Source organism: Paraburkholderia tropica, assembly GCF_914484835.1.
GTDB classification, from domain to species: Bacteria; Pseudomonadota; Gammaproteobacteria; order Burkholderiales; family Burkholderiaceae; genus Paraburkholderia; species Paraburkholderia tropica_A.
In genome coordinates, this window is the sequence record NZ_CAJZAR010000089.1 from 1 (window position 1) to 54,652 (window position 54,652).

The 54,652-nt window shown below is 60.0% G+C and carries 63 protein-coding genes (1 of these 63 cut by a window edge); 15 read left to right on the forward strand and 48 right to left on the reverse strand.

All coding sequences use genetic code 11. The annotated features are described in order from the left end of the window. Positions 1 to 441: 441 nt before the first annotated feature. The 15 genes from LDO54_RS32590 to LDO54_RS32660 form a co-directional block, all read right to left on the reverse strand. Positions 442 to 735, reverse strand: coding sequence for a hypothetical protein (locus LDO54_RS32590; RefSeq protein ID WP_224015906.1), 294 nt, complete (start codon positions 733 to 735; stop codon positions 442 to 444). A 16-nt stretch (positions 736 to 751) separates the two neighbouring features. Next, on the reverse strand, positions 752 to 1,363 hold the full coding sequence (locus LDO54_RS32595; protein WP_224015908.1) for a hypothetical protein: 612 nt from the start codon (positions 1,361 to 1,363) through the stop codon (positions 752 to 754). Positions 1,364 to 1,385: 22 nt separating this feature from the next. Further along, a complete protein-coding gene (locus LDO54_RS32600) occupies positions 1,386 to 1,706 on the reverse strand; it encodes a hypothetical protein (protein ID WP_224015910.1) in 321 nt (106 codons plus the stop codon). A 35-nt stretch (positions 1,707 to 1,741) separates the two neighbouring features. Continuing rightward, a complete protein-coding gene (locus tag LDO54_RS32605) occupies positions 1,742 to 1,909 on the reverse strand; it encodes a hypothetical protein (RefSeq protein ID WP_224015913.1) in 168 nt (55 codons plus the stop codon). 19 nt (positions 1,910 to 1,928) lie between these two features. Beyond that, the gene (locus LDO54_RS32610; RefSeq protein WP_224015916.1) at positions 1,929 to 2,141 is read right to left on the reverse strand and encodes a hypothetical protein; all 213 of its coding nucleotides are present in this window, start codon (positions 2,139 to 2,141) and stop codon (positions 1,929 to 1,931) included. 34 nt (positions 2,142 to 2,175) lie between these two features. Continuing rightward, positions 2,176 to 2,463 carry a hypothetical protein gene (locus LDO54_RS32615; protein ID WP_224015919.1) on the reverse strand — a complete coding sequence of 96 codons (288 nt, stop codon included), beginning with the start codon at positions 2,461 to 2,463 and terminating at the stop codon, positions 2,176 to 2,178. A gap of 78 nt (positions 2,464 to 2,541) precedes the next feature. Then, complete coding sequence (locus tag LDO54_RS32620; RefSeq protein ID WP_224015922.1) at positions 2,542 to 2,946, reverse strand: hypothetical protein; 405 nt, start codon at positions 2,944 to 2,946, stop codon at positions 2,542 to 2,544. 547 nt (positions 2,947 to 3,493) lie between these two features. Then, positions 3,494 to 3,925 (reverse strand): hypothetical protein, encoded by a 432-nt coding sequence (locus tag LDO54_RS32625; RefSeq protein ID WP_224015923.1) that lies wholly within the window; start codon positions 3,923 to 3,925, stop codon positions 3,494 to 3,496. 21 nt (positions 3,926 to 3,946) lie between these two features. After that, positions 3,947 to 4,207, reverse strand: coding sequence for a hypothetical protein (locus tag LDO54_RS32630; RefSeq protein WP_224015925.1), 261 nt, complete (start codon positions 4,205 to 4,207; stop codon positions 3,947 to 3,949). Positions 4,208 to 4,222: 15 nt separating this feature from the next. After that, the gene (locus LDO54_RS32635; protein ID WP_224015927.1) at positions 4,223 to 4,489 is read right to left on the reverse strand and encodes a hypothetical protein; all 267 of its coding nucleotides are present in this window, start codon (positions 4,487 to 4,489) and stop codon (positions 4,223 to 4,225) included. A gap of 16 nt (positions 4,490 to 4,505) precedes the next feature. Then, positions 4,506 to 4,754: a hypothetical protein gene (locus LDO54_RS32640; protein WP_224015930.1), complete on the reverse strand. Its 249-nt coding sequence runs from the start codon at positions 4,752 to 4,754 to the stop codon at positions 4,506 to 4,508. A gap of 16 nt (positions 4,755 to 4,770) precedes the next feature. Next, a complete protein-coding gene (locus tag LDO54_RS32645; RefSeq protein ID WP_224015932.1) occupies positions 4,771 to 5,187 on the reverse strand; it encodes a hypothetical protein in 417 nt (138 codons plus the stop codon). 17 nt (positions 5,188 to 5,204) lie between these two features. Beyond that, positions 5,205 to 6,035, reverse strand: coding sequence for a prohibitin family protein (locus LDO54_RS32650; protein ID WP_224015943.1), 831 nt, complete (start codon positions 6,033 to 6,035; stop codon positions 5,205 to 5,207). A 140-nt stretch (positions 6,036 to 6,175) separates the two neighbouring features. Then, complete coding sequence (locus LDO54_RS32655; protein WP_224015945.1) at positions 6,176 to 6,865, reverse strand: tyrosine-type recombinase/integrase; 690 nt, start codon at positions 6,863 to 6,865, stop codon at positions 6,176 to 6,178. Positions 6,866 to 7,070: 205 nt separating this feature from the next. Then, positions 7,071 to 7,652: a hypothetical protein gene (locus tag LDO54_RS32660; protein ID WP_224015948.1), complete on the reverse strand. Its 582-nt coding sequence runs from the start codon at positions 7,650 to 7,652 to the stop codon at positions 7,071 to 7,073. A gap of 306 nt (positions 7,653 to 7,958) precedes the next feature. On the opposite strand from LDO54_RS32660, the gene LDO54_RS32665 reads away from it, so the two are divergent. After that, on the forward strand, positions 7,959 to 8,294 hold the full coding sequence (locus tag LDO54_RS32665; RefSeq protein WP_224015950.1) for a helix-turn-helix domain-containing protein: 336 nt from the start codon (positions 7,959 to 7,961) through the stop codon (positions 8,292 to 8,294). Between the two features lie 409 nt (positions 8,295 to 8,703). Next, complete coding sequence (locus LDO54_RS32670; RefSeq protein ID WP_224015952.1) at positions 8,704 to 9,873, forward strand: porin; 1,170 nt, start codon at positions 8,704 to 8,706, stop codon at positions 9,871 to 9,873. Positions 9,874 to 9,979: 106 nt separating this feature from the next. On the opposite strand, the gene LDO54_RS32675 is transcribed toward LDO54_RS32670, so the two are convergent. From LDO54_RS32675 to LDO54_RS32780, 22 genes are all read right to left on the reverse strand, one after another. Continuing rightward, complete coding sequence (locus LDO54_RS32675; RefSeq protein ID WP_224015954.1) at positions 9,980 to 10,270, reverse strand: helix-turn-helix domain-containing protein; 291 nt, start codon at positions 10,268 to 10,270, stop codon at positions 9,980 to 9,982. Between the two features lie 170 nt (positions 10,271 to 10,440). Then, entirely contained in the window at positions 10,441 to 10,668 is a 228-nt protein-coding gene (locus LDO54_RS32680; RefSeq protein ID WP_224015956.1) for a hypothetical protein, read from the reverse strand. An 82-nt stretch (positions 10,669 to 10,750) separates the two neighbouring features. After that, a complete protein-coding gene (locus tag LDO54_RS32685; protein ID WP_224015958.1) occupies positions 10,751 to 10,978 on the reverse strand; it encodes a hypothetical protein in 228 nt (75 codons plus the stop codon). Positions 10,979 to 11,055: 77 nt separating this feature from the next. Further along, entirely contained in the window at positions 11,056 to 11,301 is a 246-nt protein-coding gene (locus LDO54_RS32690; protein ID WP_224015961.1) for a hypothetical protein, read from the reverse strand. 292 nt (positions 11,302 to 11,593) lie between these two features. Further along, on the reverse strand, positions 11,594 to 16,045 hold the full coding sequence (locus LDO54_RS32695) for an Ig-like domain-containing protein (protein WP_224015963.1): 4,452 nt from the start codon (positions 16,043 to 16,045) through the stop codon (positions 11,594 to 11,596). Positions 16,046 to 16,128: 83 nt separating this feature from the next. Then, a complete protein-coding gene (locus LDO54_RS32700) occupies positions 16,129 to 16,554 on the reverse strand; it encodes a hypothetical protein (RefSeq protein ID WP_224015966.1) in 426 nt (141 codons plus the stop codon). Then, positions 16,551 to 17,249, reverse strand: a complete 699-nt coding sequence (gene stbB, locus LDO54_RS32705; protein ID WP_290371171.1) for a StbB family protein — start codon at positions 17,247 to 17,249, stop codon at positions 16,551 to 16,553. Before stbB ends, LDO54_RS32700 begins: the two co-directional genes overlap by 4 nt. Before the next feature lie 65 nt (positions 17,250 to 17,314). Then, entirely contained in the window at positions 17,315 to 19,582 is a 2,268-nt protein-coding gene (locus LDO54_RS32710) for an LPD7 domain-containing protein (protein WP_224015969.1), read from the reverse strand. Between the two features lie 103 nt (positions 19,583 to 19,685). Next, the gene (locus tag LDO54_RS32715) at positions 19,686 to 21,326 is read right to left on the reverse strand and encodes a type IV secretory system conjugative DNA transfer family protein (RefSeq protein ID WP_224015971.1); all 1,641 of its coding nucleotides are present in this window, start codon (positions 21,324 to 21,326) and stop codon (positions 19,686 to 19,688) included. 2 nt (positions 21,327 to 21,328) lie between these two features. Continuing rightward, positions 21,329 to 21,676, reverse strand: coding sequence for a hypothetical protein (locus LDO54_RS32720; RefSeq protein ID WP_224015974.1), 348 nt, complete (start codon positions 21,674 to 21,676; stop codon positions 21,329 to 21,331). A gap of 58 nt (positions 21,677 to 21,734) precedes the next feature. After that, complete coding sequence (locus LDO54_RS32725; RefSeq protein ID WP_224015975.1) at positions 21,735 to 22,862, reverse strand: ATPase, T2SS/T4P/T4SS family; 1,128 nt, start codon at positions 22,860 to 22,862, stop codon at positions 21,735 to 21,737. Beyond that, the gene (locus LDO54_RS32730; RefSeq protein ID WP_224015978.1) at positions 22,859 to 23,161 is read right to left on the reverse strand and encodes a TrbM/KikA/MpfK family conjugal transfer protein; all 303 of its coding nucleotides are present in this window, start codon (positions 23,159 to 23,161) and stop codon (positions 22,859 to 22,861) included. The genes LDO54_RS32725 and LDO54_RS32730 overlap by 4 nt, the downstream gene beginning before the upstream one ends. After that, positions 23,158 to 24,435: a TrbI/VirB10 family protein gene (locus tag LDO54_RS32735; RefSeq protein ID WP_224015980.1), complete on the reverse strand. Its 1,278-nt coding sequence runs from the start codon at positions 24,433 to 24,435 to the stop codon at positions 23,158 to 23,160. The genes LDO54_RS32730 and LDO54_RS32735 overlap by 4 nt, the downstream gene beginning before the upstream one ends. Beyond that, positions 24,432 to 25,238 carry a TrbG/VirB9 family P-type conjugative transfer protein gene (locus LDO54_RS32740; RefSeq protein ID WP_224015982.1) on the reverse strand — a complete coding sequence of 269 codons (807 nt, stop codon included), beginning with the start codon at positions 25,236 to 25,238 and terminating at the stop codon, positions 24,432 to 24,434. Before LDO54_RS32740 ends, LDO54_RS32735 begins: the two co-directional genes overlap by 4 nt. Next, positions 25,235 to 26,092, reverse strand: coding sequence for a virB8 family protein (locus LDO54_RS32745; RefSeq protein ID WP_224015984.1), 858 nt, complete (start codon positions 26,090 to 26,092; stop codon positions 25,235 to 25,237). The genes LDO54_RS32740 and LDO54_RS32745 overlap by 4 nt, the downstream gene beginning before the upstream one ends. A gap of 144 nt (positions 26,093 to 26,236) precedes the next feature. Then, a complete protein-coding gene (locus LDO54_RS32750) occupies positions 26,237 to 27,145 on the reverse strand; it encodes a type IV secretion system protein (protein WP_224015986.1) in 909 nt (302 codons plus the stop codon). 18 nt (positions 27,146 to 27,163) lie between these two features. Then, positions 27,164 to 27,547: a hypothetical protein gene (locus LDO54_RS32755; protein ID WP_224015988.1), complete on the reverse strand. Its 384-nt coding sequence runs from the start codon at positions 27,545 to 27,547 to the stop codon at positions 27,164 to 27,166. 70 nt (positions 27,548 to 27,617) lie between these two features. After that, the gene (locus LDO54_RS32760; protein WP_224015990.1) at positions 27,618 to 28,283 is read right to left on the reverse strand and encodes a type IV secretion system protein; all 666 of its coding nucleotides are present in this window, start codon (positions 28,281 to 28,283) and stop codon (positions 27,618 to 27,620) included. 39 nt (positions 28,284 to 28,322) lie between these two features. Continuing rightward, the gene (locus tag LDO54_RS32765) at positions 28,323 to 30,836 is read right to left on the reverse strand and encodes a transporter (RefSeq protein WP_224015992.1); all 2,514 of its coding nucleotides are present in this window, start codon (positions 30,834 to 30,836) and stop codon (positions 28,323 to 28,325) included. A 5-nt stretch (positions 30,837 to 30,841) separates the two neighbouring features. After that, a complete protein-coding gene (locus LDO54_RS32770) occupies positions 30,842 to 31,222 on the reverse strand; it encodes a VirB3 family type IV secretion system protein (protein ID WP_224015995.1) in 381 nt (126 codons plus the stop codon). A 3-nt stretch (positions 31,223 to 31,225) separates the two neighbouring features. Further along, positions 31,226 to 31,546: a TrbC/VirB2 family protein gene (locus tag LDO54_RS32775; RefSeq protein WP_224015998.1), complete on the reverse strand. Its 321-nt coding sequence runs from the start codon at positions 31,544 to 31,546 to the stop codon at positions 31,226 to 31,228. Between the two features lie 47 nt (positions 31,547 to 31,593). Then, complete coding sequence (locus LDO54_RS32780; protein WP_224016226.1) at positions 31,594 to 32,268, reverse strand: lytic transglycosylase domain-containing protein; 675 nt, start codon at positions 32,266 to 32,268, stop codon at positions 31,594 to 31,596. 351 nt (positions 32,269 to 32,619) lie between these two features. On the opposite strand from LDO54_RS32780, the gene LDO54_RS32785 reads away from it, so the two are divergent. Next, positions 32,620 to 33,561, forward strand: coding sequence for a helix-turn-helix domain-containing protein (locus LDO54_RS32785; RefSeq protein WP_224016001.1), 942 nt, complete (start codon positions 32,620 to 32,622; stop codon positions 33,559 to 33,561). On the opposite strand, the gene LDO54_RS32790 is transcribed toward LDO54_RS32785, so the two are convergent. The 6 genes from LDO54_RS32790 to LDO54_RS32815 all read right to left on the reverse strand — a co-directional run bounded on the left by LDO54_RS32790 (position 33,558) and on the right by LDO54_RS32815 (position 41,358). Next, positions 33,558 to 35,411: a hybrid sensor histidine kinase/response regulator gene (locus LDO54_RS32790; RefSeq protein WP_224016003.1), complete on the reverse strand. Its 1,854-nt coding sequence runs from the start codon at positions 35,409 to 35,411 to the stop codon at positions 33,558 to 33,560. The two genes, LDO54_RS32785 and LDO54_RS32790, sit on opposite strands and share 4 nt — an antisense overlap. 144 nt (positions 35,412 to 35,555) lie before the next feature. Further along, the gene (locus tag LDO54_RS32795; RefSeq protein ID WP_224016006.1) at positions 35,556 to 36,767 is read right to left on the reverse strand and encodes a helix-turn-helix domain-containing protein; all 1,212 of its coding nucleotides are present in this window, start codon (positions 36,765 to 36,767) and stop codon (positions 35,556 to 35,558) included. A gap of 319 nt (positions 36,768 to 37,086) precedes the next feature. Next, positions 37,087 to 38,103 (reverse strand): ParB/RepB/Spo0J family partition protein, encoded by a 1,017-nt coding sequence (locus tag LDO54_RS32800; RefSeq protein WP_224016008.1) that lies wholly within the window; start codon positions 38,101 to 38,103, stop codon positions 37,087 to 37,089. Then, positions 38,100 to 39,302 carry a ParA family protein gene (locus tag LDO54_RS32805; RefSeq protein WP_224016011.1) on the reverse strand — a complete coding sequence of 401 codons (1,203 nt, stop codon included), beginning with the start codon at positions 39,300 to 39,302 and terminating at the stop codon, positions 38,100 to 38,102. Before LDO54_RS32805 ends, LDO54_RS32800 begins: the two co-directional genes overlap by 4 nt. A 166-nt stretch (positions 39,303 to 39,468) precedes the next feature. Beyond that, on the reverse strand, positions 39,469 to 40,662 hold the full coding sequence (locus LDO54_RS32810; RefSeq protein WP_224016013.1) for a tyrosine-type recombinase/integrase: 1,194 nt from the start codon (positions 40,660 to 40,662) through the stop codon (positions 39,469 to 39,471). 6 nt (positions 40,663 to 40,668) lie between these two features. Then, positions 40,669 to 41,358, reverse strand: coding sequence for a hypothetical protein (locus tag LDO54_RS32815; protein ID WP_224016015.1), 690 nt, complete (start codon positions 41,356 to 41,358; stop codon positions 40,669 to 40,671). Between the two features lie 188 nt (positions 41,359 to 41,546). Between LDO54_RS32815 and LDO54_RS32820 the strand changes: the two genes are divergently transcribed. The 4 genes from LDO54_RS32820 (at position 41,547) to LDO54_RS32835 (ending at position 44,309) form a co-directional block, all read left to right on the forward strand. Next, a complete protein-coding gene (locus tag LDO54_RS32820) occupies positions 41,547 to 42,704 on the forward strand; it encodes a PIN domain-containing protein (RefSeq protein WP_224016018.1) in 1,158 nt (385 codons plus the stop codon). Positions 42,705 to 42,711: 7 nt separating this feature from the next. Next, complete coding sequence (locus tag LDO54_RS32825) at positions 42,712 to 43,095, forward strand: hypothetical protein (protein WP_224016020.1); 384 nt, start codon at positions 42,712 to 42,714, stop codon at positions 43,093 to 43,095. Positions 43,096 to 43,162: 67 nt separating this feature from the next. Next, positions 43,163 to 43,978 (forward strand): hypothetical protein, encoded by an 816-nt coding sequence (locus tag LDO54_RS32830; protein ID WP_224016022.1) that lies wholly within the window; start codon positions 43,163 to 43,165, stop codon positions 43,976 to 43,978. Between the two features lie 142 nt (positions 43,979 to 44,120). Then, positions 44,121 to 44,309: a hypothetical protein gene (locus tag LDO54_RS32835; protein ID WP_224016024.1), complete on the forward strand. Its 189-nt coding sequence runs from the start codon at positions 44,121 to 44,123 to the stop codon at positions 44,307 to 44,309. Positions 44,310 to 44,384: 75 nt separating this feature from the next. On the opposite strand, the gene LDO54_RS32840 is transcribed toward LDO54_RS32835, so the two are convergent. Continuing rightward, on the reverse strand, positions 44,385 to 44,678 hold the full coding sequence (locus LDO54_RS32840; protein ID WP_224016026.1) for a hypothetical protein: 294 nt from the start codon (positions 44,676 to 44,678) through the stop codon (positions 44,385 to 44,387). A gap of 143 nt (positions 44,679 to 44,821) precedes the next feature. On the opposite strand from LDO54_RS32840, the gene LDO54_RS32845 reads away from it, so the two are divergent. Further along, on the forward strand, positions 44,822 to 45,490 hold the full coding sequence (locus LDO54_RS32845; protein ID WP_224016029.1) for an SOS response-associated peptidase: 669 nt from the start codon (positions 44,822 to 44,824) through the stop codon (positions 45,488 to 45,490). Between the two features lie 98 nt (positions 45,491 to 45,588). On the opposite strand, the gene LDO54_RS32850 is transcribed toward LDO54_RS32845, so the two are convergent. Together LDO54_RS32850 and LDO54_RS32855 are read right to left on the reverse strand one after the other, a co-directional pair. Next, a complete protein-coding gene (locus LDO54_RS32850; protein ID WP_224016032.1) occupies positions 45,589 to 45,912 on the reverse strand; it encodes a helix-turn-helix domain-containing protein in 324 nt (107 codons plus the stop codon). Then, positions 45,902 to 46,279 carry a type II toxin-antitoxin system RelE/ParE family toxin gene (locus tag LDO54_RS32855; RefSeq protein WP_224016035.1) on the reverse strand — a complete coding sequence of 126 codons (378 nt, stop codon included), beginning with the start codon at positions 46,277 to 46,279 and terminating at the stop codon, positions 45,902 to 45,904. Before LDO54_RS32855 ends, LDO54_RS32850 begins: the two co-directional genes overlap by 11 nt. 561 nt (positions 46,280 to 46,840) lie before the next feature. On the opposite strand from LDO54_RS32855, the gene LDO54_RS32860 reads away from it, so the two are divergent. The 4 genes from LDO54_RS32860 (at position 46,841) to LDO54_RS32875 (ending at position 51,356) form a co-directional block, all read left to right on the forward strand. Then, on the forward strand, positions 46,841 to 47,608 hold the full coding sequence (locus LDO54_RS32860) for a ParA family protein (RefSeq protein WP_224016038.1): 768 nt from the start codon (positions 46,841 to 46,843) through the stop codon (positions 47,606 to 47,608). Then, a complete protein-coding gene (locus tag LDO54_RS32865; RefSeq protein ID WP_224016041.1) occupies positions 47,605 to 48,699 on the forward strand; it encodes a ParB/RepB/Spo0J family partition protein in 1,095 nt (364 codons plus the stop codon). Before LDO54_RS32860 ends, LDO54_RS32865 begins: the two co-directional genes overlap by 4 nt. A 43-nt stretch (positions 48,700 to 48,742) precedes the next feature. Then, positions 48,743 to 49,441, forward strand: coding sequence for a TrfB-related DNA-binding protein (locus LDO54_RS32870; RefSeq protein ID WP_224016045.1), 699 nt, complete (start codon positions 48,743 to 48,745; stop codon positions 49,439 to 49,441). Between the two features lie 634 nt (positions 49,442 to 50,075). Then, complete coding sequence (locus LDO54_RS32875) at positions 50,076 to 51,356, forward strand: replication initiation protein (protein WP_224016049.1); 1,281 nt, start codon at positions 50,076 to 50,078, stop codon at positions 51,354 to 51,356. Positions 51,357 to 51,451: 95 nt separating this feature from the next. Here LDO54_RS32875 and LDO54_RS32880 read toward each other — a convergent pair whose 3' ends face one another. Further along, positions 51,452 to 52,249, reverse strand: coding sequence for a DUF4942 domain-containing protein (locus LDO54_RS32880; protein WP_224016052.1), 798 nt, complete (start codon positions 52,247 to 52,249; stop codon positions 51,452 to 51,454). Positions 52,250 to 52,425: 176 nt separating this feature from the next. Between LDO54_RS32880 and LDO54_RS32885 the strand changes: the two genes are divergently transcribed. The 3 genes from LDO54_RS32885 to LDO54_RS32895 all read left to right on the forward strand — a co-directional run bounded on the left by LDO54_RS32885 (position 52,426) and on the right by LDO54_RS32895 (position 54,366). Next, a complete protein-coding gene (locus LDO54_RS32885) occupies positions 52,426 to 52,932 on the forward strand; it encodes a hypothetical protein (protein WP_224016055.1) in 507 nt (168 codons plus the stop codon). Beyond that, positions 52,929 to 54,026: a DUF7221 family queuine tRNA-ribosyltransferase-like protein gene (locus LDO54_RS32890; protein WP_224016056.1), complete on the forward strand. Its 1,098-nt coding sequence runs from the start codon at positions 52,929 to 52,931 to the stop codon at positions 54,024 to 54,026. The genes LDO54_RS32885 and LDO54_RS32890 overlap by 4 nt, the downstream gene beginning before the upstream one ends. Positions 54,027 to 54,150: 124 nt before the next feature. Continuing rightward, positions 54,151 to 54,366 carry a hypothetical protein gene (locus tag LDO54_RS32895; RefSeq protein ID WP_224016059.1) on the forward strand — a complete coding sequence of 72 codons (216 nt, stop codon included), beginning with the start codon at positions 54,151 to 54,153 and terminating at the stop codon, positions 54,364 to 54,366. Positions 54,367 to 54,625: 259 nt separating this feature from the next. Here the strand turns inward: LDO54_RS32895 and LDO54_RS32900 are convergent, their stop codons facing one another. Next, on the reverse strand, positions 54,626 to 54,652 hold the final stretch of the coding sequence (locus LDO54_RS32900) for a hypothetical protein (RefSeq protein WP_224016060.1). Its footprint extends 462 nt past the window's final position; the window shows 27 of its 489 coding nt (coding positions 463–489); its start codon lies off the right edge, out of view; it ends in the stop codon at positions 54,626 to 54,628.

Here is a 54,652-nt window from a genome sequence, read left to right on the forward strand (position 1 = left end):
ATTTCGATCGACGTTTTCCTAGTCCTGCGCTCGCGATGAGTTGCGGGCGCTGGTGATCGCTCTGTCAGCCAGCTCGCGGTGCGAGTGGTCGTCAAGATCAGGGTTCGTGTCGATGGCTCGCGCGACCCACAACTCATAACGCGCTGTCGCGTCGCTTTCCGTCCACCCGTGCCTCACATGCTGGCGAATGAAGTCGACTTTCGCCCGCTCGTCGGCCCGGGGTAGCGAGCCGCCCAAAGGAGAATAAACCGTAGGAATAAAGCGCATCACCATTTCCGTTTTCCGATGCCGGTTAGCGGCGCCCAAACAGGCCGTGTCGGACAGCCGCCACGAGAATCACGACCAGCAACGCCCCGGCACTCACCCGGAGGGAGAAGTCGGCTGGATACGTTGATGCCCATTGGGCTAATGCGTGTATATACGTCATTGCGGTTTTTCGACTTATCGCCAACCAGTTTTGACACGCGCGAGGATATGCGGCAGATGAAGTGCCGAATCAGTCATCATCGCCTTGAAATTCTCCTCAACGTTCTCAGGCGTCCATTTTTCGTACTCGCTGAATTCAGCGTCGTCCCCGAATCCGAGCGTGGTGACAAGACTGCGGCCAGCATGTGCATGGCAGAAAGCGCCGACAATCGCGGCATAGTCCGGGCCTCGATACCAGGATGAGGAGACTTCAGCCACATGCACTGCTTGCTTCGTCTCATGACACACAAGATGAATTCCGTTGCTCATGGTTTTCCGAGTCGTGTCAGGTGTTCGCCGTAGCGTACTTCTCGGCGTGCATCGAAAGTACGGAATGGACGCCGTGCTTCTTGCGAAGGCAGTCGATCGCCTGCCCGATGATCCAGCGTGCTACATGCGATTTCGAGGGGGTCGGGTTCTTGTCGCCAACGAATTCGCTGCGCACGTACCCAGCCGCTTCTAGCTGGTCTGCGACGGCCTGCGTATCGAAATCTGCGCGATCCAGCAGGGCCAAGCGGCCAACCCACGCAACGAGTCCCGATTCGGTTCCGATCTGCGTAGGCAGCTCAGCCAGCAACTCACGAAGTGCGCCAACATTCGCAGCCTCACGTCGCTCTCTCTCGGCCTGAACCGCGCGACCCTCCGGGCTTTCTCTCCACGCCGCAGCGCGCCTCTCGACTTCATCGCGGTACGACTTATAAATCGATTCCGCAGCGCTCGAATCGTCCGCGTGCAGTTTGATGCCGTTCATATCGCATTGCACTGCGACGCCTTCGGCTTTCGCTAGTTCGACCATCGCAGCAGCTATGTCACGTATGTCCGACCCAACATAGGGGGACACCACGATTCCGTTCCCTGCGCTGCGCGAGACGATTTCAATGTGTTTGTTGGTCTGCATGATCTTCGCTAGTTTCCGATGATTAGATGCCGTAGTGGGTCGCGAATGCGTTTATGTCGATGTGCCGCTCGATCAACCCGGATATTGACAACCCGTCGACCCCGACAACCTGAACCTCGATCTTCCCGCTTTTGAGCAGCTTTATATCCAAAGACAGCGCTTGTGTCTTCTCGCTTTCCCACTGCTGAAGGAGGCGAATCCTATCGCGTTCCCACTGGCTCAAGTCAATGGACTGGTCCGACTCCAAGGGAAGGTTGACCTCTAACGTCCCACCTACCCTGCTTGGATATGCCATAGCAGCATTCATGGCAACGGCCTGTTCCTGATTCAGCAGACTTTCCACGTGCGTTCCCATCGCGTTTTCCGAGTTATGGCGATTCAGTCGCCCTTGACGTGCAGGACGGTCGCAAGCACTGCGCCGGCGGCCAGCACTGCGAGCCATGCTACCTTCGCGACATGCGGAAGACCGTGCGTGTCCACGAAGAGGCTCGGACTGCCGATTGCAAAATCAAGAAGCAAGATCGTGGTGCACGCTTTCAGTTCCATCTCTATCCCCGTTTTCCGTTCAGCCTTTTGGGTTCACGGATTTGAACATTCGGAAACTGACCCGGCCCATGATGATCGCGCCGATGCCAGCAACCGTGTCTAAAACCGCGTGCGACGCTCCCGGAAAGAGCACGCGAAATAGCCAGTGCGCCACTCCAAAATAGATAGCGGCCAACACAACGGCGGCAATCGAATCAAAAATTCGGAACAGCGTTGCTTCAGACAAATTCATCTAGTTTTTTCCGTGGTCAAACAACGAAAATTGCCTACTTGTTGACAAGCGGGATCAGATTAACAAGCGCCATGCTCTGATTGTTAGACCCGACCTCCTTGCTCACTCGCGCAATCAAATCCCGCACCCCTACTTCGGTGTTCACGTCGCCGGAACACACAACCTTGTTCACGAAATTCGAGGTTATGTAGACGTAGGTCAGGACGGCCAATTCCTTCGTTTGGCCGTCAGGGCATACATGCGTGTCCTGATTCGCCGTAGCGGCGGCGTTGGCGTGGGTGCCGATTCCGGCCAGCAAAATCGTAAGCAAAATTTTCTTCATGGCGATGTTTCCGTTTTCCTGTTCGGCCCGCGCATCGAGCGAGGGCGCTTTCCTTTGTCTAAGACGTTTTCCGTTGGGTTAATCCGCCGCGCTCGGCTGCTCCGCGCCCGTGAAACTCAAGAAGGCACTCGTAAGACATATGCCAAAGAATGCCCACGGCACAATCGAAAACAGCCGCAACAGCAGCGCATCGTCTGTACGCCCGGAATAGTTAAACAACATGAATACAAAACCCATTCCAGCGATGTAGAGCACGCAGAGCACAATAGGAAAATAGGATCTAACCCACCAACAACGCACAGCCGTTATCGCCATCAGAATGAAGGCGCAAACGACCGCAAGTACGGGCAAGCCATCGAGCACTTGCCGCAATCCGAAATTCAAGGCCGCAGCGCTCCACGCAAGAGCGCTGGCTACGAATAGCCCGCCGATTCCGCCAAAGAAGATCTGCGCTGGCATAGACATGCGTTTTGGTTCTGTCATTTGATTTCCATTCCGTTATTAAAGGCTTTTGACCACGCCAACGATCGTCACTGATGATGGCAACGCTTCGTCCTTGCCCCTCAAAAATCCACGATTGTCGATTAGCATTCCAGTCGCTGTTTCGCGGGTAAACTCGCCGTGCCAAGCTCCAAAACCAGTTGGCTTACCATCTGGCCCAATTGCTGGCCCACAGGCAGAACAAAGCGCTTTTCCTCGCACATCGTCAGGCCAGTGCGCAGCATCCTTTCCGTAGAAGAACCCCGTAGCGGTGTTCTCGATACAGCCGCACGTCTCGCATCGGAAGAGAGGCATACTGTTTTCCTTGGTTACTCCGTGACAGCTTCGGCGCGAAACTGGATGCTTAACGAAACCATCGAATCCTTTTCGCAAGACGGGCACGTTAGCTGATCGACAAAGCCAGACAGATCGCCTTCCGCACACGCGCCTGCTGCCGCGCTTTCGAAGCGGTGATGCTCCTTGCACCAAGGGCATTTCCAGTCATCAATGGATAGGGTCGGTCGAGGCATGTCGTTTTCCGAGTCGTCTGTTATTCGGTTGTCGATCCAGCAACCGCAGCGGTAATGCCTTTGCTGCGAACGTCGGCGATAAATACGTGCCAGCCGACGACCAGCGCGCGGCTCGCCGCAGTGCATGCAAGCATGATTCCAGCCGCAGCCGCCACACAAACGGCGAACCCATCGAAGTAATACAGGCCGGCGCGCCACAGACCATCGGAGGCCGAAGCGGGGACAGGGCCGAACGCGGCATCGCTTATGTGTCCCGTGGCAAGCCACGTCACGCGGGCGATGCCGCTGGCCATAGCTCGGATGACCGAGAGGCCCACATAGCCGTCTTCACCCCGCACAAACGGCCAAATCAGAAAGAGCGTGTAGAGCCCCATGACCGGCGCGAGGCACGACAGCGCTTGCGCTGTCGTCTCGCGGGTCAGCGTCGCTACGGAATTTATTTTCTTGTTCATATGCAGTTACCGGTTTTCCGATTACATCGAGAAGTAGTGGGCGACGCCCGCCGCAGCCGTGCCGATAGCCAGGCCGAACCCGCACACGGCGAGCAGTTCCCACAACTTCCGTTGAGCAATGGCGCGGCAGATCGAATCCTTATCCGCGACGCCAGGCGCGATGCAATAAACAGTAGTCCCTTGCTTGGTCTCGGTGGTACGCACTACGCCACTCTCAAGCGCCGTCGCCAGTGCCGTTGGCATTGGCAGATAGGTCGCGAGTATCCAGCGAATCGTCTTCATCGTTTTCCGGTGCCGTTACGCGGGCAGCTTCGACGGGACAGGCGACATGCCGTGCTCCGTCTTGCCGAGGATGAAGTGATGCCCGTTGCGCGCGAGAACGACGCTCTCAGCTGCTTCCGTAGCGGCGATGGATGCGGCGAGACCATCGCGCAGCTTCATCGCGTCAGCGAGCGTCAACTCAGTTGCAACGCCATCGAGCGTTATCACGACTGGATGCTGGACAATGCCCCCGGCAACCGTCCGCGCCTGAACTCCACCATCAAACGTCTGTTCGTCGTACATGATGATTTTCCGTATCTTAGACTTCCGAACTGCCGATCCACCTGCCGCCGAGGAACGCGTCGGCACCGAAATGCTCAGTGGCGAAAGCCATCACGTCCACTCGCCCGGCAGCCGCGTCCAATTCTTCATGCGTCCATGTGGGCGCTGGGTCAATGCGAAGTGTTGCTTGACCGCCCAAGGCTCGGAGGAATAACGGCTCCCGCTCGTTCCCCGCCAGAAGATCGGGCTCACCTGGACGAAGCGGCCGTGCAATCAGTTTCAGCATCGTCTGTCGCGTTTTCCTATTTCGCGGCGCTTTTCACTTGGTAGGCAATCACCGTCGATCCGGCAGCGTATCCGGGGTCCGTAGCGAGATTGCGCAGTGGAACGACGAGTGCAACAGGAGACGACAGCCCATCCGGGCAATTCTTTCTTGTGATCGAAATCGACCACACGTTGCGAGACGGTTTGAGTTCTCCAATGTAGGAGCACTTTTGCCCGTCGCGCTCGCGGAGCATAACCATTTGAGGCGTGGCGTCTTGCAAGTCGCTGAGTAGCATCAAGGGGATTTTCGGCACCGCCGCGATCTTGTCCGCGGTCGCTTGAACTTGCGAGGCGAAATCAGCCATCTTCTCTGGCTTGGCGATCGGGACTTGCGCATTTGCCAACCCGATTTCAACGATAGTCAGTGTACAAACGATGGCGGCATATAGTTTCATGTGTTTTCCGTCCCGTTTTACTTTTGACCGGAGAAGTTGACGAACGGAATCGCCGAACCGGACCACTGGGTAGGCAGATGCCCGTCCCACTTCTTGACCGCTTCGAGCGAAACGTATTCAGCACCGCCCTGCTGCTGAATAGCTTGCGCCTGGATAGCAATCGCTTTCGCCTGCCCCTCAGCCTCGACGATTCGCTGTTCGGTAGCAACTTTCGCTGTCTCGAGATTCTGTTCCGCAGTGAGGCGCTGTTGCCCAGCGACGACTTTCTGACGGACGGCATCCGCAAATTTCTCGTCGAAGTGGAAGTTCTGCACGTTGATGTCTGAAACGATGATTCGATACTTCGTCAGCTTCGATTGAAGCTTCTGAACAATATCGGACGACACGCGGGCGCGTTGGGTTACCAGCTGTTCCGCCGTGTACTGTGACGTGACAGCTTTGAATGACTCGTACAACGCCGGGACAATGAATTTCGCCTCAATGTCGGAGTCGTCACCGAAGTTGTTGTAAACGTAGGGCGCGTGGGCCGGATCGTATTCGTAATTTAGCGTCAAATCTTCGAATACCTCTTGCAGATCCGAGGTTCCACCTTCTGCTTTTTCAGCCGTCGCGCTTTGAAATCGGACGTTAAAGTCCACGACCCGAGCCAACGGATTCAGGATATGAAGACCTTCGGGAAGGGGTTGCTCTTGAACGTCGCCAAAAAGCTTCACAACACCGCGGTGACCGGCCGGAACTACATGGATAGCCGAGTAAAGAACTGACAAACCGATGAAGCAGCCAACACCAACAGCGATCAACGCCGCGTTCAGAGAACGCTGCGGCTGCTTTGTAAATTTGTCATCCATAAGATCCCCGATAAAGGTTTAATCGTTTAGAGCCCGCGTTTCGCGCAGGCGTTCGCGCGGAGACAGCCGCCCAAATTGAGGCGTCAATTGTGACGCACGGGGAATTTTATACCCTATCAGGTGACCTGTCACGTCATCTTTTATGTGCCTAGGTCGATTGCCGTCACTGCATCCAAATGTTCTCGCATTGGGACTTCGAGGTACGGCGAAACGTGGTCGAGGTGGGAGTGACCAAGGAGAATCTGCACGGTCTCGAGCGAGTGCCCGTTAGCGACGATGCGGCTTGCAAAGGTCCGACGCCCGGAGTGCGAAGAATATCCGGTGCCTAGCCCCGCCTGCCTGTAGAGTTCGGTAACGTAGTCTTGAAGGCTGTCTGCCGCAAGGTACTCGATCGTCTGACCTTCGGCATTAACCCTGCGCTTTGTACTCAACGCAAATGCGCCACCCTGTTGCGTTACGACAAGCCTCGTCTGCGGCATCAAGCCTCGATATTCCCGTCGATCGAGGAAGGTGCCGTGGCCACGCTCGTAGCGCCACTCAACATACCGGTCGAATGCGTCGATTGCTTTGGGGTGTGAAAGAAACACACAGCGAGGCCGACAGCCTTTCGTGATGCGACCGGGCAGCGATATCTCCTCAAGAAGCCGCCCCTGACGCGATAGCACTTGCTGCACCTCAAGGCGCGCTATCTCAGTGATGCGCATACCGCATGTGAACCCAAGCATCAGGATCAGCGTGTCACGCTCAGGATAACGACTGACGGCCTGAGTTACGCGAATAAGGTGGCGGAATTTGGCGGGGGTAAGGACTTTGGCGCGTTTGGTATTCATTCGTTTCTATCTCGGAATAGCCTCAGTTTCGAGGTGTGTTACGAGAGAAAAAACGCGAAGCGCTCCTTTCCAGTATATCCCGCGCCATCTCGAAAAACCTCGGAAAAAGCGGCGTAACCGACATTAAAGATCCCGGAGCACGCGCGATCGCATCGCGCGACGCGCCGGTGTCCCGTCGCGCTGCGGTCTGCACGCAACCGCTCCTTCAACTCTTTCTGACAGTTGCGCGGGCACCCAGTCGATCGGCGCGCTCAGAGGAGTGGGATGCAGCCGGCGTGTGCGCAGCTGCCCCGGTTGCGTCCCGACGTGTCGGGCAAGCCCAGGCGTCGAGGACGAACGGTGCGGCGCTTATCTCGTGGGCGCCCTCCCGTTGCACGGGCGTTGCACTTGCCCTAGCCTTTGCAAACGTACTGAAGCACAGTCGCATTGCAAACACGAGGATCGATGACAGCACGACGCCGAACAGGTAAATTGCGCGCATCCGGCCGGCCAGCGTCTGGATCAACGCTGCCACGGGGACGGGGGACATCGCCGGGGCTTCGCAGGGCTGGATGGTGGCGGCCATGCCGGTATGCCCCGGGCAAGTCATGACCTCAATCGAGCCCGCGGGCGCGGGATGCGTCGAGGCGATCGCTGCTCCTTCGTAGTATTCCGCTGCGAGATTATCGAATGACAAACCACTATCCAGCGCGAGCGCAGCAAACAGCATGATCGCAGGACCCACAATCAACACCAGCGCGCTATAAGCCGCCCACCGCCATCCCAGACGTAACCACCAACTACCCATGACGGGCAACCCTGGCCGCGTTCGCGCCGTCTGACCCCGACCGCTTCGTGCCACGGCGGCAACGCACGGTTTGTACTCTGCTCATCTGCTTCTCTGCCTTAATCGTTCTTCTTGCCATCCCATTGGATGCATGCCGGAAGGATACCAGGCAAACGGATCGCGCATCTGCCCTGCAAACAGCCCCTATTCCTCGCGCACTGCATTGCTGCCCATCGCCAGAGTCACGCGCCGCGTGAGGTGGATAGTCGATTTTGGTCTATTCGAAAACGGCGTGCAACCTGTGCGCTCCGTTCATTGAGTTACCCGATGGAAAAGTCCATCCATACGCCCGAATACGCGGTGTTTCTTCGCTTTATTCGACAGACGCGCATCGACGCAGGACTCACGCAGCAAGACGTGGCTCAGCGCCTCGGCGCAACCCAGACCTTTGTGAGCAAGTGCGAAAGGGGCGAACGTCGACTCGACCTTATTGAACTGCATGCCTGGTGCGGCGCGCTGGGCATTGGCACGACAGACTTTGTAGAGGAATTCGTCAAGAAACTACAACGCGATGCGGAAGCAGTCCGACGCGAACTTAGGAATCCGAGGCAAACGTCGGGAAAGGCGCGCGCACGCAAACCGGCTCGCGCAACGCGCAGCTGACGGCAGGTTTATCGGGCGGGTCCGCCGCCGGATCGCATCGACCATCCAACGCATTCTCTGCACGGCGACACCATGTTGCCGCCGCTCTCCAGCGAGACCGCAAACCTTTCATATCCGTCAGCCAGCGGGGCACGCAAAATTAACAAGGCGGCCTCGCCAGATCCCATCGCGGCGACAGACTACCGCCAAATGACAACGTCATGAACGGTAATACTATCCCCCCTTGCATTCCATTCGCCGGAGTTGCCGTCACATTCCCGCGCAATCACTGCCCGTTCAGGCGCGAACGGCGATTTTCGAATTTGCCATGATCGCGTAATGTTGTAAGTGCACAACGTAAAACATTTTTTAATGTCGTGCCACGTCAGGTAAGCTGCGTTCAGTTTTTCCGCAACATACAAGGACGACAATGAAAAAGACTCACCTGACCGCACTCTCGATCGCGCTGCTCGCCACGGGCACCGTCGCACACGCGCAAAGCAGCGTCACGCTGTATGGCACCATCGATACGTCAATTACCTACGTCAACAACGCATCGGGCAGCAAGAACCTCTGGGCGCTCGGCAACAGCAGCGCCGGCAACCTGTCGGGCTCGCGTTGGGGCGTGAAGGGCGCCGAAGACCTCGGTGGCGGCCTGAAGGCAATATTCCAGCTCGAAAACGGCTTTAACCCGAGCACCGGCGCAGCGGGCCAGGGCGGCCTGATGTTCGGTCGCCAGGCGTTCGTCGGCCTGACCAGCGACCAGTTCGGCAGCGTCACGCTCGGCCGCCAGTACGATCCGCTGGTCGACATGGTGCAGGGCATCACCGCCGACAATTACTTCGGTTCCGTCTTTGCAACCGCAGGCGACGTCGACAACTACGACAACAGCTTCCGCGCGAACAACGCGATCAAGTACGTTTCGCCGGTGTTCTACGGCCTCCAGGCTGAAGCGCTGTACTCGTTCGGCGGCGTGGCCGGTTCGACGGGTTCGGAGCAGACGTACTCGGCAGCGCTGTCGTACACGGCAGGCCAGCTCTCGATCGCCGGCGGCTACTTCTACGCGGCCAACACCGCAGCGTCGGCAGGCGCACGTGATGCAGATGACGGCTGGAGCGGCACGTCGGGCAACACGTTCAACGGCGCAATCAACGAAGGCTACCAGACGGCCCACTCGTTGCAGATTGCCCGTATCGCTGCACAGTACGTCGCGGGCTCGTTCACGTTCGGCGCTGGCTACAGCAACGCGCAGTATGCTTCGGACGGCGCATCGAACTACACCGGCACCGAGAAGTACAACACCGCTCAAGGCTTCGTGAACTACCAGATCAACCCGGCCCTGCTGGTTGGTTTTGGCTACAGCTACACGCACGCGAGCGGCAACACGTCGGCGAACTACCACCAGTTCTCGCTCGGCAGCGACTACAACCTCTCGAAGCGCACGGACGTCTACCTGACGGCGGCATATCAGCACGCAAGCGGCACGACGCGCAACGAAGACGGCACGACCGAGGCCGCCCAGGCTTCGATCGGCTCGTACGGCTACAGCGGCACGGCGTCGCAAACGATGGTCAACGTCGGCATCCGCCACAAGTTCTAAGCGGATCCTGTTTGCCAAAGAAAAAGCCCGCAGAAATGCGGGCTTTTTTTGTTCGGCGACGCCGTGGTAAATCGGCGCCAATCAGGCCAACACTGTAGCGGGCACACTACTCCTCGATTGCCCGGCCTTCGAGCTCGCCAGAGAGCGCCAGCACCGCGCCTGCTTTCCTGATCACCGGCCCCCAATCCACAATCTGATATGTACTGCCGCTTTTCCGGATCCGAACGCCTGCCTGCTGTGCGGCGGAATGAATCAGATCGGTAACCGTCTGACGGGAAAGACCCGTGACGGTCGACACCTGCGCTACAGTCGCGCCCGCCGCCGAATCGATTGCCGACAGCACACTCAGCATTCGACGCAGATCCCCCTTGGGATATGGCATCGCAGCTTTCGTCATATCACCACTCCAACGAGGCTTCCAGGCTGGACCATTCCAGCCACGTCGGATTATAAGGTGCGTCTCGTCCACCCTTCGATTCCCTGTTTGCAAAAGCAAACGGGCGTCGTGCAACCAAGCACAACGCCCGCCGGGCCGGTAACGGTGCGCGTTGCACCAGGTATTCGTGCTCAATGGTGCGCCATGATGTTCTGGCGTGCCAGATATGCCTGCGAGTGCTTCCACGTACCCCACATCGGCCGCGCAACGCCCGCGATCTCGTAACCATCCGGAGTCTGGCCGATCGTGCCGCTGGTCGCCGTCGGTACGGCTTCGTCTGCCTTCGGCGCAGCCGAAGCCGTGCCCAGATGCATCGTGAGCGCAAATGCGATGAGTGCTGCGAACTTTGCCTGTTTCATGATGGTCCGTCCGTTGCGTGGTTGGCGTTATCCGGCCAGCCTCAAGCGAGGCGCGGCCGTCCTCTCACTGTTGCGCTGCCGATCAGTGACCCTTGTACACGTTCTGGCGCGCGATGTACGCCATGCTGTGCGTGCTGGTGCCCCACATCGGACGCTTCACGCCGGCGATTTCGTAGTCATCGGGCGTTTGGCCGATCGTACCGTTCGATGCGGTCGGCACGGCGGCCTCTGCCTTCTGAGCAGCCGAAGCGGTACCAAGGTGCATGGTGAGCGCGAGTGCGATGAGTGCTGCGTACTTAACCTGTTTCATGTCTTTCGGTTCCTGGCTGTGTGGTGTTTGCGGCCAGCCTCACGCGAGGCATGGCTACGTTAAGAGTGCTGCGAGGATCAGTGGCCCTTGTACACGTTCTGGCGTGCGATATACGCCATGCTGTGCTTGTAGGTGCCCCACATCGGACGATTCACACCCGCGATTTCGTAGCCGTCGGGCGTTTGACCGATGGTGCCGTTCGATGCGCCCGGCACGGCATCGTTTGCCTGAACGTTCGAGGCCTGCAGCGACGTTGCGGCGATAGCGTTGCCGCCCGAAACGGCAGCAAGTGCGAGAAGCGATGCGAGGATTGCGTTTTTCATCAATGACTCCGTTTAGCGTGTGTGGTACTGCTTCTGGCTTTCTGCGTCGCTCCTGTATCGCGAGCAGTTGTGTTTATTCTATGTCCGTTAAACGTACAGCACAAGTATTTCTCGCACCTTTCTTTATTACGGATTATTGCGAGCACAACGACCACACTCGCCAGTATGGAACAGATCCAAGAGAAAGGCCCGCCGGTCTTGCAACAGGCGGGCCAATGACGTCATACAGGCTTCAGCAGCGTTTCAGTTTGATAACCCGATCAGCCCTTCGTCTGGATCACAGAGGAACCGGCTAGTGTCCCGACGTGGTCCGCTCCACTACAACAGTGGTCGATGCAGTTTGCCCCTCTGCCGTGAGGGTAACAGTCACGGTTTCCGACGTATCAACCGCCTGACCAGCGATGGTAATCGAGACTTCACCACTCGAATCGGTCGTCTTCGTTCCGGTCACCGTGCTGCCTCCACTGTGGGCCGCGGAGTAGCTAACCGTTGCCCCGCTCACTGCAACGCCATTGTCCGTCAGTGTTCCCACAACAATCGCATCCGTATCCAGACCACCGTTCTCGACCGCAGTCGAACTGCTGATCGTCAGTTGATAGCTGTGAGCGCTCGTATACGTTACCGCGCCACTTGCACTGCCTGCCGTTGCCGCCGCAGTGACCGTCGCGGTTCCCGCAGCAGACGGCGCCGTCAACGTGATGCTGGTCTGGCCGCTCGAATTCGTCGAAGTCGACGTTGCGGACAGCGTTCCCAGTGTCGTCGACCAGGTCACCGTTGCGCCGCTAACAAGGTTGCCATTTGCATCCTGAACCGTTGCCGTAAAGGTGGTCGTGCTGGTGCCGTCAGCCGTCCCGCTGGTCGCCGATTGAGCAAGCGAGACAACGTGAGCGGTCGTCGCGTCAGCTACAAACGCTACGGTTGCTGTCTTGCTGCCGGCCGTCGCCTTCGCCGTAACCGTCGCGGTCGTCGCCAATGTCGACGAAGTGAGGGTCACGGTTGCCACGCCGCTGCTGTTCGTGGTACTGGAACTTGCGGACAGCGAGCCCACAGTTGTACTCCAGGTCACCGTCAACCCTGCGCCCAGTGCATTGCCATACGCATCCTTGAGCGTCGCCGTCAGCGTCGACGTCGACGTGCCGTTCGCAGTGATGCTGGTCGGCGACGCAACAAGCGAGGACACCGTGGCAGTAGTCGTATCAGCCACAAAGGTGACGCTCGCGGTGTTGCTGCCCGCCACTGCACTTGCGCTCACCGTCGCGGTCTGGGCGGTCGTCGAGGCGGTCAGGACAACAGTCGCCTGACCGTTGCTATCAGTCGTTGACGAACTTGCCGCGAGCGTACCTGCCGTCGTGCTCCACGACACGCTCAAACCAGCGCCGAGCGCATTGCCATTGGCATCCTTGAGCGTCGCGGTCAGCGTAGACGTCGCCGTGCCATTAGCCGTGATGCTGGAAGGCGAAGCGGTCAGCGTCGACACCCTGGCTGTCGTGACGTCAGCCACGAATGCAACCTGGGCCGTCTTGCTTCCAGCCACGGCGGCGGCTGTGACGGTCGCCGTTTGCGCAGTAGTGGACGACGTCAGAACTGTCGTTGCCTCCCCGTTGCTGCCAGTCGAGCTTGTCGAGGCCGAAAGCGTCCCCCCGCTCGTGCTCCAGCTCACGCTCACTCCGGCGCCAAACTGATTGCCGTATGCGTCCTTGATCGTGGCAGTGAGCGTCGACGTGCTTGTGCCATTTGCAGTAATCGACGCTGGCGACGCACTCAAGGCCGTGACCTGTGCGGTCGCGACGTCAGGGACAAAAGTGACCGTTGCGGTCTTGCTGCCGGAGACCGCAGTTGACGTGACCGTAGCCGTACCGGCGAGCGTGGCTGAGGTCAGCACAACAGTCGCCTCGCCACTGCTGTTCGTCGTGCTCGATTGCGCCGCGAGCGCGCCACCGGTCGTCGACCAGCTCACAGAAACACCAGCACCGATCGTATTACCGTACGCATCCTTCAGCGTAGCCGTCAGCGTGGACGTGCTCACCCCGTTCGCCGCGATCGATGACGGCGATGCAACAAGGCCGGTCACTGAGGCAGTCGAATTGTCAGCGGTGAATGTCGCCGAAGCGCTCGCGCTCGCTGACGAAGATACGTCGTATGCCTCAACAGTAAACGTACCCGCGGTCGTCGTGCTCACGGTTGCCGTCGCGCGGCCGCTCGAATCAGTTGTGGTCGTCGAGGAAATCAGTTTGAGTCCGGAAGCAATGCTCCAACGTACAGTCTGCCCGGCCACGCCCTCACCACCATTTCCCGCTACCGACGCGGTAAATGTGACGCTATCAACGCCGTTGGCGACTGCCGTCGTTTTCGACGCCGAAACCGAGAACGTCGTCTGGCTCACGTTCACGGTCATGGTGTTGGACGTGACTCGCGTGCCGTCCTTTTCAATACCGACCAGACGCAAATCGTACGTGTTCGTGCCGCCCGGGGTATACGCGGGCAGATTCAATGTGCCGGTCGCACCACTGTACGCTGCGGCGAACGTACTCGCACTTCCTTCCCAGGCGAGCGACTTGAAACCGACGCCCGAATATGCGTTGACGGCAAAGCTCACGACCGTATCAGGATAGCCACTGACGCTCGGCGGCAGGGTGATATGACCGAGCTTCTTGCGGTACTCAAGCACGATCTCGTTGTTGCGATCGACAAGATCGAGTCGGTTGAAGCGAATCTGCCGGCTCAATCCGACGCGCGACGGGTCAAGTTGATCCATAAGCGGTACACCCATCTGATATTGAAGCTGTGCCTGCACCTCGCCGTCGGAGTGTCCGCCCTGACCGCGCCGGTAGTTGACGTTAAACCCGATGAGCGGCACCGGCTGATAAGTGAGGCCAACCGTCACTGCTGACGGGTTTTTCTGAAGCGCAGTGTCGCCGAACAGCCCTACTTCATTCCCGAAATATTTCTCGTAGACAAGCTTCATACCCAGTTGGGGGAATTTCGGCAAATAGCCTTCCGCGCGAATATCGAATCCGTTGGCCGGTCTTTCCATGTATCCGACGATATCTTCCGAGTCGCGCCAGTTCGTCAGACGAAGATAGCCATTCGCGGACAGCTTCAGATAGTCAGTCCACGCTTCCAGTCCTACGCCAAGTCGCTGATGCTGTCGCGTCAGATCGCGATCGTAGAAAACGTTCGCGCCCAGCAACCAGCGAAAATCGTCCACATACGTGCGCATGCCTAACCCTAGATTGGCGGTCGTTCGATAGCTGTCGGTAAGCGAGTTCGAACGGCGATAGCCCAGCTGGGTGAACCAGACGGTCTTCTTCGTCTCCTTGAGCGCAACGAGCATGTCGAAGCTGTAGTTGTGAAACTTGTTGCCGCCACCTACATCGATACGGGTTGTGCCATAACGACTAAGGTACTTCTGCAACGCTGCGTTTGCCGACGAACCCAGTTCGCTGCGGACCATATCCGACGCCGTCTCCTGCTGGTCAGCCTGCCGGCGCTCCCAATGTCCCTGCGCAGGCCGCCCCTGCGCGTCTGAGGCGGCAACAGCCATCGCGGCTTCGAACCCGCTCATCGCTGCCGGGACGGACGTGATCGAGCCGCTATTCGCAGCGGCGTCGTCAACGCCCGCTGCGACATAGCCGATATGGAGTTCGCGCGCAGGGGAACCAGTCGCGTTCAGAACCGGCACCGGCAAACGGGTTCCTTTGGAGGCCTCAAGCTCGAAGGGCGAAGCGCTCAACGTTGCTGCGGTCAATGCGGATGAATGCAGGGGTGCGAACGTCGCCATCGCGGGTGCGCGCGATGCCGGGGGCGAAACCACATTGGCCGGTTTGACGTCGGACGACTGGCGCACAGGCGGGACGGCCTGTGCAATGGTCTGAGCGCGATGCTGCTGATTCAGGTTGGCGCTCTGCGTGCCGTCACGCTGCGCATCAATTCTGGCCGTGGTGACCGGGCGAGGCGGCGTGTTCCGTTCGACCGGCACTACGACATTCAGCTTGCCCGGCGTTGGCACCCCGGTGACCGACGCGCCGCGGCCAACTTCAACGACCGAAGGATGCAAATCTGCAATCGTCGGCGCAGCGGCATGGCGCGCCGTCGACTCGACAGCAGGTTGGCTCGCCAGTTGCGATCGAACGTCCACAAGGGCGGTTTCCTTCGTCGATGCAGATGCTCGCGCCTGCGCTACTTCATGCGCTTCTGACTCAGGCGAGCGGTATTTGTACGTCAGTGCGCCGGCGGAGAGCGTCGGCACACGTCCGGCTGGTTCCAGAGGTGCAGACGCGCCGCTGCTACCTACTGAACGTCCAGCTGCAATTGCTTTCAGGTCCGATTTGGCGGCGACGGCTATCGTGGATGCTGCCTTGGCGTCCGCGTCGTTGTGCGCCGCTTCCTGAACTGAAGGCAACGAAGCTTTCCTGCTCGCCACAGCTACCGAATCCGTGTCATCGACGTTCGAGCGTTGCCCCGGCTGAAACGGCACCCACGCACCGGAAGCCTGCGCCATCGCCGGAGAAGGTGCATCCGCAGCAACGCTCTGTGCTGTCTGCGAACCATTACTCCCTGAATTCATCGGAACCCAGTCTCCGGTCGGCTGAGGCTTGGCGTCCACCTCACCGGCAATTGCGGCGTGCGGCAAAACGGCCAGGCAGGCCATGAAAGCGCAAGCAATCAGGCAGGCAAGCGCCGCCCGTATCCTACGCTGCAAGCCACACGCAGTATTAGCACCAATACCGGGAGAGTTCGTCATTTTCCTTAGTCATCCTTACTACAATGCGGTGTAACTCGTGAACGAGGTGCGCGGCGTCCCCCGCGCAACCCGTTTGCCGTTTTCTAGTGCAACAAGTGGAGCGCTGCCACTATCGTGATCGTGATCACGGCCGACACCCCGGACGCGATCAAAAGATCACGGCGGCGCGTGGAAGCCCTCTCACCAATCGCCCTTGCCACTTCCTCGCGGAACAGGCGGATACTGTCCGCGTTCGCGGCCGCAGCGATTTCCCCGACGAGCAGTTCACGCAGGGCGCCAATCTCCTTCGTGGCTTGTACGAGACGTCCAGTACGGTCATCGAGCAAGTTCGCGACGCGTAGCGCCGCAAGCTCACCGCCCTTCTCGATATTGGCGCGCGCGTCCGTGACTGCCGATCCGAGGGAGGCCTTCAACTCTTCCACGCCTTTGCTCAGCGTGACGAGCTCTCCCAGCGCCTCTTCGAGCATCGCATCGCGGACCTTTTCGGTCGTGCCCGTCAGCGTATTCATCGCGCGGTCAGGATCGAGAAAACGCGGTCGTGCTCCGCCTTGACCGCGCCCGCGAGTCGCTTGAGCGACACCTTGCGCGCGAGATGCACGCGCTCATCCGCCGTGGCGCCCGGAATCATCGCCCGGTAGTCCGTCGGATCCTCCGCCACCGCTACGACGGAACTGTTCGTCCCATGCAGCAGGGAATAGATTTCGTTTTCGGTAATGGCCGCGCCCGCGTTGATTTCGCACAGACGCGCCTTCTTGTGCCAGCTGAAAATCGGTGCGAACTGGACCTCGATCGTCTCGCGCTGGCTGACACGGTTGAACACAACACGGATCTTTTCGCGAGGCACGCCGATTTCGCCGGCCAGCGCACTGATCGTTGCGATGGTGTCGATCATCTGCTTGTCGTCGGGAACCGTGGGCACCACGAAGAAGTCCAGATCTTCGTGCGAGCCTGCGAAGCTGTTCAGCCCTTCGAGATAGTCCTCGACGTTCGATGCGCCGATGTCGCTGATCGAATCGGTGACGGTGAGCACACCTTCCTGAATCTCGCGAAACTTGTCCCCGCGAATGGTCGGCACGTCGCGGCCGCCTGAGTTTACCGATTCGACCCGGATGACCGGCGCGCCCGGCATGCGCGGCGCAAGCACCTCGTCGGAAATGGTCGACTTGCCGGTGTTGCCGCTGAAGTTGATAACTGCGATATGCATTTTCTATCCTTGTGTAATCTCGGTGAGCGCGAAGCGGCGGCGCTGGCGTTCCACCAGCGCGTGAATTAGCGGTCGATGTCCGTAGGGATGCCCGGCTCAGCCTGCGGCGTCGCAGTGAGTCCCTGTGCAATGCGGCCAGCCTCAAGCAAGGTGCGATCGACAGTCGGAACCGGAATCACCAGATCGCGGCCCGACTGACGCGCTTCATTGATCTGCTTTTCGAGATCGCTGCGAAAGCGCTGCTGAACATCAGGATGAAAGCCCCTGATACGATGCTCGACGACCTTCCTGGCGACGTCCGCGGTGAATACGTCGTGGCCTTTCCCGGCAGTCTTGCGACCAGCCGCGATCGCGGCGCCACGTTCGACGAACGCGGCGCGCGCGGCCTTGATTTCCTGCTCGTCGCTCAGCGATGGCGTGGGCTCCTTATCCGTCTGCTCGGTATGCCCAGCGCGTTGGCGCGCGTCACCGTCCTCGCTGCTCCGATTTGCAGCAACAGGCTGTTCCGTCGACGTCTTATCCTGGCCGCCGACGACTGCACGGGCTTCGCTCTTGCCGGGCGCCTCGGGCTCCGGCTTCGCGCTCGCCTGCGCGGCCTGTGTCGGCTTCTCAACTGCCGGGCCGCGGCCATTCGTTTCGATCGTGTTTCCCTTCGCGGCTTCTGCACCCTTTTCTGCGCCGCTAATGCGCATTTCTTCACGGGCAACCGTCAGAAGCGCGCGGTCCTGATCGTTCGGTGCGAAGCCTGTCGACTTGATGCCGGCCAGTTCGGCCGCGATCCACGCCTGACGGCGAAATTCCACATCACCCTTCAGCTGAACCTCGCCCCAGTTCTTCGCCTGCGCAACATCCATCATGCTGCGCACGATGCTCTTGTCGTTGCTGTCCGTGGAGAGCTTGCGACCCTCGTCCTTGAAGTGAACGACTTCGGCCTTGCGATGAAGAAACTTGCCATCGAAAGCGACGTACTGCGTGACGACCGACTGCGGGAGTTCGTATCCGTGGTTACGGAAAATCGGCGCGGCCTTGACCTCGTTGCCCTTATCATCAACCTGACGCTCGCTGGCTGCCTTGGCAGGATTTGCCTCCGATGCCTTCGCGGCACTCGTCGCAGGTACCGCTTCCCTGCCCTGCGAGCGCTCAAAAGCGGACCGATCACGCTCGCGCGCGAGGCGCGCGCTTTCCAGGTCGACAGCTACCTGCTCGTCGACGTGCTCCGGCTCGTTCGCCGCATTACGTGCGTTCGCATCGTTGGCCGATTCGCCACCGAGGCCCACGGCGTCGATCCGCGGATTGTCAGCCGCATCGAGCGACGGAAGCCCGTTATCGAGGCGCGATTCGAGCGGATCGGCAATGCTGCGCTCAGGACTCGCCACACCGCGCTCCGCTGCGGCGAGGTCCGCGCGCGTCGCGTCGAGCTCGATGCCCACCGCGAACACTATGGCGTTGCCTTCCGGTTCGGCCTGCGCATCGACAAACTCACCGGCGTCGCGCGAATCGTCGTGCGCTTCGATGTCGCCGACGGACGCGGTCGACGTAATGGCCTGGGCAGACACGTCAGCCCCTGCCTGGTTCGTAGCCGGCGCGGTTTCCTGCACATCGGGTTCGACCGTGTACGACATCACCAGCTTGTGCTTCTGAAGCAATGCGAGTGCGGTCGTGCCGGTCGAATCCGCAATCTCAGGATCCACGCCGCCGTCGATCAGCACACGAGCCGTAGCCATCGCCGCTTCGCGCTGCGCTGCCGTCAGGTCCTCCTTCCAGTCCGTTGCGTCAACGTCCAGCATGTGCAGTGCAGTTCTGCCTTCACCGTCGCGCGCGTTCGGCAGCACACCGTGATCGAACAAAGCAGTGACGAGCTCGGGATCACGCCCCCACGCGGCGAGGTGCAGCATGGTCGTGCCCGGCGGCACGTCGCCTTTGACCGGCGTACCAAGGTTTGCACCGAGGTCGATCAGCGACCGGATCATCTGGTCCGATGAAGCGGCCTGCGCGTATTCGCGTGATTGCGGGATCTCGTTGTTCGAAGCCGCACCCGCCGGGTCAGCGCCCTCGTCCAGCAGAAGGCGCGCGAGTTCGTGCGCGCTGCCGGTCAGTTGAATCGGCGTCTGGCCCGCAGCATTCCGAACGTTGACGTCAGCGCCGTGATCGATGAGCACTTTCACCAGATCGGTATCGCGCGAGAAAGCTGCGACATGCAGCAGTGTCGTGCCTTGAGGCAGATTCAACCGTTCAGTATCCAGCGCCTTGTTGACGTCGACGCCTTCACCCAGGAACGAACCGGCAATGTTGGAAATCCGCATCGCGTCCATGTACTGATCGTATTTCGCCATCTTTTTCTCTCTATCCGAAAAACAGATATGTATTAGGTTCCGCTGCTCGCGCGCCTGCGCCGTATGACGCTCTCTCTCGCGCGCGCAGGGCGTTCAGGGTCCGTTACGCAGCTTCCGCAGCAGCCCGCAGCCCGTTCATCGCGTCGATCTCGCGAAGGAATGGGAACTGCTCGCAAAGCGCGGCAAAGATTTCGTCGCCGTTCGTGATGTCCCGCGCGTCAATCAGATGGAGCTCTTCCGGGCGCACTTCGACAAGCTCCGGTGAGCCGTTGCGGCGGGCATTGCGTTGAGCCATCGCCGCCTGGATATCGATGACGGGGATCGGGACGCTCAGTTCCTTGCGCTGGAGCGCAGCGAGCTCGAGCGCGTCCTGATTCGGCATCTCCTTGCCAAGCGCGGCGAGTGTCGGGCTATGCTGCTTGAGCACGTCGATAAAAGCGCGATCCTTGTAGTAGTAAGCCTTGTCGCAACGAATCGGCTTGCAGTTCTCGGTGATGATGATTTCGCTCTCCTGAGACATTTCCTTGAGTTCCTGCGGCATCATCAGCGCCCGCTTCTGCTCGGTCTGTCCGTTGTTCGTGGAAATCCCCTTGCCAGTGGTGCGCCCGCGCGAGCGCTGCACAGCAGTGAAGTAGCCGAGCATTTCCGAATACTCGTTCGCATCGGCCTGTTCGCGCGGCGGGTACAGGATCTGCAAACCATGATTGGTCACGAGCGTGCGGGCGCCATCCTTGCCGTACATGTCATCGCGCTGCAACTGCGCGACGCTCTGGATGATCGTGATCAGCCTGATGTTGTAGCCAGCGATGTACGCGTTCGATTCGTCGATGATCCCGATCTTGCCGACTGCCGCGGCCTCGTCGAGGAACACGGCGCACTGGTACTTGAGATCCGCGTTCTCCTTGGGCAACTGTCGCATGTTCAGCTTGATCAACTGCGAATAGAACAGGTTGATCAGCTGGCCGGCGTCCGCAAGGCGGTTCGGCGTGACACCGAAATAGACCGACATGCGACGCGAGCGAACCTTCGAAAGATCGAAGTCCGATTCACTGGTCGCGGCGTCCACAACCGGATTGGCGAACACGAGCAGCGGGGCGTTAAAGGTGCCGGTGATGTTGCCCAACGTGTTGTCGGGAATGCCCAGAAAGCGATTGAATGCGTCAACGCAATCACCGCTCAGTGCTGGCCCGGCAGCGCCAGCCTTGGCACGGGTACGCAGAATCTCCTGCACATGCTGCTTGAGCTGCGTACCGGCGCCCGAACCCTGACGGACAATCTCCCCCATCGTGACCGGCATGCCAGGCGTTTCCAGCAGATAGAGCGCGAGCGCGAGGAACAGATTGCGTGCGCTGTCGTGAAAGAACTTGGTTCGTGCATCGACGCGGCTCGGCCAGAACACCTCGCCGATCGACATAATTTCGCCGATCCGCAGATGTTCAGGAAACTGCTTGACGGCATCGAAGACGTTCCAGCGATGCGTCACACCATCTTCCGAGAACGGTGCAAACAGATAGACCTCCTGACCGGCCGCCGCGCGCACCTTCGACGTGTAGCGGAAGTTTTCCAGTTTCAGGTCGAGCACGACGACCGAGTCCGGGTAGGTAAGCAGGTTCGGGATGACGATCCCGACACCCTTGCCGGAACGCGTCGGTGCCGCGAGCATCACGAACTGCTGCCCGTGGTAGCGAAGGTAGCCAAGGCTACGGTGGTAGCCAACGATGATGCCGGGGAAGCGTGCGCCCATCGTCATTCCCCCGTCAGTCCGGCACGGCGAATCTCACTCGCGCGGGCAAACCGCGCATCGCCGTGCAGAGCGCGACGACCGATCGTCGCCACAACAACAGCTGTCATCGCGGCCGGAATCAGCGTAATGAGCACTGCGATGACGTTGCACAGTACAAGCACGCGTTTGACCTTGAGCACGTCGCTATATGCGTGCCAGTAGTCGACCAGCGTGAACAGGCCTGCCTGCGTATCGGGCAGATTCTCCAGATGCACAAATGCCACGCCGCCGACATACAGGCCGCCGAGCGCGAAGATGACCATCAGGACCAGTACGGCGCCCACGAGTATCAGAATTTTTTTCGGTTCCATTTAGGGGCTCATGCGTCTATGTGAATAGACGACGTGCCGGAGCACGCCGCCGCCCGGATCACTTCATTCCGTTCTGCAAAAGGAACTTCTCAACCGGGTCGTAGAAGATCCGGGTCAGCTTCTTGCGGTGCATGAACAGCACGAGGTCAACCGTGGTCTTCGCTTCACGAAGAATGAAGTCGTAGTCCAACCCCCTGCCGGCTTCGCTCTGTTTGACGAGCGTTGCAATGCGCGGAAAAACTTCACGCGGGCCATTCGCATGGATACTTGTCATCCCGCCTTCGTGGCCGGTATTCAGCAGCCCCATGTAGTCCCAGGCCTCCGCTCCGCGCAGTTCGGCCAGATAGACCCGATCAAATTTCATGCGCAGCGTGGACTTCACGATTTCCTGGGCAGGCAACTTCGCGCTATAGAACATGTGGACCTTGTTCCACTGATTCGGAAGCGGGAGTTCGTGGGTATCCTCAATCGTCCCGATACGCGCGTTCGGATCGACCAGGTCCGCCATCGCTTTCATCAGCGTCGTCTTGCCGGAGCCTGTGCCCCCCACGAATACGATGTTGAGTTTGTGCTTGATCGCGCCTTCGAGCAGTTGACGCACCTTGCGGCCCTTCAATGCAGCAAGCAACTCGTGCTCATGCGGCAGGAGGTGCACGTTTCGCGGTACATGCGTGTGGAACGACACATCCTCGAACTGCGGATCAAGCAACTCCGCGTCTTCCGACGTCAAGCGGGCGTTCGACATGCCGCCGGCGCGATACGACTCATCCACGAAGGAGTCGAAGGCGCCGAAGGATTCATAGTCGTCCATCGTGAGGCGCATCTTGCTCGGGATGCGGATCGTGATCGACACCGTGTTTTCTTCGCAGGCGGGATAGAAAAGCACCTGTCCGCGCTCGCCGTCAGGGAGCACGATGTTCTGGATCGGATCGTCACGGGTGATGTGCTTGCCGTTGAGCACGCACAGCGCATTGCCGAGCTTTTCGAGCATCGGTAGCGTGCACTCGGGAACCAGGTGACGCGTCCAGCCCGAGGAGCCTTCGGTCGCAATTTCGCCGGGGCGATTGATCGCAATTTCCGTCACGCCTTCGGTTTTCATGAGCCGGAGGATTCCCGATTGCTCCAGATAGGAGCGGACCGTCGTTGTCTTGTCGAACACGATCGGCAAATTGGTGGCGTCGCTCACTTGATAGTTCCTCCGAACGAATTGTTCAACATCGACGGATAGCTGCCCGCCGTTTTGCAGCCGTTGAGAAAACTCAGACGATCCTTCGGCGTAGCCGAATAGTCGATGTGGCCGTTGTGGTAGTCGATGATCGAGAAGTAATCCTCCAGCGCGCTGTCGCATGAAGAACCACCACCTTGACCAGTGAATTCACCGTAGAGACAAACCACCGTCGTACAGGCATCCTTTGCATACGCAACAGGAGAGGCTGCAAGCGCGACCGAGGCAGCACATGCGCCGATATAGGTCAGCTTGCTCATTGCGCGGCCGCTCCCACGTTCACGCGTTCATAGACATCGCTGAAGTCGATATCCTGAGCAACGTAGATGTTGACCTGCTGGCCCTGCAGCGAATAGGCAGTCGGCGGAATGTCGACCGTGCTCTTGAGGATTTCGGCCGCCATTGAATCGGTGTTGCTCGCCGTCGTGGAGAACGTGATGCCGCTGCTGCCGACCGATTTGTTCGCGAGTGCTGAACCGAAGTCGCCGATGAGGCTGACGATCGTGCCGCCGGCGAAGCGTTCGAGCCAATGGTTGTCGACGTAGGCTGTCATGCCACTGCCACCGAGCGAGTCCGTCACGGGCGAATCGAATTCGACCTTGACCGGGCCATCGTCGATGCGTGTCCACAGAACCATGATCCGAGCCTGCCCCTGGGTCAGCGCATTGCGCTGCTCGCCCTTCACGTCTGCGCCCTTGCGGATGAGCAGGGTGTGGCCGTCAGCGGAGTACACGTCCTGAGCCACCGTGCATTCAGTCATGCCGGGATAGGTGGTATTGACCGCCGTGCCCATCACGCAGCGAATCATCGTGCCCTTCTCCAGCAGATAGGAGAGGTTCGGCAGGAACCCGGCCTTGCGCACCGCTGACTTCGAGTTTTCGGAGCCTTCCAGTTGTGCATCGAGCGGATTCGATTTGCCTGCCCCACCCCCCCCGCTTCCCGGAACCAGGCCTGCGGCCGCCTGCCGTACCATGCCAGTGACCCCGTCTGCGCCGCCTGTTACCGCTTCCTTCTTGTCGTCGTCGAGCACGCCAACGCCGCCGCCAAGCCGTCGCTGCGCGACCGTTTCCGCCGGGCTGCGCTGGCCTCCGAACGGGTTCTGCGCCGTGCCCGATGCGCCGTTGGGTTCACCGGCCATATTGATCGGAGTCAGGCGCGCAGCGGCAGCTGAGGCGGCAGCAGCTGCGCTCGCCGCCTCGCCGGCTTTGGCATTGGCCAGGCGCTGCAAGTCCAGCGCCTTGTCCTGCCGGTCCTGTGCTTCGATACGCTTCTTTTCGCTTTCAAGATCCGTCGTGGACGACGAGCCCGTCTGCGATTTGTCCTTTTGCAAACGCGCGGCCTCCTGCGAGGCTTCCTGATGCTGCGCCGTCAAACGCTGAATCGTGACAGCCACAATGGCCACGATCAGCACAACGATGACCACGCCTGCTAGCGCGAATAGCACGCCATTCAGTCCGCTCTTGCGGCGACCAGCGATTTGCGGCATGCCCCGATCCTCGGGGGCATCGCTCATATGCTGATTGTTCTCGCTCACTCGCTTTTCTCCTTGAGGATGCGGACTTCTCCGGGCACCGTCGTCCCCGTACGGTTGTAGTGGCCGTCCGGTGCATATCCATCGTTCCTGACGCCCAGCACCAGCTTGCCCAGACGCACCACGAATTGCGCTGCGGTCTCATGCACGACAATCGTGTCGCCTTCCATGTGATAGGGCGCGAGACCTTCCGTCCCGTCGGGGAGAATGGCGAATACCTTGGGGAGATCGCGCCCCGTGTCGTACTGGAAGTAGGTGAAGGTGCCGTTGTCGTACAGCTGCGTCGGCTTCAAATCCATGTCACCGCGGATCGAGTAGCGCGCATTGCGCGGTTGCGTATAGGTCGCGCTGCCGCGCAGCACGTCCGCGGCTTCCTGACGTTTCTTCGCGTCCGCGGCCATGCGCTTGTTGCGCGTGTCGGGATAGTCAAAGCGCAGTGCCCACGTCACCGCATCGTGCCTTCCAGCAAGCTTGAGCGAGAAGACATAACGACGTTTGTTGGTCACGATGATGAAGTCGGTATCCGGCTTCACCTGCTCGGGCTTCAGAAAGATCCAGTTCTGTCCTTTGCTCGCATTCCACGCCTGGCCGTCGCCCATACCGGCGCCTTTGGTCGCAACCGTCTCACCTTCCTCAAACTGGATCAGCGTGGCCTTCCCCGGTGCGGCCGTAATCTGGAACACCTCGTTCTGGTCGTATTCCGCGCACTGCACATTCGGATCCGTACCGCACGGACCCGGGATCGTGAGCGCGAAGGCCGGCGACCACGCGGCGAACAGAAGCGCTGCGAGAATCGTGAGCTTCATTGCGCACCTCCGGCTGCCGTGGCGGCTGTGCTCGCAGCAACAGGCGCATCGGGGCCTTGCTGCGTTGCCGGTGCGCGGGACAGATCCCGATCCAGTCGATAGCTCAGCACGCGGAATCCGGTCGGATCGACGTCCTGCTCTTTCGTCTGCTCAGGCACGTCGTCGTGCTTGTAGGCGATCGTCGCGATCCAGTACTCCGTCGTGCGCGGCATTGCGTTGTTCAGCGGCACGAGCGTTTTCGAGAAGAACACCTGCGCCGTGTCGCCGATGAACGTAATGACGCCGACGTGCGCGATGACCCGCGCCTGCTCCTTCAGAACCTTGAGCGGCGAAGCAGTGCTGCGGATAAATCCATCGTAGAGGTCCTTTTCATGCGCGGCGCTCATCGTCATCACGGCGTCGTGCATGTCCTGGATCGTCTCCCAGTCGTAGCTCTCGCGCATCTCGACATAGCGCCGGAGGTCCGCGCGATCGTTCTTCTCAGCCCACGTGACTTTGCCCGATGCCGTGGTCGGCAGTACCGTCACCGTGCCTGTAGCAGCATCGTCGCGCAGCACCGCCGGAGGGTTAGGACGCTTTAGGACTACTAATGCACTCATGCCAATAACAGCGAGTGCAGCGATCACGGCAAACCCCACCGCAGCACGAATGGCGAGCCTGTAAATCTCCTTGTCCTTTTGCACGCGCGATCGCTCGAAGTCGCGAGCCTGTTCCAGATACCAGCGCCCGCTCTTGCGTTCGTCCGCCGTCAGTGTGCCGTGCGCGACCGCAGCGGCGGACAGTGCCGGCTCTGCGGACGAGCGCTGTTGCTTCTTTCCACCGTCCAGAATCCGATTAATTGTGTCTTTCAGCATGTTCGATGTTCCGTTAGCGCGCCTGGTTGATCGGTGTCCAGTAACCCGATGGCTGAGGTGCCTTCGGCGGGGAGGAGCAGCCTGCAAGAGCAGCCGCCAGAAGAAAGGTTGTCAGTAGTTTCATTTGCCTAAGTTCCCGAGTGTTTATCCTTTTATGCTCCCGCCCTTGTTCCTGTTTCGGTCCTCCCAGTCCTTCAGCGCTTTCGCCACTGACGCTCCGGCACGCAACATGGAGGCAAATTTATTGAAGTTCGTACTCACGACGGCACCACCCGAGAGAGCCGCAGCAACACTCGGCAAGCTCAGCGAGATCACAAGAAAGGCAACCCCCATCACCGCTTCCTGAAGCACAGCAGCCGCGCCGGGGGTAGTGGTCGCGTGGCTCGTTGCAAAATTGACTTCCAGTTGGCCCGCGATCGCGTACAGCGGGACGAGGAGGATGTAGTTAGCAACCTGCGCTGTCCACGCTGTGAAGAAGTTTCGCGTTGCGGGAAAGAGCGCAAGGCTGATGAAGATCGGCCCCAGAGCGAGCACGATCGTGAGCGAGAGCTTCGCAAGCAGGATGTACGCCGCCGCAATGCCAATGAACGGTATGCCCAGCAAGACAATGACCGCATACATGCAAATCGCCACGATCCAGCCGGAGATGCCATGCGCGTTCTGGAAAAGCGTATCGATTCCAGTCAGGTAGGTATTGAGCAGCGCGTCGAGCCCTGAGCCGGAAACAGTGGTCCCGGTCACTGCGGTAGCCAGCTGATCGCCGAGGTTGTAGGCAAACGGGACGACGTACGTGGTGTAGTACGTCGCGTTCATTCCGAATGTCAGGACCGTGACCCAACCGATCATTCGCTGAAAGAAGTCGAGCATCGGTTCTTCCAGCGAATTCCCACGCCAGTATGAAAAGGTGATCAGCAACAGGTAAATCAGAAAGCACACCGACATGATGCTGCTGATCAAAGAGATCACGTTCCCGGCACCAGTCGTAATCGTCGAAGTCAGATTCGCCTCAAACGAGGTGAACATGCTCTCGAAAATGGTAATTGTTGCGGCCATTTGGTTTTCCCAGGATTGTCAGAGCTTGCGCAACTGCACCACGCCGAGCAACGTGATCGCGAACCAGCCCGTCGTCGAAACGAAAGTTCGCGGCTTGCCGTGGTCGGACCATCCGCACGGCACATGCACGAGCGCAATTTCGTTCGTCTGAACGCCACGCACATCGACATCAACCGAGCGGCGAACAAACGTCTCCAGATCAGCCTTCGTGAAAGCTCGCGTCGCTTCGTATTCGTCAGGCTGACCAAACGGTTTCATCGGACGCGACCAGACATCTCCGCTCATCTCATAGAGGACGTAGTCATTGCCGTTGCGCTCGACCTTGATGAACGGCGTCCACTTGCCGTCGCCCTTGATGTCAGCGGCGTACGTGCCAGACATGTCTGCTTCTGCGAGATTCACGTGCTGACCGCACGCACCGAGAAATAGCGCGCACGAGACCGTCACCAGCGAAGCTAGATGGCGAAGCATCTCAGTTGTCCTCCAGCGTGCTCTTGAGCTCGTTTTCGTATTGCAACTCGGAGAGGTCTGATTCGCTCTGCTGTAACCTGCTGGCCATGTTTAGTCGCGTCTGCTCGTTCTGCACCATCGTCTGTTCGGCCTTTAATCGATTTGCCAGATCCGCCTTCGCGGAGGCGTCCTGCGTTGCGTCGGCCTTCACCATTAGCGCCTCGATGTTGTTCAACCGATCTATATTTGCGTTGTAGGCCGCCATCTGCATCGCCTTGTTCGCGGCCGTCACGTTGTAGACACGCTGTATGGCTGTTGTGGATCCTGCCGTCAGCCCCTCCGTGCTCTTGATTGAGTTCGTGGAGCTCGCGAGTGTCGACGAACTGCCGCTGCTGATGTTCGAGTAGATCGAACTCCATGAGTCCGGCAGATAGTTGTGCAGCGTGCTGGCGTCATTGAGAATCTGCCCGTAGCTGTGGTTGCCGGTGATCGCGGTGTACTGGCTGGTCAGCATGGTGTACTGAGCCTTCATCTGCTCAAGCTGCGACGTAAGAGTCGTGACCTGCTGCACAGCCTGGGCCAGCGTCAGCGCATCGGTGACCGGGATCTGTGCGTGTGCAGCCGTCGCACCAAGTGCGGTAATGAGCGCAACGGTGAGCGCACGAATGATGCGAAAGATTGAGTTCATGTTTTCACTCCGATAATTTTTCGCCTGCGCGAAAATCCGTCAGGCCATTTCCGCCATCGCAGCCCGGAAACTCCGGTCTTCTGCTTCGATGCGTTTGCGTCGGTCCGCCACGCGCGTATCGAGGATGTGCTGCCACTTCGAACGATCCGTCCCATACTCGGGCAGGAGCTTTGCGATCTGCCTGTTGATGAATACGCGCTCGAGGAACGGCTCGCGCCAGGCGTCTGGGTCTTCGCCGTGTTCCGCGATGGCAGCTTCCATGAGCGCCACGCTTTCGATGCTTGCCGAGAGCACAGCAATTTCATCGTCGAATCCCTTCAGGTCGAGAGTCGCGAACGCGGACTGGTTTGATTGCTTGACGAGGAACGTTCGCGAAGCCTTGCCGAGCTTCTTTAGCTCTGCAAATTCTTTTTCGGTCAGACCGCATGCCTTGTATTCGCTCCACTCAGCAGCCGGGTCAGGCAGGAAAATCTTCGTGGCCGTCTGGCTGCGGATCAGCGGGAAAATCTCGCTCTGCATTGCCTGCGCAGGTTGTTGTGTCACCAGCACGAGGAATTCACCTGCCTTCCGGCCCGCAGCGAGCGCCGCTTCCATCATGCGGCGTGGCATTTCGAACTTGATCGGCATCCAGAATTCTTCGACGATCGTGCAGAGCAACTGGCCTTCTCGCTGCATCAGCTTTTTCAGATGCAAGAGATAGGTGAAGACTGGCTCCGCTGGCTCGTAGCGGTCGCGCAGGAATGCGGTGATGTCGATGCCGATTCGCTTTTGCGTCGTCACGTCGAGCATCGTGCCCGGCACGTTGTCGAACACCCAGGCATATCGGCCTTCAGCTGCATGGCACCACTGAGAAAGTCGAAGCGAGAGGCAGTCTCCGCCGGTGTAGGGGATGCTCTCCAGAAGGCGGCTGAACACGCGCTGCTCCACGACCTTGAGCTCCATGATCGTGTCCACCGCCTTCTTGATCTGGTCCTTTTCGCTGGCAGTGAGCTTGCCCTCGTTGTCCTTGCCGCACATGCCGACCAGGTCATAGAGAAACTGACGATTGCCAGGCGTATCTTCGAGCTCGAACGGGGCCAGCCCGGTCGGTACACCCTCGGTCAACGTGATGTAGCTGCCACCAAGCTGACGGATGAAGATTTCCATGCCGCGACCGATGTCGAGTGCAAAGATCATCGGATCAAAGCGCTCCACAAACGCAACCATCGCAAGCTGCGTAGTGGTCTTGCCTGTGCCGGTCGACCCCAGAAACAGCGTGTGCCCGGCAATCTTCTCGCCAGCGTTGTTATCGTCGTCGCGCGTCGCGTGATAGTTGAAGCTGTACAGCTTCTTCGAGGTGGTTTGCAGCGGCATCACGGCCGTGCCGTCGCCGAGCGGATTGCCGCGCGACTTGCCTGCCGAGTAATCGTGCAGGGTGAATGCGCACGCAAGGCTGCGCGACGACTTCGGCATCGGTCTGGGGAGCTTGCGCGCGCCGGGAACCTGGCTGAAGTACGTGAACGGTGCCGAGGCGGTCGCCTTCACCCAGCCGAAGCCGCACTCCCCCTTCGAGCGCACTTTGACGAGGTCGCCGTTATCGAGCGCCCGTTTGGCCGTCGGCCCATAAACGACCAGCGCGCCGTGGTAATCGCCAAAGGCGAGTTCGTTCGATGCCACGTACTTACGCGCATCTTCGAGCTCCGTCACCTGGTGCGTCGCCTTGTCGTTCGCAGACTGGAGCTTGTTGATCTGACCCGTGATCGCCTTGTCCGCCTGGTAGCTCGTCATGCTGCCAAACGATTGCGTGATCGTGAATTCAACCGGCAGGGACAGCAGCGGATTGAGTTGCCCCCACCCAGCCTTCGGAAAGTCCTTCAGGTCATAGCAGGTTGCGTACTTCGTTCCAGTGTCCGTACGGATTTCCAGAACCTCATAGCCGAAATGCAGCCACGCGTCAGGAATGAGTTCCGCGCCCGGTGCGGTCGTCACGGCCACTTCCTGCTCTTCGCCGTTGACCAGTTCGCTATAGAACTTGTAAGCGTTCGAGAACTGGATGCCGTTACGTTCGAAGGTTTCGAGGAATTCAGGATCGTAGGCAGCCAGCTGCTTTTCCATGCCGTCTGCCATCTGCTCGATCTGCTTCAGGCCGTCGTCGAAATCGTCGTAGCTGAACAGCAGCGTGATGTAGAACGCGTTCTCGAAATACTCGCCCTCGCGAAAGCGCTGGAGATATTTGAAGGCGAAGCGCTCACAGAACTCGGAACTGAAGGCATAGCGACCATTGAAGCTGACCTTGCGTCGGCGGAACGTGGTCCACAACTGGACCTTTCGCCCGTGATCCCGCCCGAGTGCCGTCAGCATGTCCGTCAGGTTCTCGAAGGCAGACTCAAGAACCTGATCATTGACCGACTCGAATGGGATGCCCATTAGCTTGATGTTGAAGAACATGCGCCGGTCTTCCATCGTCGAGATACGACGCGAGATCGGGCGGCCCACCTTCGGCATCCACTCTGCAACGGGCGGCATGTTGCGGATGAGATTCTCGATAGGCGTGCTACTGAGTTGCGCTGACATCAGGTTCAATCCTCCTGTGACATGGCTTGTGCGGCTTCACGATGGGCACGTGCATAGGTTTCGACGTGACGGCCGTAGCGGATCGGCGATAACGTGAGCGTCTTGCCGTACATCGCGTAAAAGCGGCGCTGCATCACACAGCGGATTTCCAGACCGAGAATGCGCAACGCCTGGTCGTCGGTCGCGCAGAGCTGCTTGAAGTAGAGGAGCACCGGCGCGCCGGCGCACCCGAACAGCAGTCCACCAGGACCAAGCGTTGCCCCTCCAACCATCGAGACGACGAGCGCAGCGACAAAGACGACCAGAGCGGGCATCAGCGGAATGCCAAGGATCATCGGCATTCGGGAGAGCCCGGCGTAAGACGGATAAAGGGTTTTCTCGGCCATGACTTAGCTCGTGAAGAGTGCCCAGAGATACGGGCCAAGCACGCCGACCGTCGAGCCGACCACTGCGACCTTGAGGCAGGCGCCGGCGAAATCGGACCAGTGCTCGCGGTCCGTGAACGCCATTGCGCCCTTGTAAAGCAGGTAGCAAAGGGCGACGACGCCGATGAAGCTGTAGAGGAATGTCTTGAAGGTCGTGGCCGCCGTGGTTCCCGAGTCGAGGCCACTTGCGTGTGCCTGCTGCACGCACGCGAGGGCGAGGACCGCCCCCGCCCCGATCGCCCGCTTCAAGCTGCTGCTGGTTTTCATACGTGTTTTGATTTTCATCGTTAGTGGTCCTACTTGATTCCGGCTCGATTTCTGCAAACGTCGACCTAGCGCTTAAAGTCTCCGAACGCATCCCAACCGGTATCGTCCGACTCCGGTTGCGCCTGCCCCTGAGCCGGGTCCGAGGCAGTGGGATTCTTTTCATGTTTGGCGGCGACTGCCCTGCTCGCCTTTGGCGCGGCAGCAACACTTTGCTTCGCCGACTGGGCGGTGGTCACAACGTCCATGACCGCACGTATCGCAGGCACCGTGTCGACAGAGAGCGCATTGAACGCGACACGCTGCACATAGCTGGTGCCACCGAAGTCGCGTTTCAGGCCGGTCTTGAAGTTGCCGCTGTAGTAGCAACTGATCGCGGCCTTGAGCGCGGGGCCACCGGGGCCGAGCATTCGTGCCGCACGCGCATAGCAGTCGGTGAGGATGGCCCCGCCGGCTTTGAGATTCAGACAGGGATCGAATGCCGTCTCGTAGGTCATCCCGTACTTCGCGAGATTGGTGCGGTTCACCTGACCCAGCCCCATGCTGAAGTTGATCCCCTGCGACTCCAGCGAGTGCGCTGTCGCAACCGCTTCAGGAAGGCTGCGCGGTTGACGCACGAGGTGCCCACCCACCACACCGATCGCGTACGGATTGAATGCGGACTCTGTGCGCACCACGGCAGCGAGCGTCGTCGGGTCTACGGTTGGCGCGCATTGGTGCGCCAACGTCACAAAATCAATCATCACGTCCAGCCCTTCCAGCTCTAGTCGCGTCGACCAGCAGGCGGCAGCCAATGCAGCCGTTAGGGCTACCTGTGCTCGCGTATGCCAGTTCCCGTCTTGAACATGACGGGCTGCGGTATGTTGAAATGACGCACGCCGCAATAACTTTCGCATAAGCGTGCTTGGCGCGTCACTTTAACATGATGTTTCGCGATAGGTCAGAAGAATTCGATTTTCGGCTTTTATATGACGTGATGCGTCATGTTCAGCTGCTTTTAGCCGATTTTAGGGGCTTTGCAGGCGGCGTGATGCGGGAAGAAAACTTGCGCGGCACGCCAGTTCTCTGTAAAGTTCGCCGTTAAATCTAGGAAAATGACCTGCTACGACATGACGGACATGACGGACGAGAGCAACGCCGACGAGGCGGCTAAAGGTGCCGATGCGGACAAGGCCGCCGAAGCTGTCGCGATTTCAAATCGCGTCAAGGCCTTGATGGAAAGACATGACGTGCCCAAGCGCGCGCAGGCTGGCAGGCTGAGTGAAATACTGCAACTGACGTTCTCAGCTGCAAGCAGGAAAATGAAGGGCCAACTGCCTTGGACAACCAGTCAGCTGATCAAGGTTGCCGAGGCGTTCGGCGAGCACGTTAGTGTTCTCGTTGATATGCCCGCGTCGGCCGCCGTGGAGTCAGAAAGCACACGCTATGACGCTGCACTTTTTTTCGGTCAGGAACCGGAGACGTGTACCGCGTGGATCAATGACCGGCAGGAGATACACCGCAAGGACGCGGGTACCTATGTCGCGCGCAAGCTTAACGAAGCCTGGTTCGTCTACCGCACCACGGACGCGCCTGAAGGCGGCGGTCCGCTCTATCCCGTGCGCCTGATTGAAATCCGTGACTCAGGGCCGCGCGTGCGACTCCCCAACGTCGCGGTTCTGGACGATGACAAGCGGGATCACAGCGCGGAAAACCTTGCCGAGACACTGAAGGCGCGCGGCTTTGACGCCATCCCGTACACCAACGATGATGACGTGCGCGCAGCGCTGCAAACTCACCTCTTCGACGCGTTTGTGCTCGACTGGGTGCTCAGCCCATCGAAGAATGCCGCAGCTCTGATCCGCCACATTCGCAGCAGCGGTACCGCGAGCAGCGATGCCGCAATTTTCATTCTGACGGGCAAGCTGAAGGACGGCACCGCCTCGGAAGATGAGATCGCTAAAGTCCAGCTCGAACAGCGCTGCTACCTCATCGAAAAGCCGGTGCGCCCTCAATCGTTCGCAGCCGAGCTTGCGAACGCGATCGACCGTCGTTAATTCCTCTCTCGCACCATGATCGCCCGTAGTGCCGTTGCAAGCTGCACGGCACGCACGGGCTTCTGAAGCTGCGCATCAAAGAATGCCTGGTCCTCAGGCGATAGCAGTTCCGTTGAGTACGCGCTCACCCCGACGATCGTTACTGTCCGGTTCATCGTCACGCCCCGACGAATCCTGCGCGCTACTTCGATTCCATCCATCCCCGGCATTTGAATGTCCAGCAGAACGACGTCATACGTCGATTCTGCAATGGCTTCGAGTGCTTCCGCCCCACTGCTAACGACGTCCACCGTCGCCAGCATCGCGAGCGCCGTATCTGCGAGGGATTCGCGCGCGGATTCGGTGTCGTCGACGATCAGTACGGCTTTGCCCTGTAGAGGCGCGTGAACCAGTGGCCCCGGCGCGGGAAGTGTCTGGCGCACGATCTCAACAGGCAGCGACACGTGGACAGTGGTTCCGCGACCGGTGTCACTGTCAACCTTGACCCACCCTCCGAGAAGTTCGGTCAGGCCCCGGACAATCGCCAGTCCGATACCGGCGCCCTCGTGGACACGGGTATGGGACTCGTCGAGGCGAACAAACGGCTTGAACAGTTCGTCGATCGCATCGCGAGGAATGCCAGGTCCCGTGTCGGACACATTGAGCGTCAGACGATCGCCCTCAACCATTTGACTCACGCTCATTTCGACGCGCACCGACCCCTGGTCGGTATAGCGGATGGCATTGCTTAGAAGATTTCCAAGGATTTGCCGAATCCGCGCCGGGTCAGATCTGCACGGCCATGATTCGCCGGCAGTGGCCAGCTGGAGCGCAAGCCCCTTTCTCCCCGCCTCTTCGCGAGCATCATCGATGAGCGATTCCGCGAGCTCCAATGGATCGAACAACTCGGGCCGTAACGCAAGACGCCCGGCATCGAGGCGGGCGTAGTCCGTCAGGTCTTTCATCTGCGAGTCAAGGCGCTCCGCTGCCAGTGCGAGACGGCGCACCATGATTGCGTCGGTGTCAGGGAATTCGCGGTTCGCCAGCACATCGGTCACGCTCAGAATGCTTTGAAGCGGCGTACGCAACTCATGACCAAGCGTGCCGAGAAATGCGTTCTTTGCACGCGCCGACTTCTGCGCTTCGATACTTGCCTGACGCACCTCTTCGATTGCCTGCTCTTGCTGGAACGTGAGCTTCTTTTCCTGCGCGAGCAAGGCCTGTTTGCGTCTCAGTAGCGCAAGGAGCGTCGCGAGGGTCGCGATTAACATCGCGCCCAGTGCGACAAGCGCAATGACGAGATAGCGGCGCTTGTTCGTTACCGTTTGGGTCATCGCCTCCCGGCGCAGCTGCTCAGCGTTCGCGGCAGCGCGCTTCACGTCGTCCATCGGTGACTCCAGTCCGTCCAGACTGGTCACCAGGCCACGGACCTCACTGGTGTGGGCGCCGACATGGTCTTCCGGCAGTGTGCTGACTGCTGCACTGGTGTGTTTGATAATTTCGCCGACTTCGCCCAGCGCGTGTTCATAGCCCGGCGTGTTTCGAAGCATTGAACCGCGCTCCGATCCAGCAAGTTGGGCAGCGCTGTTGAACTTCTCCTGCAAGAGATGGAACCGCTTTCGAACCACCGAAGCAGTTGTCAGGCCTGTGCTATATCGAAGCAGTGCCCCTTCGGCCCCTTGCCGCGCATCCTGCAAATCGGCGATCGGCTGATAGACGTTGTCAGGACCGGCGAGGCTTTCCAGTCCCGTTGGTTCCGAGACGAGCGACCACGCAAATCCGATCGATGCCGAGATCGATGCAACGAGCGCCGCGCCAGCGGCCCACATACCCAATCGTTGCCATAGCTGCAAAAACACAATCCCGAACACGCGGACAGACCTTCCCTTTTGTAAGTTACGCCGTCGGCCCTGACGGCACCGGGAGCGTACACGGTTTGATGGCTCCCGCCAATTTTCGCCTGCGCGAAAATTATGACCGTATAAACAAATAGGGACAAATGTATGCGGTGCGAATTACCGCTGCGCTGTCACAGCGCCAAAAGTGCGTGCAGCCAGCAGTTTGCGCGTGACCATTGCAAGCGACCCGCGCGAGTCAGATGACCCGAAGGCGTGACCTGATGACTTTACTGGGCTAGCGCGGTTTCCACACGCGGTTTCGAACGCTGCCGCGAGTTCAAGCGTCTCGTGCAGGACGGCGCCGGAGCGCATTGCCTCCAGGAAACCTGCTTGCCAACCCGAAGGGCGACGACGAACGACACGCTCACTGGCGTGCAACACGGAGAGCTCAGAACCATCAGCCGAAATCTCGTATCGAGCGTGAGCGTCTGGGGCGTAGAAGGCCTTTGCCCGGAAATGCGCGAGATCGATCTCGATCGATTTGTCAGCGCGCGTAGTGCCGTCCGCAGGCTGTTGCTCGTGTGACTCACGTTTCGTTTTCGCGACCCAGGCGAAATCCGTTGGGGACTTCAGAAGGGCGCGGAGATAGTTGATCGGCCGGTTAGCAGCTTTCAGGTTTTCCCACGTTGCCTCAACCACGTCGGACAGCCGCTTGCCTGCGCGGCGCGCTTCGGCCATGAGCAGAAAGACGAAGTTTTTATGGAAGCCCAGGGGCAGGAGGCGTTCGAGGTCGCGAGGGAGTGTGCCCTGTTGTCTCTTTTGAGAAGAAGAAGGGGACTGATATTCATCTGTATACACGTCTGACTTTGTGTCACACGGATGCTCAAATGAAGTGCGGGCCGTTGTTGTTTCGTTGGATTTGGGTTGCTCAGATGTGCTTCCAGGGCGCGCGGAAGGAACCGGTTCGCCAATGAGGCCAAGAGCCTTCGCGGCGAGTTCGGTCAGGTGGATATACGCGGACGAGAAGTGGCCCGTGCGGTATTTGCGGGACTGGTCGCAAACGGTAATGAAGCCGAGCGCAACAAGATCCGCTTCGGCGCGATACCAGGTGCGGACGTGGACACCGGCACGACGGCTGAGATATTCACGGCTCGCGAAGATCTCTTTGAGCGGGCGTGCGTTGGATGCAGTGAGGGCGATCGCGGCGAGCGCGGCGCGTGCACGCCGCGGAAGGGCCGTCATTGAGAGCGCGCGCTGATGTGCGCGCAGAGTTTTGTACGGCAGATTCTTCGCGTCACACTCGAAGGTGTCGATGTGATCGAAGTCGAGATTCGTTTCGGCAGGATGAACATCACCCTCGCCAGCAACCAAGCGTTGCGCGATAGCCATGACAAGCGTCCATTTTCAGAAATGGATGAGCGTTTGCTTGACTGGCTTTCTCTATCCGCTACACTCGGAGTTGTTAGCGCTCTGACCGATTCCCGTCGGTTTGAGTGTAGCGGGCGAGGTTCCAGCCAAGCCCAAATCCGCAAAGGCCTCCAGTTCCCGCTGGGGGCCTTTGTCTTTGTGGCGTAAAAACCGTTACGTCATCACACCGTCCTGTTTTCCTAAGTCTTTGATTTTCAAGGATTCCCCACTGGGGAAATATCGATCAGAATGCAGTTAAAACGCTAAGTCATTGATTTCACTGGATTCCCCAGTGGGGATCTTACTCTGCCGACGAATCGATTTCTCTTTTGATGAAGGCTTCGATCTTATCGGCCCATTCCTGAGCGGTGGCGCTGCTATCGTTCCCGGCAAACCTGACACCAACAACGCCATTCCTGACCGCGACTTCGCAGAGTTTCTTTCTGCCAATCGAAATCGTGCGTGTCGGTGCAGCTTCGGGTTTTGGCAGCTTCGGCTTCGCCATCGAAAGCGCCTCTTTTTGCGTCAGCGTCTCGTCCTCAACGAGCGCGCGAATCGCCTTAACGACTGCATCGCCATTGCCAGCATTTGCAAGCGCAGCAAACTCCTCAGCGGCATGCCCACCCACGCTGTCCGGCCGCGTGGTAATCGCGGCTAGCGCTTCGGAAGGCAGCTTTTCAAACGCAAGAATCCGGTGAATGTGTGACGAGCTCAGGCCTGATGCCTTGATGATGTCGTTACGTGTAAACCCGGATTCATCCTGAAGTCGGCGGAATTGCCGGAATTTCTCGAAGTCGGGCAGCGAGGGCGCTAGCAGATTGGAAAACGTCGCGCCAAGTTCAGCCTCCTTCGCATCGCCATTGAATGCGATGCCCAGAATCTTCGATCGCTTTAGATCGTCGCGGTAGATCGCGGTGCGGTTCGCGCCCGAGACGATTTCGTTTCTTCCGTCGCCAAGCGGGCGGTAGACGATCGGATGGATAAGGGGGTTGTTGGCAAGGTTCTCACGCAGTTCTTGATACTCTGCTTGAGAAAGCACTCGCCTTCTGCCGGGCACTTCTACGAGAGTCGCGATATCGACTTCGCTAGCGCCTCCGGCTGCTCCTGCGCGTTCGAGTTCTTCGATTCGGGTCCGGGCGGCAGCGAGTTCGCGCTCCGCGCCCTCCAATTTTTCTTCGGCCTGGTTGACGAGGTTCTGCGCGTCAAAAATGCGGCCCGGCGATGTACGTGACTCTGCAACCTTTGTGGCGGTGGCCACACGGGCTGGATCAGATTCGATCGCCTTCGTGCGTTCGGAAAGTCGCTTCGCAAGATTCATTGTTCATTCTCCTTCAGCCAAGCGCGAACCAACTGGCTGTCCAAATACTCAACTAGGCGGTCGAACGGCTCACGGATCCTGGCGTACGCGCTGCTGCTGACTTCGGATTTTGCAACGTCGTAGACCGTCGAAAGCATTGCCGCTGCTCCGACTTGCACGCTGGATTCAGGAATAGAGATGGGGAGAACGCGTGATCCGTAAGCCTTCGTCAGCCACTCTTGAACCGCTCGCGAAAGGTCCGTGCTGCGCACCTTAGTCATGAGCACGTTAACGAAGTCATAACGCTTGTGCGCAGAGACACCAGGCAGTTTGCTCGCCACCTCCGAAAAGAGTCGCCAGAACTGGGTCGAACTCGCGAAGTCCATTCCCTCGGGCGGGCAGGGCAGCAGAATCGCGTCGGCAGAGACTAAAGCGTTTGTGGTCAACTGACTGAGGGCGGGCGGAGTGTCGATGATAACGACGTCGTAATCAGCCAAAACCGGCTTCAACCCTTTGTTGAGAATGTCCCAAAATTCGAATTTCCGATCGCTCAAAAGCTTGGCAGGGACTTCGAATTCAGCGTCCGACAGGTAGGTCGTCGCAGGGATCAAGTCAAGGTTGTGCCAGTAAGTCGGTCGAATGGCATAACCAACCGATTCCTGCTCCCCATAAAACAAGGGAAGCAGCGTTTGATCTTCAGGTATCTCCGTTTCCGGTGCAAAGCCACAAAGCTGCGTGGCGGAACCTTGGGGATCGCAGTCAACGACCAATACCTTCCGGCCCAGGAGCGTTAGACCTTGCGCGCAGGCAATGGAGGTTGTCGTTTTGGTGACGCCACCCTTGAAGTTAGCAATGGCATAGACGCGTGCGCGCGCACCAGTCGGCTTCGCTTGACGCTTTGCGCCACTCGTCGCCTGGATCCACTGAATCGCTTCTTCGAGCGAAAATTCCTTCGCGCGGCCAGCCCCTTTGGACGTACCTGCCGGGAGTTCGCCTTTCGTCGTGAGGTATTTCAGCTTCTGTTTGTCAATGCCGCAAAGGCTAGCTAGGCTAGCGCTTGTGAATGTCGGAGCCTTCTTGCGTGGATACGGCTCAAGCATTGCGTCACGAATCTGGTCCAGGATGTCAGCCGCCTGCCCGGAGAGCGCAACAAGGTCGTCAATTGACACTGATTGATCAACGCCGGGTAGGCGATTTGCTTGAAGGTCATTCGCGGCCACAGTGATTTCCTGGTGTCTGAGTGGTTTCCCGGTTTTAGTGAAAATTCCATCTAACCGGGAGAATAATCGGTGCCTGAGTAAACTTCAAGTAAACTCTTAAGAGTTCTCTGCCCTGATATCGCCTCGACGGGCCGTGGTATTTCGCGCAGGCGAAAAAAAACCGCCCTTATCGGGCGGTCTGTCGGGCACGGGCGGTGGCCAGCGCGCGTCGTGTGGGCTCATCATCCACATACTGGTTGAAGGTCCGTATGTCCGTGTGGCCCATGTTGGCCAGCGCGTCGCGCGCCTCCAGCCCCGCGCCCACGGCCGCGGCCAGCCCTTTCGCGTAGGAGTGACGCAGCCAGTGCGTCGACGCTTCGCGCAGGCGCTCGGCATCCACCGTGCGCCGTTGCACCTTCGCCCACGCCAGCGCTTCCTCGCACAGTCCCGTCACCAGCTTCCAGACCGCGGTACGGTCGCGCAGGCCTTTCCACTGGCCGAACTTCGTGCGTCGCACCGACAGGAGCAGGGAGAGCGTTTCGCCCGGCGCCGGCACAGGCGGCAGGCCAAAGGCGATCCGGTAGGTCTGGAGCGACAGGGCGATCTCGTCGCACGGCACCCAGCGCGCCTTGCCGCCCTTGCCACGCGCCACGCGCAGCTGCCAGATCACGGGCGGCGCATCGGGGAAATCGGCCCGCAGCGCAGCGGGCACGGGCTCGATCACGACGTGGCCCATCTGGCAGGCGATTGCCTCGCTCGCGCGCAGGCCCGTGCGCTCGAACAGGTCCACCACGAACCGGTCGCGGGCCTTGGCAAGCCGCGCGCCGCGCGTGGGCGCCGGCCGGGCGTCGATCGCCTCACGCAGCAGCGCGGTGTCGGCGGGCGACAGGAAGCGCGCCTGTTTTTCCACGACGATGCGACCGACCGTCGGCAGGCCCGCGGCGGGGTTCAGCTGGAGGTGGCCGATCTCGCACAGCCAGTCGAACAGCGACGTCACGATGCCCTGTGACTGCCCGGCGGAGGCGTCCGACAGCGGCCCGAGGAACGGACGCCAGTCGGGCGAGCCCCGGCGCACGCCGCGCGCGCGGATTGCCCACGGCGCGGGGGCCTGGAGGAAGGCGACATACGCGCTGAAGTCGTCGAGCGTCCATGCGGAGATTGGCACGCCGGTCTGTCGCGCGTACCAGAAAAGCCGCTCGGCCTCGGTGCGGTACTGCGCGAGCGTGGTCGCGGCCAGCCGTCCGCGCCCGGTCGCCTTGGCGGCGAGCCAGCGCGCCACCACCTCGGCGTCGGAAAGGTCCGGCGGCAGGATGGGGCTCGCGCGCCGGTTGGCGGGCGTGGATTCGTGGCTGGTAGCAGGAACGAGGGCGCCGTGGCTCATGGTGCGTTACTGGCCAAGATAGAAACCGATTTTATAAATACAGGTTGCGGTCGCGGCCGTCGCGAGGGCGAACGGAACGGCCATGTCGACGCCCACGCGCGACGCCACTGCTGCGCGCCAGATTGCGCGCAGCATCAGCTGATGGCGCGTCTTGGCATTGAGAGCAAAACTCGGCATTCTGTCATCGGAGCGGCCGTACTGCTGGCCGCCTTCCCATCGCGCGAAAATCGACGTATTGACTACGCCAGACCACCACGGCTCGTATTCGTCGCGGCCCAAGGAGATGTCCACCGAGACGTCCCGCAGCGGCCCGTTCTCCCTGAGCTGCGCTATGAGTCCGTCGTGCATGAATTCTTCGGCGGCAGCAAAGCTGGTCACCGCAGTTCCGCGCATCACATAGCCAGCAATCTCCGCTTTAAGGTGCGCCTTGACCAGGCTGGAACGAAGACTCTGAAACAAGCCGTTGACCGCCTCCAGTTCCGCTTCTGTATCCGATGCGTAGCGCCAGCGCAGGAACATGTAGACGAGCGTGGCGGATAGGGCGAGCCAGACCTTGAGCGGGCTGACGTTGCCGACCTGCGCGAAGCCGAGCAGATTGCCGGTGGGCGTGAAGGTCAGGTGGAAGAAGGCGATCGCGAGGATGGCGGCGGAGAGGGCGACGACGTTGCGCCGCAGCTTGTCCGGGGTGTCGTCCATGGTCTATCTGTTTTTCTGGGCTTCTCGAGGGCAGGAATAGGCTGTTCAACCGGGAGAGAGCATATCCCAAACTGCGCCACATTATGGGGATAATGTTGCCTAGCGTTGTATCGAATCGTGGAAACGCTGGTAAATATGATTCTCGCCGTGCGAGAATCGGATCGTCACCGACCTCCTGCGTGCACCCTATGGACGAACAAATCCACAACCTGATCCTTGCCGGTGAAATCACCGCGCTGACCATCGACACGTCGGTCTTCAACAAGCTCGGCCTGAAACTGGAAAGTGGGCTGCTCGCCCAGCTCGGACAGTTTCGCGAAGGCGAGTTCGAACTTGTCATCGCGAACACGGTAGCCAACGAGGTGAAGCGGCATCTCGCCGACCACGCGACGGCGGCGACGAAGGCCTTACGCAATGCGTTGGAACTGACCGCTAAGCATCAGGCGCTAAACCCCGCGCATCAGGCTGAACTGACTGGCCTGAGCAAACTCGCCGCCGCTGACGATCATGTGCGCGCACACAAGCGGTTCGACGACTGGGCAGAGCGCGCAGGTGCGGAAGTGATCCACGAAAATGACTTTGCCTCGATCGGTGAGGTCATGCGCCGCTACGAGGCGGGTGAGCCGCCGTTCGCGGAAACGGGGGACAAGAAGCAGGAGTTTCCGGATGCGGTGGCATTGTCGACGCTCGAAGGTTGGGCGGAGGAAAACGACACCCGAATCCTGGCGGTCGCACAGGACAACGACTGGAAACGCTACGGTGCCCAGTCGAAACGCCTTGTTGTTGTCGACGATCTTGCGGACGCGCTGTCGACCATTCAGGGATTGGGCGAGGCACGCGTACCTGCGGTGCGGCTGGCGAAGCAATTTGTTGCTGGTGATGAGCTGGGGCTGCAAGCAGCTGTGCTAGACGCGGTGCGCCGTCAGGTCGACAAGTTCGAATTCAGCGTGGAAGCAGACTCCCAGTTCGCGGTGGAGGAGGAAGGCGTTGAGGCAACGGTTGACGATATCAGCCTCGATATTCCCGATGCAACTGGAGCCACGCTGGATACGATCTCACATGAAGACGGGGAGGCGGTCGTCAAGTTGAGCGGGACCGCTTCTTTGAGCGTCGACGTGCAATTCAGCTTTGACAAATTTGACAGCGTTGATCGCGATTACGTTGGGATGGGTACCGCCACCATTCCTGAGGACGTTGAAATTGACTTCGAGGTCTTAGTGACCGTCCTGATCGACGGGGACGGTTTGACTCTGGATGAGGTCGAATTGCTGCCGGCGACGCACCACCTAGAGTTCAACGACATCGTGCCGGACTGGATGAACGATCCCGACAACTTTGACCATTGAGGCGTGAATGAGTGCACGTTTTCAACTGGTCGTGATTGCCCTGCCGCCCGATCTCCCGCCCGAGGCAGTGCCCGAACAGGTGCGGGCACTGGTTGCCGCGTGCTGGGCTGGCATGAGCCGCGCGCAGCTGCTCGACCGCGCACGGCGTTTCGCGCTGCGTGCCTCGATGTGTCCCCTCGCGGGCCTCGCGCCAGACGGATGCGCGCGCTTCGCACTGCGTCTCGCGCTGCCCGATCCGTTGGCCGATGCCGTGCCGTCCACCGTGGCCGCAGCCGCCGTCATTGAGCTCATTGCACACGTGCGCCGCCTCGCCCGTCGCCGGGCGGGCGCGCGGCGCGCGAAGGTGTCGCTGCCGCCCGCGCGCGACGCGCGGCAGATGGGGCTTTTCTGATGGAGGGTGCGATATGGGCCGCCCACGACTGACCTGGACCGATGCGCAGGTGCGCGCACTGCTCACCATGCTGCCCGCGTTCGACCGGGATTTCCCGCAGGACAATGCGGCGTTTCTCGATGCGCTGATCGCGGAACTACGCCTGATGACCGGCCGGATCTTCGGCGCGACGGCCTACGACAACATTCTGCGCAACATCGCGCCGCAGGCGGGCGTCATGCGCCGCCCCAGTTCCGCGACGATCCAGCAGGCAGTGGCACGTGCCCACGCGTTGACGCCCGAAGTGTGCGGGCACGCCGATGGGCACGCCACGGCGCCCGGCGGAGGATCGGGCGGACTCGATGTCGAAACCGTTCGCCAGACGCTCGCGCCCGTCGTGCGTGCCGCGCTCGCCCCGCTGCACGCGATGCTCGCGGAAGGCGCGGGCACTGCGGCGCGCGATGTGCGTAGCGGGGAAACAGAAGGGCGGGGCAGCGAAACGGAACTGTTGCTCACACGCGCGGCACTCGACGATGCCCACGCCCGCATCCGGCGGCTTGAGGCCGAACGCGCGGAACTCCAGCGCGAGCTAGGCGCCGCGCAGAGCGCGCGAGACCTGGCCGGTCAGCACGTCCAGGCCATGATGGGCGGACTGCTGGACGCGATCGGTGCGGCCGGCGTGGGCGCGAAGGATCTCGCCGATACTGCGCGGCGCCTCGCGGGCACCGAACAGTTTCTCAAGCTCCAGAACGATGCGGTGCGTCAGCAGGCCACGGCCGTGACCGATGCGCTGCGCGCGCAGAACGCTTCGCTGCGCGAGCGGGTGGACCATCTGCTGATCGAAAACGACCAGTACCGGCGCACGTTGGGCCGGCAGCGCGCAGGTGCGTCCGGGACGCCATGACGGAAGCCCGAAACGTCACTGCAAGGCAGTCGGACAGCCCTGTACGGTCATTCACGGTTGAACTGAAACCTAGACAGTTTCATATGAATTCACGGCGCGCGCCCGCGGTAGACTGGATCTTCCAACGTCAGGAGAGCCCGCCATGCCGAAATACCGCGTTCAGCAATTCCACCAGAGCGAGGACGAATTCCTCGAACTCGGTGGCCTTCAGACACTCGACCTGACCACCGACGAAGAAACCACGCTGCTTGAGCACGACGGCGAAATTACCTGGGTCGAAACGCGGCGCGGGTATTTCGCGCTGGCGAGCGAGGAACCCGTCGACGAGTGAGCGGGCAGGCTCACGGTGCTCCGTTGACCCTGGACCGAACGCAACCGGTTTTCGCCCGCGCGAAAATCGCCTCAGTTATTTTTGTGCCGCGCTGTCCATCAGGCTGTCCAGCAGTGCCTGTTGTCTCGGGGTCGCCGGGTCGCTCAGGCAGGGCTCGGCATCGAGCTCCCGGTTGAAACACTCCCAGACGCTATGCGGGATCGCGCCGCCGTGCGGACTGAGGAAATGCCGCACCTGATTTGCGCGCGAGATCGTCGATCTCAGGCGGTGGATTTCCCATAGCAGCTCGAGGACAAGCGGGCCGGGCTCGGCGTCCCAGATTTCCGCGAGGCGTGCGGCCGTGAGGGCAGGGCGATGACGATGGCTCATGACAAAACCCGGATACTGTGTTTTTATACAGTATAGATTGTCGCGCCGCCCGACGGTAGGCCTTCTTCCTGGATCATGGGTCCGGGCTGCGAAGCGGCCAGACCGAACAATCTCACAGATTGGCAATTTTGCCCGGGAGGGGTATGTGCACGAATTACGCTGCGGCGCGCCGCGATCAACTTTTCAAGCACTTCGGAACGGAGCCACCGGATAGCCCCTGGCGGGATGAAATCTACAAGGACTATCCCGCGCCGATCATCCGCCGGATTGACGGCGCGTCGCGCGCAAGCCTTGCGACGTTTGGGATCGTGCCACGCAAGCACATTCCACCGGGCGTAAAGGTCTTCGACACGATGAACGCGCGCGCCGAAACCGTTGGCGAAAAACGCAGCTTCAGCGGCGCGTGGAAGAAACAACAACTCTGCCTGATCGCGTGTGACGCGTTCTACGAACCGGATTACGAAACGGGAAAAGCGGTGCGCTGGCGCATCGGCATGGCTGATGGATCGCCATTTGCAATCGCCGGCCTGTGGCGCGAGTGGACAGAAGAAGAGGGCAAGGTGGCCTCGTTCACGATGCTGACGCTCAATGCCGATGATCACCCGCTCATGCGCCGCTTTCATCGACCAGGCAGCGAGAAGCGGTCCGTCGTGATCGTGCCACCAGACGAGTACGCCAACTGGCTCGACTGCCGGTCGACCGATGAAGCGCGCTCGTTTCTGCGACTGCCCCCGCCGGAATTGATGCGGGCAGAGCCATGCCCAGCACCGCAGCGCGCCACCAGAGCAGCGGGGAAAGCAGACCAGGCGTAATAAAAAAGCCGACCCGGGTCGGCTTTGTAAACGTGGACGCGTCTGCGGTAATCAAAACGGCGTCACTGGCTCACGAGTTTTTAGCGGGAAGGCCGTCGTTACAGGATGGCCTCAAGTCCCTTTCTGTCGATAAGGTTCAGCAGCTTCGCTGCTGTACCGTTCGGCTTTTTTGCGCCGCCTTCCCAGCTACGCACAGTTGAAGCGCTTGTGTTGATGGCGGCGGCCAGGACGGTCTGGCTGAGTTTCAGCTTTTCCCGAAGGGCGCGCACAGCGGCAGCATCGTAGTCTGGCACCGGTTCAAGGCACAGAGCGTCGTACTCTGCCATGCGGCGCTTGGTGATCAGGCCGGCGCGGTGGAGGTCGCCAGCCGATTCGTGTACAGCCTCGAGCAGACGGCTGCGCGGTTTTGCTTTATTTGCCATGACAAATCTCCGTTAAAGCGCCGTCCGCCACGGTTGCGTCCAGTTGCTGTGAGGTCCGGCTTAGATAGTCGTGCGCCAACTTTTGCAGTGCCTCAAGTTCAGCCGCACTGATATTGTCTCGCTCGTTCTTCTCAAAACCAAAGACGAAAAACCATCGACTACCCCGGTTCGTGGCGACCAGCGTTCGAGTGCCACCGGACTTGCCACGTCCAGGCAATGCCACCCTTTTTTTCACCACATGACCACCAAGGTCGGCGTCAATCAGTCCCGCCACCATTTCTGCGACCGCGGCGCATAGCAGCTGATCAGTGAGCCCCGCCTTGCGCATCCAGCGGTCGAAATGCCGTGTTTTGAAGACTCGTCTCATGGATCAAAGTATAACACTGAGTAGCATACTTTGAAAGTGCTCGGTTGCCGTCGCTTACGTGCAGGTCGACAACTATCGGGGGAAGGGCGGTACGGAGGACGCGCAAAAAAAAAGCGCGCCGAGGCGCGCATGCTCCCAAGGCGAATCCCGAAGGACCCGCAATCGATGAAATCACGGCTTGCGTGAAAAGCGGAAGCAATCCGGCGATTCTACCGGACGACGCTGAAGCTGCAAAAACTCATTTAAACATTCCGTTAACTTTCTGCCACGCAGTGCCGGTGTTCTGTTGTGTCACGCGCGCCGGGACGCTGTGACACAGGGCCGCGGTTGTCCGCTAAAACGAGGCCTGATGATCGGAGACGCGCGCCGCTTGCCCTGCCAAAAATCCAACAAATACTTTCCCATAATTTCAGGCGCGGAAGAATTCATTGCGGCCGGAAATTACGCATCTCGCCCATAACAAATACAAGTGTATGCCTTGTATTTGTTATGGGGGCCTGGTAAAGTAGTTCCCAAGTTGGTGGAGCGATCTTCCGCCAACACGTTACGGGACCACACACCATGCCGACCATTGCGATCGTGAACCAGAAGGGCGGATCCGCGAAAACCGCCTTCGCCTTGCACACCATCTTTCGCGCCGTCGGGCGCAAACAGCGCACGCTTGCGATCGATTTCGACAAGCAGGCAAGCCTGACGCGCTTTTTCAACGCAGCGGCCGACGATGGTCAGGCAACGTCGGCGCAGTGCTTTGAAGGCCCCATCACTGCGGCGCCGGTCAAGTGCGGCGACTATCTGGATTTCCTTCCTGCCGATCGTGCGCTGCGCCTGTGCTCGGGCGCGGGCGCTGAAGCCGCCGTGCAGGCGGCAGAAAACGTGCGCGAGCTTGCCGCGCACTACGACGTCGTGATCATCGACACGCCGGGCGCGCTCGGTGAAGACGCAACGACCTACGCTGCGCTGCTGTCGGCAGACAGCGTGCTTGTGCCTTTCGCCGTCGGCACGATCGAAGCCAACGCACTGGCTGACCTCTGGGAATGCATCGAAGCGATTCGCGAGCAGAACGCGAAACTTCGCGTGCTTGGCTTGCTGCCCAGCAGGATCAACACGCGATCGTCCATTGAAGTGGACGCGCTGCGCGAAATGCGCGAAGAGTTGGGCGCGCTTATCGTGCCGCACACGCTGACAGACCGTTCGGCAGTCAAGCAGGCAATCGCTCAGGGCGTACCCGTGTGGCGTGGGACGAAGGGCGACGGCCATCTCAAGGCCGCGAGAGAGTGGGGCGCTGCGTGCGACTGGGTGCTCGACAACGCACAGGAGATTGCAGCATGAGCAGCAAAAAACCGTTTGGCGGCCTCGTGGCTGCGGTCAAGGGCGGAATGAACCGCTCGAGTCTCGAAGAACTCACAAAGCGCGCGCCGCCGCGCCACATTGCGCTCGACCAGATTCGCATCGTCGACCAGGAGCGCAAGGAATTCGAAGACAGCGAAAGCAGCCTGCTGGAATTCGGTGAGAACCTGAAACGCTGGCAGCTACAGGAAATCGTTGTCCGCCCGATTGCCGGCCCGGTGCCGTTCGAACTGATCGCAGGTGAGCGCCGCTGTCGGGCCGCAGCACTGGTCGGCATGCGAGAGCTTCGCGCCTATGTGATTGAACTCTCTGATGAGGATGCGCACGATGCGCGTCTGTCCGAGAACATCCATCGCAAAAACCTCACGCTGATCGAAGAGGCGCGCGCGCTCCAGCACCGCTGCGACACTGACGGCGTGAAGGCAACCTTGCTCCGCATCAACAAGAGCCATGCGTGGCTGTCAAAGCGGCTCGCGCTGCTGAATCTGCCGGAACAGGCGCAGCGGGTGGTTAGCGGCCGCATCAGCGCCGACCCGGAAGTGATCAATGGCGTGCGCCAGATCGAGAAGCTTGATCCTGAGGCGGCTGCAGAGCTCGTCGACACGCTGGCGCAGACGCGTGGCCAGAGCCGTGCCCGCACGCAGGTCGCGGAAGTCATGGAGAAAGTGAAGGGACCGAAGGCGGCGCGCAGCAAGCCGAAGGCGAGTGATCCGGCGGCCAGCGCGACGCCGGATGCGGGTTCGGATGGCGCGGCCGCGCCGCAGGAGCAGGACGCGGGCATGCGATCGCTTGAGGAGGCCTATCTGGCGCTTTCTCGCGAGGGGCAGACAGCCGACGAGGTTGTTGAGAAAATGACGCCCGCGGTCAGGGAAGCGGCCGGCGGGTGGCTTGAGCAACACGCTGCGCGTGCGCACGACTGCGCGGACGTGGGTCGCGCGGTGCTTGAAGGGCTGCGCACCGGCACGTTCGCGGTGCACGGCGCGCGTGCGCTCGCGCTCGCCGCTTTCGTCCAGGTCGGCGCAGCAGGGCACATGTGCGAACTCACACAAGTCCTGCGCAGCGTCCAGAAATAACAGCAGCCGCGGCGATCAGGCCGCGGCGTCAACAGGTGCCATCATGGGTCGAGTCTCAACGAAACGTTTGTCAGCTGCCGCGTTTGCACGCCTGAAGCCTTGGCTTACCGGCCTGAACGAGAACGTCCAGGAGGTGGCGCGTCGCGCGATGGTCGAAGGCCAGAAGCAGGTCGACATCGCCAGGGAGTTCGACATTACACAGCAGGCCGTCCAGTACAACGTCAACACGGTCTGGACGCGCCTTGAGAAAGCACGCGAAGCAGGCTTCAACCCCGATGAGATTGCTGCGGACGTGGTGAGCGAGGACATGGGGCCGGCGGCCTGGTCCGCCGCGCCCGGTCAGCCCGGCGAGCGTCACTTCACGGGGCGTCTGAAGAAGGATGCCTGGAGTGTTGTGGAGCCGGGCCTGGGCGACGTCGAGCCGGAACGGCTGGCCGTGGCGCGTCTGGCGATCGTGGGCGGCAAGACATTGCGCACGATCGCCGAGCAGCATGGCTGGACGCAGACAGACGTGCGACGTGTCACCGAGCAGGTCTGGAAGCAGATCGTTCACCTGCGACAGTCCTGGTTCCATCATGGCGCACAGTCGACACCGGCCACGACGCCGCCCGGCTGGATCCAGATGGCGGTGCCCGCCGAGCTCGTCGACGCGTTTCGTGCCCAGATCGAACAGTGGAGGAGCGCGACGGAGGCCAAGCCTGATGCAGCACCGACGCGAAAGCGCGCACGCGCAGCCCGGTAAGGCCTCATCATCGCCCCCAAAACCACGACCTTTCCCGGCATGGATTCACACGCAAAGCCTTGTCGGCTGGCCGTTACCGACAGAATGCCCCCAAAACCACGACCTTTACGATAATTGCTATTATGACGTTACGCGTCATGTTGTGGTCGGATGAATTTCCGTGATTCAATGAATCACTCAAATCAAATTCAAAATGTGACGCATCACGTCATGCGGAAGAAGGGTTTGAGAATCAACCCAGTTTGCATAAAAAACAACGCGCTGTTGTTTGTTAACTTTAAGAAACAACACCTTTAAAACCTTTAGCTTCGAATTTCTCCCTTAAATCAAACCCTTGGAGAGCAAAAGGTCGTGCTTTTGGGGGCGATGGGTCGTGCTTTTGGGGGAAAACCGGCCGCCGAGGGTCGTGGTTTCGGGGGCGAAAGGTCGTGGTTTCGGGGAAAGGTCGTGGTTTTGGGGGGCGCTGCGGCATCGCGGAGCGGGCTAAGGCAACGCCCTGATAACAAGGGCGTTTCTGGAAAGCAGCATGACTTGTCCACAGGCGCAGGGGCAAAGGTCGTGATTTCGGGGGCGCCAGCCCTTCCAGACAGCGCATTGGCAACATTTGAGGCCGCCGCCCGACAGGGAGCGGTCCTTGGTTCAGCACGAACCAGACAACTTATTGAAGATGACCAGCAAGAAGACCGCACTCATTTCGCCGGACACTATCCCGCCCTTGCGCAAGGCTGCGGCGGCAATCCATGTCAGCGGCGAACTATCGTTGCTCGAACGCAAGCTCGTCAACGTGCTGCTGCTGAATGCGATCGACAAGATTTCCACACAGAACGTTTTCACGATCCCGACAGCGGTACTGTCGACCCTGGCCGGTCGGGGAGCGAGCAAGAATCTGGATTCGCTGAAAGCCGCGTTGGAGACGATCGCCAGCACGCGGATCGAATTCAACGTGCTGGAGACGGAGCAGCAACCCGCTCACTGGCGCTTCTCACAAATGCTTGGCGGTGCGGAAATCAAAAGCGGCATATGCAGGTATGAATATCCGACGATGCTGACCGAGATGCTGGCCGATCCAGACGTTTACGCACTGATTGACGTGAACGTGCAGAACAAATTCAAGAAGGGCTATGCGCTGTCGCTTTACGAGAACTGCCTGCGCTTCAAGAAGGTAGGGCGGACGCGCTTTGTACCACTGCAAACATGGCGCAAATTACTGGGTGCGCAGAAAACGACCTATGACGATTTCAAGCACTTTGCGAGCATGGTCCTCAAGCCAGCCGTGGCAGAGGTCAACAAGGTCTCCAATATTATTGTCGAGCCGGAATATCGCAAGGAAGGCCGCAAGGTGGTTGAAATCCGCTTCCTGATTTCCGAGAAGCCCCAGGCGCAGCTTACCGAACCGGACTTCCCTGATTCGCTCGAACAGATTCGCAGGAGTGACACATATCGCCGCATGATGGCGATCAACCTCGGCGATCAACTTGCCGTGACGTGGATCCAGTCTGATCCAGCACGCGCGGCGCAGACGGTCGCGTATGTCGAAGCGAAGCTCAAGGACAAGGTAATCAAGAAAAACATTCCAGGCTACGCGCGGCGCGTCTACGAGAGCGGCAGCTCGCTCGAACTGTTCCCGCCCGAAGTCGAGACGCCGGCCCCCAACGCGCCCGCCGCGAAAATGGAGGCGGCGGCCGACGAGCAGGAAAAGGAGCGCCGCGCGCGCGCAGTGACGGCGGCCATCATGGCACTGACCATCGAGCAGACGAACGATTACGTGGAAGCGTATGTCGGTCAGGGCGGCAGGGCGACCACCTACAATGGCGAGACGGGAAAATTCCGCAATGCGCCGCAGAAGGTGGCGTTCATCAGCTGGTTGCGCCCGCAGATTCTCGCGCAGCTCGAGGACGTCGCCGCCGCAGCCTGACACGCCGCGCAGTACAGTGCCACCACAACAAAAAGGCGCCACCGGTCCATGCCGGGGCGCCTTTTTCTATTCAGCCTTGGCCTGTGTGTGTGCCGTCAGGCGTTTTCGCAGGCGAGTGCGTTCGGGAAGTGCTTCACAAGGATCCTGTTCAGCCGTTCCACGAGATCCGGGCGCTTGAAGGTCAGATGCGCATTCCCGTTCTTGAACCACTTGATCGAAAAGTATTCCAGATCGGCGCAAGCGTCCGAAGCGCGCGACAGAACGGTATACATCCCACCCCGATGATCGGGTTCGGGCTTGCCGTCGCAGACGTTGAACACGCGAACCAGATCGTCGAGCGAATCAGCGCGCGCGCTCACGATGAATTGCGGCAGGTTCTTTGTCCGCTCAGTGAGCAGGCGCGTGAGGATGAGTCGCTTACCAAACTTGAATGGCGTGTTGGTCTTGTAGCGCCACGACAGCGACCGGAAACACGCGATGACGCCGCGCTCGAACAGCTCGCCGCGGCTATCGTGCAGCATCTGGAAAGTCGACGTGACGTTCTGCACGTTCAGCGCCGGCGTCTTGAGCTCGTGGATTCCCTTGTCCCACTCAGCGCGCGCTGTTGCGTCCATGAACGTGCGCAGCCCCGATTCGCGCATCAGGTATGCCCAGGCGGATGCATCGACGCGCTTGCTCATCGAGTCCACGAAATCGGGCGCACTGATCGGGGCGCCGCTGCCTGCATGCGAGTATCTGTCGCCGATATGTCGTGTGATCGAATCGAGCCCCGCAGACATGCCGATGGCCTCTGCCTCGTCGATCAGTTCTTTGGCCTGGGTGATGCGTTCAATGATGGCGTCGCGCTGGCGCAGGAGGTTTTCAACGCTCACGCTTTTCACAAGTTCAGTCACTTTATTTTCCTATCCGATGGGTTGGCTTGCAACGCGTCAAGGCGTCGACGTGAGAGGTATATTATCGGTGAATCCAATTTAATACAAGGTAGGACCTTGTATTAAATTGGATTGATGAGTATGATGCTTCTCATGGCCGGACGCTTCGTCAGGGCCGCAAACGAGGACACAGACTCATGGAATCCAGTTACATCGATTCCGCGACCCGGCGCGAACTTCAACGAAAGGAGCGCCTGTTCGTGCTCACTGAAGACGCTGACATGCTTCGCCGGTATCGTCTTACGCCGCTGGGGTACACGTCGGATCGATACGGCCCGTGCGAGATCTGCGGAAGCCGTGTTTCGGATGTTCACTATCAGGTCCGTGAGCGGCTGTACCGGTTCAGCGAAGCGCTCACGAATTTCGGGGGCAAACACTTCGGATGGATCCACGAGGGCGGTGCGTTCGGGCACCGACGTTGCCTTGAGGCCGCGCGTCAGGGGCATACGCATGTCGTCGTGCACCCGGGGCCGGAGGATGATCCCCAGAAGTGGGAAGGCGAGATCGCAGGCAGTGGAGTGACGCTTTACTACGACATCGGCAGCATCAGTATTCACGCGGCCGGTTGCCTTCTCTCGCATGACAGCAGCCTTGGTGCCGCCGTGGCCGGTGCCGTGCTCGCGCTGGGCGCTGACGTCGCATGAGCGCCGCACGCACGCTAAGCGGCCACGCCGGTGTACAGGTTCGTGTGGGTATCCCTGTGACGGGCGGGCAGCTGGTCGCAGCTGCCCGCGGCCGCCAGTACCCCGTTCTGTTCTCCGCCAATGCGTTCGCGAGAACCTATCCGCGTCAGCACGAGCGCGCGGGCGGATTTCGCCAGTTCAGCTTGCCCGACCCTTCGCAGTTTGACGGCCTGGATGCAGCGCTGGATTCAGCGGGGTTCGTAGCGGCCGCGCGCTATGGCGACTATCGCTGGACCGTCGAGGACTATTACGAGCTCGTGGCGGCCTATCCGTGGACCTGGCACGCGGCAATGGATTACTGCGTGGAAGAGGAGGTCGCTCGCGATCGCCCGATGCGCCTGCTGCGCATTGCGGCGACGGCGCACATGCTCGGCCAGTGCAACACTGAGGCCCGGCGTCGGGGCCTGGCTCTGCCGATGCCGGTACTTCAGGGCTGGCAGCCGGATGAGTACCGGTTGTGTGCAGAATGGCTTCCGGTCATTGAATGGCCTGCACTGGTCGGCCTCGGTTCGGTCTGCCGTCGGTCAGTCCACGGACCGGACGGGATACTGGCGATTCTTGACGCGATTGACCGCATTCTGCCTGCGCATGTCCGGCTGCACCTGTTCGGCGTGAAAAGCGAGGCATTGGCCATCCTGAAAAATCATCCGCGCGTGCACAGCGTCGACAGCATGGCGTGGGACTTCGCGGCGCGCCGCGCGCGCCCGACCGGGCGGACCATGAAGTTTCGCATTGAACAGATGCAGGAGTGGACTGAGCGGCAGCGCAGTGTGGCCGATCAGCGAGGGCCAGGCCGCGGCTTGCAGGGCGCATTGTTCGACCCGTGTGAATTCGGTGGCCTGGCAGAAGGGGAGGCCGCGGTGCTCGAAGCGCTGGCATTTGGCTATGCCGAACTCGTGATGAGTGGTGATGTGGCCTACAGTGACGCAATCTGGCACGCGCGGCGTGACGCCGTCGGCGTCATCGCCCTGTACCGGCGCGGCGCGGATCCCGACGAATACGACGAGATTTTCCCTGGCATGGCGGAAAAAATGCGCGCGCACAACGAAGAGTAGACAATTTCGTGGGATCACTTCCATCACCATTTATACAAGTAAAACACTTGTGTAAATGGTGATGCTCTGGTATGATGTTTTTCATGGCCGGGCACTTCGCCAGGGCCGAAACCGGAGCCACCCGATGAACATCAGCCACACCACTCCCACCATCCATCAAGCGCCCACGCTGGGCTTCGCCTCGACCGACGATATCGGTCGGCCCTACGCAATGCTTTTCGAGCGCTACGTTAGTGCGAGCGGCGTTGTGCGCGCCCGCTGCCGGATCGTGAACTGCGCGACACCGCGTCAGGCCAAGAACGCTGTCAAGGCCCACGTCTACGGTCCCGAGTTGCATTGAAGGTGAAAGCCGCCATCGGACTGAACCGCACGCGAGTGTGTGAACTGTTCGCGGCGCGCTGCGTGATGCGCGCCGACCGGAACAACCGCCACGCCCCACTCTCACTGCGTATTGCAGCGGCACACGCGCAATTTGAGCTCGACGCGCGAGTCAGATGCGAGCTCGCAGGCGGCGCGCGTCATCGCCGCAACTGATCACGATCGCCCGGCGCCTGCCGGGCGCCGGCGCAGGACAGCTGTCCACACCGGCTTCCTCCGTGTCAATTCCTTTTGAAACGTTCCATCAA

Bases quoted from the DNA above. Each gene is read 5' to 3' on its own strand.
- LDO54_RS32615 (WP_224015919.1), bottom strand. From the start codon at position 2,463: ATGAAGAAAATTTTGCTTACGATTTTGCTGGCCGGAATCGGCACCCAC.
- LDO54_RS32795 (WP_224016006.1), bottom strand. From the start codon at position 36,767: ATGGCTATCGCGCAACGCTTGGTTGCTGGCGAGGGTGATGTTCATCCT.
- LDO54_RS32860 (WP_224016038.1), top strand. From the start codon at position 46,841: ATGCCGACCATTGCGATCGTGAACCAGAAGGGCGGATCCGCGAAAACC.
- LDO54_RS32675 (WP_224015954.1), bottom strand. From the start codon at position 10,270: ATGACGAAAGCTGCGATGCCATATCCCAAGGGGGATCTGCGTCGAATG.
- LDO54_RS32630 (WP_224015925.1), bottom strand. From the start codon at position 4,207: ATGAAGACGATTCGCTGGATACTCGCGACCTATCTGCCAATGCCAACG.
- LDO54_RS32750 (WP_224015986.1), bottom strand. From the start codon at position 27,145: ATGGCCGCAACAATTACCATTTTCGAGAGCATGTTCACCTCGTTTGAG.
- LDO54_RS32745 (WP_224015984.1), bottom strand. From the start codon at position 26,092: ATGCTGAAAGACACAATTAATCGGATTCTGGACGGTGGAAAGAAGCAA.
- LDO54_RS32870 (WP_224016045.1), top strand. From the start codon at position 48,743: ATGGGTCGAGTCTCAACGAAACGTTTGTCAGCTGCCGCGTTTGCACGC.
- LDO54_RS32835 (WP_224016024.1), top strand. From the start codon at position 44,121: ATGCCGAAATACCGCGTTCAGCAATTCCACCAGAGCGAGGACGAATTC.
- LDO54_RS32620 (WP_224015922.1), bottom strand. From the start codon at position 2,946: ATGACAGAACCAAAACGCATGTCTATGCCAGCGCAGATCTTCTTTGGC.
- LDO54_RS32665 (WP_224015950.1), top strand. From the start codon at position 7,959: ATGGAAAAGTCCATCCATACGCCCGAATACGCGGTGTTTCTTCGCTTT.
- LDO54_RS32610 (WP_224015916.1), bottom strand. From the start codon at position 2,141: ATGAATTTGTCTGAAGCAACGCTGTTCCGAATTTTTGATTCGATTGCC.
- LDO54_RS32695 (WP_224015963.1), bottom strand. From the start codon at position 16,045: ATGACGAACTCTCCCGGTATTGGTGCTAATACTGCGTGTGGCTTGCAG.
- LDO54_RS32590 (WP_224015906.1), bottom strand. From the start codon at position 735: ATGAGCAACGGAATTCATCTTGTGTGTCATGAGACGAAGCAAGCAGTG.
- LDO54_RS32890 (WP_224016056.1), top strand. From the start codon at position 52,929: ATGAGCGCCGCACGCACGCTAAGCGGCCACGCCGGTGTACAGGTTCGT.
- LDO54_RS32815 (WP_224016015.1), bottom strand. From the start codon at position 41,358: ATGGACGACACCCCGGACAAGCTGCGGCGCAACGTCGTCGCCCTCTCC.
- LDO54_RS32820 (WP_224016018.1), top strand. From the start codon at position 41,547: ATGGACGAACAAATCCACAACCTGATCCTTGCCGGTGAAATCACCGCG.
- LDO54_RS32710 (WP_224015969.1), bottom strand. From the start codon at position 19,582: ATGGCGAAATACGATCAGTACATGGACGCGATGCGGATTTCCAACATT.
- LDO54_RS32670 (WP_224015952.1), top strand. From the start codon at position 8,704: ATGAAAAAGACTCACCTGACCGCACTCTCGATCGCGCTGCTCGCCACG.
- LDO54_RS32780 (WP_224016226.1), bottom strand. From the start codon at position 32,268: ATGATTGATTTTGTGACGTTGGCGCACCAATGCGCGCCAACCGTAGAC.
- LDO54_RS32650 (WP_224015943.1), bottom strand. From the start codon at position 6,035: ATGGATGACAAATTTACAAAGCAGCCGCAGCGTTCTCTGAACGCGGCG.
- LDO54_RS32655 (WP_224015945.1), bottom strand. From the start codon at position 6,865: ATGAATACCAAACGCGCCAAAGTCCTTACCCCCGCCAAATTCCGCCAC.
- LDO54_RS32845 (WP_224016029.1), top strand. From the start codon at position 44,822: ATGTGCACGAATTACGCTGCGGCGCGCCGCGATCAACTTTTCAAGCAC.
- LDO54_RS32840 (WP_224016026.1), bottom strand. From the start codon at position 44,678: ATGAGCCATCGTCATCGCCCTGCCCTCACGGCCGCACGCCTCGCGGAA.
- LDO54_RS32690 (WP_224015961.1), bottom strand. From the start codon at position 11,301: ATGAAAAACGCAATCCTCGCATCGCTTCTCGCACTTGCTGCCGTTTCG.
- LDO54_RS32680 (WP_224015956.1), bottom strand. From the start codon at position 10,668: ATGAAACAGGCAAAGTTCGCAGCACTCATCGCATTTGCGCTCACGATG.
- LDO54_RS32775 (WP_224015998.1), bottom strand. From the start codon at position 31,546: ATGAAAATCAAAACACGTATGAAAACCAGCAGCAGCTTGAAGCGGGCG.
- LDO54_RS32700 (WP_224015966.1), bottom strand. From the start codon at position 16,554: ATGAATACGCTGACGGGCACGACCGAAAAGGTCCGCGATGCGATGCTC.
- LDO54_RS32830 (WP_224016022.1), top strand. From the start codon at position 43,163: ATGCTGCCCGCGTTCGACCGGGATTTCCCGCAGGACAATGCGGCGTTT.
- LDO54_RS32855 (WP_224016035.1), bottom strand. From the start codon at position 46,279: ATGAGACGAGTCTTCAAAACACGGCATTTCGACCGCTGGATGCGCAAG.
- LDO54_RS32635 (WP_224015927.1), bottom strand. From the start codon at position 4,489: ATGTACGACGAACAGACGTTTGATGGTGGAGTTCAGGCGCGGACGGTT.
- LDO54_RS32685 (WP_224015958.1), bottom strand. From the start codon at position 10,978: ATGAAACAGGTTAAGTACGCAGCACTCATCGCACTCGCGCTCACCATG.
- LDO54_RS32785 (WP_224016001.1), top strand. From the start codon at position 32,620: ATGACCTGCTACGACATGACGGACATGACGGACGAGAGCAACGCCGAC.
- LDO54_RS32660 (WP_224015948.1), bottom strand. From the start codon at position 7,652: ATGGGTAGTTGGTGGTTACGTCTGGGATGGCGGTGGGCGGCTTATAGC.
- LDO54_RS32800 (WP_224016008.1), bottom strand. From the start codon at position 38,103: ATGAATCTTGCGAAGCGACTTTCCGAACGCACGAAGGCGATCGAATCT.
- LDO54_RS32645 (WP_224015932.1), bottom strand. From the start codon at position 5,187: ATGAAACTATATGCCGCCATCGTTTGTACACTGACTATCGTTGAAATC.
- LDO54_RS32765 (WP_224015992.1), bottom strand. From the start codon at position 30,836: ATGTCAGCGCAACTCAGTAGCACGCCTATCGAGAATCTCATCCGCAAC.
- LDO54_RS32730 (WP_224015978.1), bottom strand. From the start codon at position 23,161: ATGAGCAAGCTGACCTATATCGGCGCATGTGCTGCCTCGGTCGCGCTT.
- LDO54_RS32720 (WP_224015974.1), bottom strand. From the start codon at position 21,676: ATGGAACCGAAAAAAATTCTGATACTCGTGGGCGCCGTACTGGTCCTG.
- LDO54_RS32715 (WP_224015971.1), bottom strand. From the start codon at position 21,326: ATGGGCGCACGCTTCCCCGGCATCATCGTTGGCTACCACCGTAGCCTT.
- LDO54_RS32825 (WP_224016020.1), top strand. From the start codon at position 42,712: ATGAGTGCACGTTTTCAACTGGTCGTGATTGCCCTGCCGCCCGATCTC.
- LDO54_RS32810 (WP_224016013.1), bottom strand. From the start codon at position 40,662: ATGAGCCACGGCGCCCTCGTTCCTGCTACCAGCCACGAATCCACGCCC.
- LDO54_RS32640 (WP_224015930.1), bottom strand. From the start codon at position 4,754: ATGCTGAAACTGATTGCACGGCCGCTTCGTCCAGGTGAGCCCGATCTT.
- LDO54_RS32885 (WP_224016055.1), top strand. From the start codon at position 52,426: ATGGAATCCAGTTACATCGATTCCGCGACCCGGCGCGAACTTCAACGA.
- LDO54_RS32850 (WP_224016032.1), bottom strand. From the start codon at position 45,912: ATGGCAAATAAAGCAAAACCGCGCAGCCGTCTGCTCGAGGCTGTACAC.
- LDO54_RS32605 (WP_224015913.1), bottom strand. From the start codon at position 1,909: ATGGAACTGAAAGCGTGCACCACGATCTTGCTTCTTGATTTTGCAATC.
- LDO54_RS32895 (WP_224016059.1), top strand. From the start codon at position 54,151: ATGAACATCAGCCACACCACTCCCACCATCCATCAAGCGCCCACGCTG.
- LDO54_RS32625 (WP_224015923.1), bottom strand. From the start codon at position 3,925: ATGAACAAGAAAATAAATTCCGTAGCGACGCTGACCCGCGAGACGACA.
- LDO54_RS32770 (WP_224015995.1), bottom strand. From the start codon at position 31,222: ATGGCCGAGAAAACCCTTTATCCGTCTTACGCCGGGCTCTCCCGAATG.
- stbB (WP_290371171.1), bottom strand. From the start codon at position 17,249: ATGCATATCGCAGTTATCAACTTCAGCGGCAACACCGGCAAGTCGACC.
- LDO54_RS32740 (WP_224015982.1), bottom strand. From the start codon at position 25,238: ATGAAGCTCACGATTCTCGCAGCGCTTCTGTTCGCCGCGTGGTCGCCG.
- LDO54_RS32760 (WP_224015990.1), bottom strand. From the start codon at position 28,283: ATGAACTCAATCTTTCGCATCATTCGTGCGCTCACCGTTGCGCTCATT.
- LDO54_RS32595 (WP_224015908.1), bottom strand. From the start codon at position 1,363: ATGCAGACCAACAAACACATTGAAATCGTCTCGCGCAGCGCAGGGAAC.
- LDO54_RS32865 (WP_224016041.1), top strand. From the start codon at position 47,605: ATGAGCAGCAAAAAACCGTTTGGCGGCCTCGTGGCTGCGGTCAAGGGC.